The sequence below is a fragment of the Chelatococcus albus genome (genome assembly GCF_030067675.1).
GTDB lineage: Bacteria > Pseudomonadota > Alphaproteobacteria > Rhizobiales > Beijerinckiaceae > Chelatococcus_A > Chelatococcus_A albus.
This window is the reverse complement of record NZ_JASJEV010000006.1, coordinates 166503-222245: the sequence shown is the minus strand read 5'-3', so window position 1 is coordinate 222245 and position 55743 is coordinate 166503. Positions and strand designations below refer to the sequence as shown.

General features: G+C 71.7%; 54 protein-coding genes and 1 riboswitch (2 of these 55 running past the window's edge). Of the genes, 23 read left to right on the top strand and 31 right to left on the bottom strand.

Going from position 1 to position 55743, the window contains the following annotated elements; genetic code table 11:
• From QNA08_RS11590 to typA, 3 genes are all read left to right on the top strand, one after another.
• Positions 1-257: the end of a site-2 protease family protein gene (locus tag QNA08_RS11590; protein WP_283740869.1), read on the top strand. It extends 850 nt beyond the left edge of the window; only the last 257 of its 1107 coding nucleotides appear in the window; its start codon lies beyond the left edge, outside the window; the stop codon is at positions 255-257.
• A 123-nt stretch (positions 258-380) separates the two neighbouring features.
• The gene (locus tag QNA08_RS11585; protein WP_283740868.1) at positions 381-1742 is read left to right on the top strand and encodes a TAXI family TRAP transporter solute-binding subunit; all 1362 of its coding nucleotides are present in this window, start codon (positions 381-383) and stop codon (positions 1740-1742) included.
• Between the two features lie 116 nt (positions 1743-1858).
• Positions 1859-3688 carry a translational GTPase TypA gene (gene typA / locus QNA08_RS11580; protein WP_283740867.1) on the top strand — a complete coding sequence of 610 codons (1830 nt, stop codon included), beginning with the start codon at positions 1859-1861 and terminating at the stop codon, positions 3686-3688.
• Positions 3689-3796: 108 nt separating this feature from the next.
• On the opposite strand, the gene QNA08_RS11575 is transcribed toward typA, so the two are convergent.
• From QNA08_RS11575 to ubiE, 8 genes are all read right to left on the bottom strand, one after another.
• Entirely contained in the window at positions 3797-4411 is a 615-nt protein-coding gene (locus QNA08_RS11575) for a glutathione S-transferase family protein (protein WP_283740866.1), read from the bottom strand.
• Between the two features lie 176 nt (positions 4412-4587).
• Positions 4588-4746: a hypothetical protein gene (locus QNA08_RS11570; RefSeq protein WP_283740865.1), complete on the bottom strand. Its 159-nt coding sequence runs from the start codon at positions 4744-4746 to the stop codon at positions 4588-4590.
• A 184-nt stretch (positions 4747-4930) separates the two neighbouring features.
• Positions 4931-5917 (bottom strand): cysteine synthase A, encoded by a 987-nt coding sequence (gene cysK / locus QNA08_RS11565; protein ID WP_283740864.1) that lies wholly within the window; start codon positions 5915-5917, stop codon positions 4931-4933.
• Positions 5918-5994: 77 nt separating this feature from the next.
• Positions 5995-6447, bottom strand: a complete 453-nt coding sequence (locus tag QNA08_RS11560; RefSeq protein ID WP_283740863.1) for an RrF2 family transcriptional regulator — start codon at positions 6445-6447, stop codon at positions 5995-5997.
• 24 nt (positions 6448-6471) lie between these two features.
• Positions 6472-6924: a dUTP diphosphatase gene (gene dut / locus QNA08_RS11555; RefSeq protein ID WP_283740862.1), complete on the bottom strand. Its 453-nt coding sequence runs from the start codon at positions 6922-6924 to the stop codon at positions 6472-6474.
• Positions 6921-8162 carry a bifunctional phosphopantothenoylcysteine decarboxylase/phosphopantothenate--cysteine ligase CoaBC gene (gene coaBC, locus QNA08_RS11550; RefSeq protein ID WP_283740861.1) on the bottom strand — a complete coding sequence of 414 codons (1242 nt, stop codon included), beginning with the start codon at positions 8160-8162 and terminating at the stop codon, positions 6921-6923. The genes dut and coaBC overlap by 4 nt, the downstream gene beginning before the upstream one ends.
• An 11-nt stretch (positions 8163-8173) precedes the next feature.
• Entirely contained in the window at positions 8174-9748 is a 1575-nt protein-coding gene (gene ubiB, locus QNA08_RS11545; protein WP_283740860.1) for a 2-polyprenylphenol 6-hydroxylase, read from the bottom strand.
• Positions 9749-9758: 10 nt separating this feature from the next.
• Positions 9759-10517, bottom strand: a complete 759-nt coding sequence (gene ubiE, locus QNA08_RS11540; RefSeq protein WP_283740859.1) for a bifunctional demethylmenaquinone methyltransferase/2-methoxy-6-polyprenyl-1,4-benzoquinol methylase UbiE — start codon at positions 10515-10517, stop codon at positions 9759-9761.
• Between the two features lie 184 nt (positions 10518-10701).
• Here ubiE and mutM point away from each other — a divergent pair, with 184 nt between their 5' ends.
• The 4 genes from mutM (at position 10702) to rpsT (ending at position 13783) form a co-directional block, all read left to right on the top strand.
• Complete coding sequence (mutM, locus tag QNA08_RS11535; RefSeq protein ID WP_283740858.1) at positions 10702-11586, top strand: bifunctional DNA-formamidopyrimidine glycosylase/DNA-(apurinic or apyrimidinic site) lyase; 885 nt, start codon at positions 10702-10704, stop codon at positions 11584-11586.
• A 105-nt stretch (positions 11587-11691) separates the two neighbouring features.
• Positions 11692-12501, top strand: a complete 810-nt coding sequence (locus tag QNA08_RS11530; protein ID WP_283740857.1) for an enoyl-CoA hydratase — start codon at positions 11692-11694, stop codon at positions 12499-12501.
• 50 nt (positions 12502-12551) lie between these two features.
• Positions 12552-13349: a TSUP family transporter gene (locus QNA08_RS11525; RefSeq protein WP_283740856.1), complete on the top strand. Its 798-nt coding sequence runs from the start codon at positions 12552-12554 to the stop codon at positions 13347-13349.
• A gap of 167 nt (positions 13350-13516) precedes the next feature.
• Positions 13517-13783, top strand: coding sequence for a 30S ribosomal protein S20 (rpsT, locus tag QNA08_RS11520; protein WP_283740855.1), 267 nt, complete (start codon positions 13517-13519; stop codon positions 13781-13783).
• A 377-nt stretch (positions 13784-14160) separates the two neighbouring features.
• Here the strand turns inward: rpsT and QNA08_RS11515 are convergent, their stop codons facing one another.
• Both QNA08_RS11515 and QNA08_RS11510 read right to left on the bottom strand, forming a co-directional pair.
• Positions 14161-14415 carry a transposase gene (locus QNA08_RS11515; RefSeq protein WP_283740854.1) on the bottom strand — a complete coding sequence of 85 codons (255 nt, stop codon included), beginning with the start codon at positions 14413-14415 and terminating at the stop codon, positions 14161-14163.
• Positions 14394-14597: a hypothetical protein gene (locus QNA08_RS11510; RefSeq protein ID WP_283740853.1), complete on the bottom strand. Its 204-nt coding sequence runs from the start codon at positions 14595-14597 to the stop codon at positions 14394-14396. Before QNA08_RS11510 ends, QNA08_RS11515 begins: the two co-directional genes overlap by 22 nt.
• Positions 14598-15595: 998 nt before the next feature.
• On the opposite strand from QNA08_RS11510, the gene dnaA reads away from it, so the two are divergent.
• A complete protein-coding gene (gene dnaA / locus QNA08_RS11505; protein ID WP_422679907.1) occupies positions 15596-17125 on the top strand; it encodes a chromosomal replication initiator protein DnaA in 1530 nt (509 codons plus the stop codon).
• A 207-nt stretch (positions 17126-17332) separates the two neighbouring features.
• Positions 17333-18451, top strand: a complete 1119-nt coding sequence (gene dnaN / locus QNA08_RS11500) for a DNA polymerase III subunit beta (protein ID WP_283740851.1) — start codon at positions 17333-17335, stop codon at positions 18449-18451.
• Between the two features lie 90 nt (positions 18452-18541).
• On the opposite strand, the gene QNA08_RS11495 is transcribed toward dnaN, so the two are convergent.
• The gene (locus tag QNA08_RS11495) at positions 18542-18898 is read right to left on the bottom strand and encodes a hypothetical protein (RefSeq protein WP_283740850.1); all 357 of its coding nucleotides are present in this window, start codon (positions 18896-18898) and stop codon (positions 18542-18544) included.
• Between the two features lie 233 nt (positions 18899-19131).
• On the opposite strand from QNA08_RS11495, the gene recF reads away from it, so the two are divergent.
• The 5 genes from recF (at position 19132) to QNA08_RS11470 (ending at position 27112) form a co-directional block, all read left to right on the top strand.
• Positions 19132-20337 (top strand): DNA replication/repair protein RecF, encoded by a 1206-nt coding sequence (recF, locus tag QNA08_RS11490; protein ID WP_283740849.1) that lies wholly within the window; start codon positions 19132-19134, stop codon positions 20335-20337.
• 10 nt (positions 20338-20347) lie between these two features.
• Positions 20348-20962, top strand: a complete 615-nt coding sequence (locus QNA08_RS11485) for a LysE family translocator (protein WP_283740848.1) — start codon at positions 20348-20350, stop codon at positions 20960-20962.
• A gap of 15 nt (positions 20963-20977) precedes the next feature.
• A complete protein-coding gene (recQ, locus tag QNA08_RS11480) occupies positions 20978-22798 on the top strand; it encodes a DNA helicase RecQ (RefSeq protein WP_283740847.1) in 1821 nt (606 codons plus the stop codon).
• A gap of 126 nt (positions 22799-22924) precedes the next feature.
• Positions 22925-25351, top strand: coding sequence for a DNA topoisomerase (ATP-hydrolyzing) subunit B (gene gyrB / locus QNA08_RS11475; protein WP_283740846.1), 2427 nt, complete (start codon positions 22925-22927; stop codon positions 25349-25351).
• A gap of 174 nt (positions 25352-25525) precedes the next feature.
• A complete protein-coding gene (locus QNA08_RS11470) occupies positions 25526-27112 on the top strand; it encodes a gamma-glutamyltransferase family protein (protein ID WP_283740845.1) in 1587 nt (528 codons plus the stop codon).
• Between the two features lie 38 nt (positions 27113-27150).
• Here the strand turns inward: QNA08_RS11470 and hutG are convergent, their stop codons facing one another.
• The 5 genes from hutG to QNA08_RS11445 form a co-directional block, all read right to left on the bottom strand.
• Complete coding sequence (gene hutG, locus QNA08_RS11465; RefSeq protein ID WP_283740844.1) at positions 27151-28101, bottom strand: formimidoylglutamase; 951 nt, start codon at positions 28099-28101, stop codon at positions 27151-27153.
• A 5-nt stretch (positions 28102-28106) separates the two neighbouring features.
• Positions 28107-28871 (bottom strand): amino acid ABC transporter ATP-binding protein, encoded by a 765-nt coding sequence (locus QNA08_RS11460; protein ID WP_283740843.1) that lies wholly within the window; start codon positions 28869-28871, stop codon positions 28107-28109.
• Positions 28868-29536, bottom strand: coding sequence for an amino acid ABC transporter permease (locus tag QNA08_RS11455; RefSeq protein ID WP_283740842.1), 669 nt, complete (start codon positions 29534-29536; stop codon positions 28868-28870). The genes QNA08_RS11460 and QNA08_RS11455 overlap by 4 nt, the downstream gene beginning before the upstream one ends.
• Before the next feature lie 63 nt (positions 29537-29599).
• Positions 29600-30343: a glutamine ABC transporter substrate-binding protein gene (locus QNA08_RS11450; RefSeq protein ID WP_283740841.1), complete on the bottom strand. Its 744-nt coding sequence runs from the start codon at positions 30341-30343 to the stop codon at positions 29600-29602.
• Between the two features lie 49 nt (positions 30344-30392).
• Positions 30393-31121 (bottom strand): IclR family transcriptional regulator, encoded by a 729-nt coding sequence (locus QNA08_RS11445; RefSeq protein ID WP_283740840.1) that lies wholly within the window; start codon positions 31119-31121, stop codon positions 30393-30395.
• A 315-nt stretch (positions 31122-31436) separates the two neighbouring features.
• On the opposite strand from QNA08_RS11445, the gene QNA08_RS11440 reads away from it, so the two are divergent.
• Positions 31437-32975, top strand: coding sequence for a helicase HerA domain-containing protein (locus tag QNA08_RS11440; protein ID WP_283740839.1), 1539 nt, complete (start codon positions 31437-31439; stop codon positions 32973-32975).
• A 15-nt stretch (positions 32976-32990) separates the two neighbouring features.
• On the opposite strand, the gene QNA08_RS11435 is transcribed toward QNA08_RS11440, so the two are convergent.
• Complete coding sequence (locus QNA08_RS11435) at positions 32991-33962, bottom strand: LysR family transcriptional regulator (protein ID WP_283740838.1); 972 nt, start codon at positions 33960-33962, stop codon at positions 32991-32993.
• Positions 33963-34096: 134 nt separating this feature from the next.
• Here QNA08_RS11435 and QNA08_RS11430 point away from each other — a divergent pair, with 134 nt between their 5' ends.
• Positions 34097-34717 carry an FMN-dependent NADH-azoreductase gene (locus QNA08_RS11430; protein WP_283740837.1) on the top strand — a complete coding sequence of 207 codons (621 nt, stop codon included), beginning with the start codon at positions 34097-34099 and terminating at the stop codon, positions 34715-34717.
• A 33-nt stretch (positions 34718-34750) separates the two neighbouring features.
• On the opposite strand, the gene QNA08_RS11425 is transcribed toward QNA08_RS11430, so the two are convergent.
• Positions 34751-36079, bottom strand: a complete 1329-nt coding sequence (locus QNA08_RS11425) for a cobyrinic acid a,c-diamide synthase CobB (RefSeq protein ID WP_283740947.1) — start codon at positions 36077-36079, stop codon at positions 34751-34753.
• Between the two features lie 2 nt (positions 36080-36081).
• A complete protein-coding gene (cobA, locus tag QNA08_RS11420) occupies positions 36082-36903 on the bottom strand; it encodes a uroporphyrinogen-III C-methyltransferase (protein WP_283740836.1) in 822 nt (273 codons plus the stop codon).
• 56 nt (positions 36904-36959) lie between these two features.
• On the opposite strand from cobA, the gene QNA08_RS11415 reads away from it, so the two are divergent.
• Positions 36960-38063, top strand: coding sequence for a cobalt-precorrin-5B (C(1))-methyltransferase (locus QNA08_RS11415; protein WP_283740835.1), 1104 nt, complete (start codon positions 36960-36962; stop codon positions 38061-38063).
• On the opposite strand, the gene cobM is transcribed toward QNA08_RS11415, so the two are convergent.
• Genes cobM through cbiE form a run of 3 tightly spaced genes read right to left on the bottom strand, consistent with a single transcriptional unit; the run spans position 38057 to position 40454 of the window.
• Complete coding sequence (gene cobM, locus QNA08_RS11410; protein ID WP_283740834.1) at positions 38057-38818, bottom strand: precorrin-4 C(11)-methyltransferase; 762 nt, start codon at positions 38816-38818, stop codon at positions 38057-38059. The genes QNA08_RS11415 and cobM overlap by 7 nt on opposite strands.
• Positions 38815-39192 (bottom strand): cobalamin biosynthesis protein, encoded by a 378-nt coding sequence (locus QNA08_RS11405; protein WP_283740833.1) that lies wholly within the window; start codon positions 39190-39192, stop codon positions 38815-38817. Before QNA08_RS11405 ends, cobM begins: the two co-directional genes overlap by 4 nt.
• Positions 39193-39194: 2 nt before the next feature.
• Positions 39195-40454: a precorrin-6y C5,15-methyltransferase (decarboxylating) subunit CbiE gene (gene cbiE, locus QNA08_RS11400; protein ID WP_283740946.1), complete on the bottom strand. Its 1260-nt coding sequence runs from the start codon at positions 40452-40454 to the stop codon at positions 39195-39197.
• On the opposite strand from cbiE, the gene QNA08_RS11395 reads away from it, so the two are divergent.
• Entirely contained in the window at positions 40453-41229 is a 777-nt protein-coding gene (locus QNA08_RS11395; protein WP_283740832.1) for a cobalt-precorrin-6A reductase, read from the top strand. The genes cbiE and QNA08_RS11395 overlap by 2 nt on opposite strands.
• On the opposite strand, the gene cobJ is transcribed toward QNA08_RS11395, so the two are convergent.
• From cobJ to QNA08_RS11350, 9 genes are all read right to left on the bottom strand, one after another.
• Positions 41211-41972 (bottom strand): precorrin-3B C(17)-methyltransferase, encoded by a 762-nt coding sequence (cobJ, locus tag QNA08_RS11390; RefSeq protein ID WP_283740831.1) that lies wholly within the window; start codon positions 41970-41972, stop codon positions 41211-41213. The genes QNA08_RS11395 and cobJ overlap by 19 nt on opposite strands.
• The gene (locus QNA08_RS11385) at positions 41969-42712 is read right to left on the bottom strand and encodes a precorrin-2 C(20)-methyltransferase (protein WP_283740830.1); all 744 of its coding nucleotides are present in this window, start codon (positions 42710-42712) and stop codon (positions 41969-41971) included. The genes cobJ and QNA08_RS11385 overlap by 4 nt, the downstream gene beginning before the upstream one ends.
• A complete protein-coding gene (locus QNA08_RS11380) occupies positions 42709-43341 on the bottom strand; it encodes a precorrin-8X methylmutase (RefSeq protein WP_283740829.1) in 633 nt (210 codons plus the stop codon). Before QNA08_RS11380 ends, QNA08_RS11385 begins: the two co-directional genes overlap by 4 nt.
• Positions 43334-44713: a precorrin-3B synthase gene (gene cobG, locus QNA08_RS11375; protein ID WP_283740828.1), complete on the bottom strand. Its 1380-nt coding sequence runs from the start codon at positions 44711-44713 to the stop codon at positions 43334-43336. Before cobG ends, QNA08_RS11380 begins: the two co-directional genes overlap by 8 nt.
• Positions 44710-48096 carry a cobaltochelatase subunit CobN gene (gene cobN, locus QNA08_RS11370; RefSeq protein WP_283740827.1) on the bottom strand — a complete coding sequence of 1129 codons (3387 nt, stop codon included), beginning with the start codon at positions 48094-48096 and terminating at the stop codon, positions 44710-44712. The genes cobG and cobN overlap by 4 nt, the downstream gene beginning before the upstream one ends.
• 12 nt (positions 48097-48108) lie before the next feature.
• Positions 48109-49140 carry a cobalamin biosynthesis protein CobW gene (gene cobW / locus QNA08_RS11365; RefSeq protein ID WP_283740826.1) on the bottom strand — a complete coding sequence of 344 codons (1032 nt, stop codon included), beginning with the start codon at positions 49138-49140 and terminating at the stop codon, positions 48109-48111.
• Entirely contained in the window at positions 49137-49541 is a 405-nt protein-coding gene (locus QNA08_RS11360; RefSeq protein WP_283740825.1) for a DUF1636 family protein, read from the bottom strand. Before QNA08_RS11360 ends, cobW begins: the two co-directional genes overlap by 4 nt.
• A 99-nt stretch (positions 49542-49640) precedes the next feature.
• Positions 49641-50375, bottom strand: coding sequence for a CbtA family protein (locus tag QNA08_RS11355; protein WP_283740824.1), 735 nt, complete (start codon positions 50373-50375; stop codon positions 49641-49643).
• A gap of 7 nt (positions 50376-50382) precedes the next feature.
• Complete coding sequence (locus QNA08_RS11350) at positions 50383-50571, bottom strand: CbtB domain-containing protein (protein ID WP_283740823.1); 189 nt, start codon at positions 50569-50571, stop codon at positions 50383-50385.
• Between the two features lie 34 nt (positions 50572-50605).
• Positions 50606-50804: riboswitch (cobalamin riboswitch) on the bottom strand.
• A gap of 185 nt (positions 50805-50989) precedes the next feature.
• On the opposite strand from QNA08_RS11350, the gene QNA08_RS11345 reads away from it, so the two are divergent.
• From QNA08_RS11345 to QNA08_RS11325, 5 genes are all read left to right on the top strand, one after another.
• Positions 50990-52522, top strand: coding sequence for an ABC transporter substrate-binding protein (locus QNA08_RS11345; RefSeq protein WP_283740822.1), 1533 nt, complete (start codon positions 50990-50992; stop codon positions 52520-52522).
• A gap of 92 nt (positions 52523-52614) precedes the next feature.
• The gene (locus QNA08_RS11340; RefSeq protein ID WP_283740821.1) at positions 52615-53556 is read left to right on the top strand and encodes an ABC transporter permease; all 942 of its coding nucleotides are present in this window, start codon (positions 52615-52617) and stop codon (positions 53554-53556) included.
• A complete protein-coding gene (locus tag QNA08_RS11335; RefSeq protein ID WP_283740820.1) occupies positions 53556-54425 on the top strand; it encodes an ABC transporter permease in 870 nt (289 codons plus the stop codon). Before QNA08_RS11340 ends, QNA08_RS11335 begins: the two co-directional genes overlap by 1 nt.
• 67 nt (positions 54426-54492) lie before the next feature.
• Positions 54493-55707 (top strand): amidohydrolase/deacetylase family metallohydrolase, encoded by a 1215-nt coding sequence (locus QNA08_RS11330; protein WP_283740819.1) that lies wholly within the window; start codon positions 54493-54495, stop codon positions 55705-55707.
• Positions 55704-55743: the 5' end (the start) of an ABC transporter ATP-binding protein gene (locus tag QNA08_RS11325; protein WP_283740818.1), read on the top strand. The gene runs 980 nt beyond the window's last position; only the first 40 of its 1020 coding nucleotides appear in the window; it begins with the start codon at positions 55704-55706; the stop codon falls past the right edge of the window. Before QNA08_RS11330 ends, QNA08_RS11325 begins: the two co-directional genes overlap by 4 nt.

The window sequence follows — 55743 nt, the reverse complement described above, 5'->3', positions numbered from 1 at the left end:
TCGTGCTCGCGCTGCGCGACCACGGGCCCGAGGCGCCGGTGCTCGACGTGATGGTCGGCGACATTCCGACCATCCATCACCGCCAGCCGCTCGACGAGGCGGTGCGCATCCTGACCTCCGCCAAGGCGCCGGCGCTCGGTGTCCTCGACGGCGAGGGCCGCCTCGTCGGCCTGCTCACGCCCGAGAACCTCGGCGAAATGATGCTGGTGCAGTCGGCCCGCCCCGACTGGCACTTCGGCCGGCGATCACGAACCTGAGAGCAGGAGGCGACTCGTCCGGTTGGGGGAGCCGGGCGCAACCGCCTTTAATTATCATACCACCCGCACCGGAACGGCCGTCGGCGCGCCGTCCGGCGACCGGCAGGGAGGTATGCAACGGCCATGGGACGCCGAACGCTTGCCGCCGTCACGGCCCTTATGGCGCTCGTCGGTTCAGCGCTCTTCCTCCTGTTCCTCTCCGCGAGCCCCGCGACACTGACGATCGCCGTCGCCCAGCAAGGCGAGGATCTCCCCTTCATCGAGGCGCTGAGCACCCTGCTCGACCAGGAGGGCATCGGCCTGCGCCTGCGCATCGCGCGGACCCCGAGCCTCGCCGCCAACGCGGAGGCGGTCGAGAAGGGCGACGCGCATCTCGCCGTCGTGCGCTCGGACATCGCCCTGCCGGCCAATGCCCACACGGTGGCCGTGCTGCACGAGGACACGGTCATCCTCGTCGCGCCCGGCCAGTCGCGGATCGCCGACATCGCCGAACTGGGCGGGCGGCGCCTCGGCATCGTCGCGCGCGACGAGGCGGACGTGCGGCTCGCCGAGACGATCCTCGCCTACAACGGCCTGACCCGGGACGACGTGGCCATCGCCCCCCTCACCGCCCAGGGTCTCGAGAAGGCCCTGTCCGAGGGACGGATCGATGCCGTGCTCATGGTGGCGGCGCCGGGCGAGGCGCGCGCCTCGGCGATGATCGCGGCACTCGCGCGGGTGAGCCGCGGCCCGATCGCCTTCATCCCCATCCCGCAGAGCGACGCGATCGCCCAGCGGTTTCCGGCCATGGAGGCCGCAGAGATCATCGCCGGCGCCATCGGCGGCCGTCCGCCGCGGCCCTTCGAATCGGTCAGAACCATCGCCGTGACCCATCGCCTTGTGGCGAGGGCCGCGCTCGATGCCCCGACGGTCGCCGCGCTCACGGGCTTCATCTTCGAGATGCGGCCGCGCCTCGCGCGCCTCACGCCGACGGCCAATCTCGTCACGGCGCCCGACACCAAGAAGAGCGCGGCCCTGCCCATCCACCAGGGAGCGGCCGACTATCTCGACGGCAACGAGCTGACCTTCTTCGAGCGCTACGGCGACTGGTTCTACATCGGCATCACGGTGATCGGCTTCGGCGGTTCCATCGCGGCGGCGGTGGCGAGCCGCCTCGCGCGGCGGGAGCACGCCAAGACGGACCGCATTCTCGAGCGGCTGCTCGCCATCCTGACGGAAGCCCGCCACGCGCGAACGGAAGAAGTGCTCGAACGCCTGTCCCTCGACATCGACGCCCAGACGGCCGAGGCGGTGGCCTACGCGCGCCAGCACCCGGGGCACGCCGACTCCGTCGGCGCCCTCTCACTGGCGCTCGAGGCGGCTCGCGCCGCCGTGGCGGAGCGGCGCGACAGCCTCGCGAACCGGCGTCGGGGTCGCGATGACGAGGCAGCGCCCGAGACGCGCCTCGCCACGCTTGGCCGCAGGGGCGCCTCGAGCCGGGCCTAGGGCGATCCCGGATCGCCGCCGTCGGAGGGTGCGACGGGCTGCGTCTTGAGCACTGTTGAGTGGAAGCCCCCAAAGGTGATATTGCGCCGCAACGAATTCCCCCAGCACAGGCTCCCATGAAGCTCCGCAACATCGCGATCATCGCGCACGTCGACCACGGCAAGACCACGCTCGTGGACAAGCTCCTGCAGCAGTCGGGGGCGTTCCGCGAAAACCAGCGCGTGGCCGAACGCGTGATGGATTCGAACGACCTCGAGAAGGAGCGCGGCATCACCATCCTCGCCAAGGCCACCTCCGTGGTCTGGAAGGACACGCGCATCAACATCGTCGACACCCCCGGCCACGCCGACTTCGGCGGCGAGGTGGAGCGCATCCTCAACATGGTGGACGGGGCGATCGTCCTTGTCGACGCGGCCGAGGGGCCGATGCCGCAGACGAAGTTCGTCGTCTCGAAGGCGCTCAAGATCGGCTTGCGGCCCATCGTCGCCGTCAACAAGGTCGACCGGCCGGATGCGCGTGCCCAGGAGGTGATCAACGAGGTCTTCGATCTCTTCGCCGCCCTCGACGCGACCGACGAGCAGCTCGACTTCCCCATCCTCTACGGCTCCGGCCGCGACGGCTGGATGGCCCATTCGCCCGAGGGTCCGAAGGACCAGGGCCTCGCGCCGCTCTTCGACCTCGTCCTCGACCACGTGCCGCCGCCCAAGGTGGAGGACGGCCCGTTCCGCATGCTCGGCACGATCCTCGAGGCCAATCCCTTCCTCGGCCGCATCGTTACCGGCCGCATCACCTCCGGCACGGTCAGGCCCAACCAGACGATCAAGGTGCTCGACCGCGAGGGCAAGGTGCTGGAGCAGGGCCGCGTGTCCAAGATCCTGGCCTTCCGCGGCATCGAGCGCCAGCCGATCGAGGCGGGCGAGGCGGGCGACATCGTCTCCATCGCCGGGCTCGAGAAGGGCTCGGTGGCGGATACGTTCTGCGCCCCCGAGAACGAGGCGGCGCTGCCGGCCCAGCCGATCGATCCGCCCACCGTCACCATGTCCTTCATCGTCAACGACAGCCCGCTCGCCGGGACCGAGGGCGACAAGGTGACGAGCCGCATGATCCGCGACCGCCTCTTCAAGGAGGCGGAGGGCAACGTCACGCTGAAGATCGAGGAATCCGCCGACAAGGATTCCTTCTTCGTCTCCGGCCGCGGCGAGCTGCAGCTCGCCATCCTGATCGAGACCATGCGGCGCGAAGGCTTCGAGATCGCCGTGTCGCGGCCGCGCGTGGTCTACAAGATCGACGAGGCGACTGGCCAGACGCTGGAGCCCATCGAGGAGGTGGTCATCGACGTCGACGAGGAGCACTCGGGCGTCGTCGTGCAGAAAATGTCGGAGCGCAAGGCCGAGATGATCGAGATGCGCCCCTCGGGCGGCAATCGGCTCCGCCTCGTCTTCCATGCGCCGACGCGCGGCCTGATCGGCTACCAGTCGGAACTGATGACGGACACGCGCGGCACGGCGATCATGAACAGGCTGTTCCACGCCTACCAGCCGCACAAGGGCGACATCGCCGGCCGCCGCAACGGCGTTCTCATCTCCAACGACGCCGGTGAGGCGGTGGCCTATGCCCTGTGGAACCTCGAGGACCGTGGCCCGATGATGATCGAGCCGGGCTGGAAGGTCTATCAGGGCATGATCGTCGGCGAGCACACGCGCGACAACGACCTCGAGGTCAACGTGCTCAAGGGCAAGAAGCTCACCAACATCCGCACGACCTCGAAGGACGAAGCGGTGCGCCTGACGCCGCCGATCCGCATGACGCTCGAGAAGTCGCTCGCTTGGATTCAGGACGACGAGCTGGTGGAGGTGACGCCGAAGTCGATCCGCCTGCGCAAGGCGATCCTCGATCCGAACGACCGCAAGCGGGCCGAGCGCGCCAGGGAGGCGGCGGCGAGCTGATCGCCGCGCCCCGATTCAGGACGAGGCCGCTGCCGCGCCAGGGGGCGGCCTTTGCACATCCTCCCGGCTCCGCCGCAGGATGGGGCGGGCGCGCCGGTCCCCGCCGGCTCACGACATCAGGTCTTCGGGACGGCGCCAGCCGGGCAGTGCCCGCAGGCGATCGAGCCAGATCGTCACGGCGGGATAGCGCTCCCATTCGACGTCGATCTCCTCCGGCCAGAAGAGATAGGCGGCGCAGGCGATGTCGGCGATGCTCCAGCGCTCGCCCAGGAGGAAGGGCTGGCGGCGCAGCTCGGCCTCGAGGCGCTCGAGATCCGCCTCGGCGCGCCGGCGCAGCCAGTCGACCACCCCGTCTGCCGTGTCCCTGGCCCAATGCCGGGCGAAGCGCAGGTTGGGCACCGAGAAGCCGATGCGGTTCGCCTCCCAGAACAGCCATTCGCGCGCCAGCACGCTGCTTTCCCGGGGCACGGCGAGCGCGGGCAGGCTCTCGGCGAGCCGCAGCAGGATGGCGTCCGACTGGCAATGCGGCACGCCGTCCACCATCAGCACCGGCACCTCGCCGTAACGGCTCGCCTCCCGGAACTCGGCCGTCCGTGCCGCCCGCGGCTCGGCGATGTCGACCGCGGTGTAGTGGAACGGCTCGCCCGCCAGGGCGAGCGCCAGGGCCGCCTTGTAGGAATGACCCGACCGCCGGTGGCCGTAGAGATGATATTGCGCCGCCATGTCGTCCTCGTGCGTGTCCCGCCGTGACACGAAGAGCGCGCAATCATCCCAGAGTGGATCGCAAGCGCGCTCCGTCGCTCCGTTCGGCATGATCCCCCGGGACCAGCCGCGGTCCCGTGCGGATCGCGTCCCGTATAGCGGATGACAGTCCGGGGATTGGCAGCAACCCTTGCGGCTCAGACGTGATCGGCAAAGCGACCGCTGCCGTCGCGCAGAACGATCTCGAGGATGGCCTGGCCGCTGCGAAACTCCGGCAGTCGCGGGGGGCGGCCGAGGGTCGCGAAGCTGATCGCGGTCATCAACAGGATCGAGAGCAGGGCGAGGCGGCGGCGCATCGTGCTGGTCCTTCCGTCCGGCCGCGGGACCCCCCATCAGCGGACGCAAGCACCATGCCGGAGTGACTGCCCCATTACCGTGCGCTGCGGCACATCCGCGTGCCCGAATGGAACGGGCGGCCCGAGGCCGCCCGTTCCGCCCGCCTGCAAACCGTCGCCGGACGAGGCCCGGCGCCCGCCGCCCTCACAGTCCCTCGAACAGCGCCGTCGACAGATAGCGCTCCGCGAAGGAGGGGATGATGATGACGATGTTCTTGCCCTTGTTTTCGGGCCGGGCGCCGACCTCGAGGGCGGCGGCGACCGCGGCGCCCGCCGAGATGCCGACCGGGATGCCATCGAGCCGGGCGACGAGGCGCGCCGTGTCGAATGCCGTCTGGTTGCCGACGGTCACGACCTCGTCGATGACCGAGCGGTCGAGCACATCGGGCACGAAACCGGCGCCGATGCCCTGGATCTTGTGAGGACCCGGCTGGCCGCCGGAGAGCACGGGCGAATCCTCCGGCTCGACGGCGACGATCCTGAGGGAGGGCTTGCGCGGCTTCAGCACCTGGCCGACGCCGGTAATGGTGCCCCCGGTGCCGACACCCGAGACGAAGATGTCGACGCCGCCGTTCGTGTCGTTCCAGATCTCCTCGGCCGTCGTCAGGCGGTGGATCTCGGGATTGGCGGGATTGCGGAACTGCTGCGGAATGACCGACCCCGGGATCTCCCTGTTGAGCTCCTCCGCCTTGGCGACGGCGCCGCGCATGCCTTGCGGCCCCGGCGTCAGCACCAGCTCGGCGCCGAGCAGCGCCAGCATCTTGCGGCGCTCGATCGACATCGTCTCGGGCATGACGAGGATCAGGCGGTAGCCGCGCGCCGCGGCCACGAAGGCAAGCGCGATGCCGGTGTTGCCGGAGGTCGGCTCGATGAGCGTCGCGCCCGGCCTGATGCGGCCCTCCCGCTCCAGCGCATCGATCATGTTGACGCCGATGCGGTCCTTGACGCTGCCGATCGGGTTGAAGAACTCGAGCTTGGCGAGGAGGTTCGCCTCGATCCCCTTCTCCTTCGCGAGCCGCGAGAGGCGCACGATGGGCGTGTCGCCGATGGTGTCGGTGATCGAGTCGTAGATCCGCCCGCGGCCGGGCACGTGCTCCGGAACGGCAGTTGCTCTACGGGCTGCTTCGGCCATGTCGTCCTCCTTCGGATCTCGGACGACCTTCCTAGCATATACCACAAAGCCGGTCGATATTCTCCAGTATCTACGGATCAGATCGTGAAATCGACCGACGCGGGCGGCCCGCCGAAGACCGACCTGTCCTCAGCCCGGCGGCAGAGATCCTCGACGGTCACGGCGTCGAGCCTGGCGAGAAAGGCTTCCCCCGCCTCCTTCACCGCCGGGCCGACGACCTTGTCGACGAGCGGGGACTCGGGCACCGGCGGCAGCGACTCCTCCCCCGCCGTGGCCATGGCGGCGCGCACGATCTCGCCGGCGGTGATGCGCCGCCGCTCCTTGGCGAGCTCGTAGCCGCCGCGCGGGCCGCGCACGCCCTTGAGGATGCCGGCACGCACGAGCTGCTGCAGCACCGTCTCCAGGTGGCGCGGCGGCAGGTTGTGGCGCGCCGCAAGCAGCTTCGCCGCGACCGGCATGGGGCGGGCGTGGATCGCGACGTCGACCACCGCGGCGATGGCGAGCAGGCTGCGCCGGGACAAGAGGATCATGTCGCGTCCTTTCTTCCTTGTCGATCACACACCCGTCGAACCGAAGCCGCCAGCCCCGCGCGCCGTCGCCCCGACCGCCTCGGCCTCCACGAGTTCGGCGCGCGTCACCGGCGCCACGACGAGCTGGGCGATGCGCATGCCGCGCGTGACGGTGACCGCCTCGTCTCCGAGATTGACGAGGATGACGCCCACCTCGCCACGGTAGTCGGCATCGATCGTGCCCGGCGCGTTGAGCACCGTCAGCCCCTGCCTGAGGGCGAGCCCCGAGCGGGGCCGCACCTGGCCTTCGAAGCCCGGCGGCAGTTCGAGCACGAGCCCCGTGGGCACGAGCCGGCGCGCGCCGCGGCCGATGACCATCGGTGCGTCCTCGGGCACGGCCGCCAGGAGGTCGAGCCCCGCCGCCCCGGCGGACTCGTAACGCGGCAGCGGCAGATCGGCGCCGTGGGCCAGGCGCTTGACTGCAATGCGCAAGGTCATTGCCGCGCCTCCGCCAGAGCGGCTGCGATGCGCGCCACGAGCCGGCGCGCCACCTCGTCCTTGTCCATCGTCGGCCAGTCCTCGATCCCTTCGCCCGTGACGAGATGCACGGTGTTGCGGACACCGCCCATCACGCCCGTCTGCGGGCTCACGTCGTTCGCCACGATCCAGTCGCAGCCCTTCCTGAGGCGCTTGGCCGTCGCGTGCTCGATCACCTTCTCGGTCTCGGCGGCGAAGCCGACGACGAGGCGCGGGCGGCCCTGCGCCAGGCGCGAGACGGTGGCGAGGATGTCCGGGTTCTCGACGAGGGAAAGATTCGGGACGCCGGTCCCGTCCTTCTTGATCTTCTCGCCCGCCTCGCCGTCGACACGCCAGTCGGCGACGGCGGCGGCGAAGACGCCGGCGTCCACGGGGAGCGTGCGCTCGACCGCCGCCAGCATCTCGCGCGCCGTCTCCACATGCACGACGCGGACGCCCGGCGGGTCGGGGAGGGTGACAGGCCCGGCGACGAGGACGACCTCCGCCCCCGCTTCCGCCGCCGCCTGGGCGATCGCATGACCTTGCCGGCCGGAGGAGCGGTTGGCGATGTAGCGCACCGGGTCGATCGGCTCGTGCGTCGGGCCGGACGTGACCAGCAGGCGCCGACCGGCGAGCGGCCCCGCAGGGGCAGCCGGCAGCGGCACGCGCGTGTCGCTCTCGAAGGCGCGCTCGATGGCGGCGAGGATCTCGGCCGGTTCGCTCATGCGGCCGGGGCCGAACTCCCCGCGCTCGGCCATGGCGCCCTCGTTCGGCCCCACGACGAGCACCCCGTCGGCGGCGAGCGTCGCCATGTTGCGCTGCGTTGCCGGATTGAGCCACATGCGCGGGTTCATGGCCGGTGCCACGAGGATGCGCTTGTCGGTGGCGAGCAGCGCCGTGGAGGCGAGGTCGTCGGCGAGGCCGTGCACCATCTTGGCGAGGAGATCGGCGGTCGCCGGCGCCACGACGACGAGATCGGTCGAGCGCGACAACTGGATGTGGCCGATGTCCGCCTCGTCGGTGAGCGAGAAGAGATCTGTATAGGCCTTCTCGCCGGCGAGGCTGCCGACGGACAGCGGCGTCACGAACTCCGCCCCCGCCTTCGTCAGGATGGCGCGCACGGCGCAGCCGCGCTCCTTCAGCCGCCGGATGAGCTCGAGCGACTTGTAGGCCGCGATGCCTCCGCCGATGACGATGAGCACGCTTTTGCCGGCGAGCATCGGCCGTCTCCTCAAAACACGTCGCGAAGGAGTATAATCGCCAGCAGCCCGGCGATCACCCACAGGGCGAGATTTCCCCAGCGCGTGCGGTGAGCCTCTCCCCGGCTGATGGCGGCGACGCTCTCCGGCGCCAGGGCGAAGCCGCGCCCGGTGGCGACCTCGAGCTGCTCGACGAGCCGCTCCCCGCGCGTCAGCAGGCCGGGCACATGCGACAGGAAGCCCGCGACCGACAAGGCGTCGCGTCCGGCCTCGGCGAGGCGGCCGATCGGCCCGAGGTTGCGCTCGATCCACTGGCGCACGACGGGATCGGCGGTGGACCACATGTCGAGTTTCGGATCGAGGCTGCGCGCCACGCCCTCCACCACGACCATGGTCTTCTGCAACATGACGAGCTCGGTGCGCGTCCTCATGTCGAAGAGCGCGGTGATCTCGAACAGCAGGGTCAGGAGCCTTGCCATCGAGATCTCGTCGGCACGCCGGTCGTGGATCGGCTCGCCGATGGCGCGGATGGCCTGGGCGAAGTCGGCGATGCTGTGGTGGTGCGGGACGTAGCCGGCCTCGAAATGCACCTCGGCCACGCGGCGATAGTCGCGCCGGATGAAGCCGTAGAGGATTTCGGCGAGGAAGCGCCGCTCCTTCGGCCCGAGGCGCCCCATGATGCCGCAGTCGACGGCGACGAGCCGCCCGTCCGGCGCCACGAAGAGATTGCCGGGGTGCATATCGGCATGGAAGAAGCCGTCGCGCAGGGCCTGCCGCAGGAACGACTGGATGACGGCGCGCGACAGGGCCACGCGGTCGTGTCCGGCCGCCTCTACCGCAGCCAGATCGGAGAGCGGCAGCCCGTCCACCCACTCGCTCGTCAGCACATCGCGGGCGGTCAGGTCCCATTCGACCTTCGGCACGCGGAAGTCGGCATCCTCGGCGGTGTTCTCGGCGAGCTCGGACAGGGCGGCGGCCTCGAGGCGCAGGTCCATCTCCATGGCCACGGATCGCGCCAGGGTCTCCACCACTTCGAGCGGCCGCAGGCGCTCCGCATCCGGCATGAACCGCCGCGCCACGCCCGCGGCGAAGCGCATGGCAGCGAGGTCGCGCATGAAACGGTCGCGCACGCCCGGGCGCAGCACCTTGACCGCGACCTCGCGCGAGGCGGCACCCGAGCCGATGCGCGCCTTGTGCACCTGAGCGATGGAGGCCGCTGCCATCGGTTCGCCGAACTCGACGAAGAGCCGCGTGACGGGCTGGCCGAAGGCCTCCTCGACGACACGCACCGCCTCGGCGCGCGGGAAGGGGGGCATGCGGTCCTGCAGGGCCTCGAGATCGCGCGCGACGCGCACGCCGACGACGTCGGGTCGCGTCGCCAGGAACTGGCCGAATTTCACGTAGGACGGCCCGAGGCGGGTGATGGCGGCCGCGAGGCGCGTCGCCTCGTCGCCCGCCCGGCGCCGCTCGACGAGCCGCACGAGCCTGAGGCCGAGGCGGCCGGCCGGCGGCAGGACGGAGGCGTCGACGAGGGCAAAGGCGCCCTCCCGCGCCAGCACGAAGCCGACGCGCGCCAGACGCAGGCAATGGGCAACGGCGGAAATCACCAGGGCTGCCTCAGATCTTCCAGCCGGAATGGAGCGCGACGACGCCGCCCGTCATCGGCCGATACGTGACCCGCCCGAAACCCGCCGCGCGGACCATGTCCGCAAAGCCCTCCGCGGTCGGGAAACGGCGGATCGATTCGACGAGATAGCGGTAGGGTTCGGCGTCGCCGGTGACCATGCGCCCGAGCGCCGGAATCACGTTGAAGGAATAGGCGTCGTAGACCGCATCGAGGCCCGGCACGTCGACATGCGAGAACTCGAGGCAGAGGAAGCGCCCGCCGCGCTTGAGCACGCGATGCGCCTCGGCGAGCGCCTCCTCGATGCGCGGCACGTTGCGGATGCCGAAGGCGATCGTATAGGCGTCGAAGCTCTTGTCCGGAAAGGGCAAGGCCTCGGCGTTGCCCTGCACGAAGTCGATGCGGCGGCCGAATCGCGCTCCGGCGCGCTCGCGGCCGACGGCGAGCATGTCGCCGTTGATGTCGAAGACGGTGACCTGCGTCCGGGGGCCGCCCGCCTCCAGCACGCGGAAGGCTATGTCGCCCGTGCCGCCGGCCACGTCGAGATGGCCGAAGGGCCGATCCCGCGGCGGGCGCAGGCTGGAGACCAGCGCGTCCTTCCAGGCCCTGTGGAGCCCCGCCGACATCAGGTCGTTCATGAGATCGTAGCGGCGCGCGACCTTGTGGAACACGTCGTCGACGAGCCCCTGCTTCTCGTCGAGCCGCACGCTCGCAAAGCCGAAATGGGTGTTGTCGCTCGTTGTCGTGGCCATGTCCGCCTGCCTCGTCCGACCGATCAGGGCGGCATCGCATGCCTCGCAACCCCCGCAGCCGCCCCAGCGGAGCCCTGCCGGATCGCGACACCCTGCCCAGTCGGCGCGGACCATAGCGAATGCGCTTCCGCGGCGCTATCAGTGACGCACGATGCGCGGCGAAGTGCCTTAAGGCGAGGCGAAGATGCCGGAATTGCCCGAAGTCGAAACCGTCCGCCGCGGCCTGGAGCCCGCCATGGTCGGCGCGCGTTTCCTCGCGGTCGACCAGCGCAGGCCAGACCTGCGCTTTCCCTTCCCCGAGCGCTTCGCCGAGCGACTGATGGGGCAGGAGGTGGTCGCGCTCGGGCGGCGCGCCAAATATCTCCTCGCCGACCTGTCGTCCCGCGACGTGCTCGTCATGCATCTCGGCATGACCGGGCGCTTCATCGTGACGCAAGCCGGCCACGCCCCTCGCGAGCCCGGCGACTTCCATCGGGACGCCGGGCGGGACCCGCGCCACGACCATGTCGTCTTCGCCCTGTCGAACGGCGCCTGCGTCACCTATAACGACGCGCGCCGTTTCGGCTTCATGACGCTCGTGCCGCGCGACGGACTTGCCGAGCATCCGCTGTTCCGCAACATGGGCCTCGAGCCGCTCGGCAACGAGCTCGACGGGGAGAGGCTGGCGCGATTGTTCGCCGGCAAATCAGCGCCGTTGAAGGCCGCGCTCATGGACCAGCGGCTCGTCGCCGGCCTCGGCAACATCTATGTCTGCGAGGCCCTGCACCGGGCCGGCCTTTCGCCGGAACGGGCGGCGGGCACGCTCGTCACGCGCACGGGCCGGCCGACGGAGCGGGCGCACCGGCTCGCCAGCGTGATCCGCGAGGTGCTGGCGGAAGCGGTGGAGGCCGGCGGCTCGACGCTGCGCGACTACATGAAGACGGACGGTTCGCTCGGCTATTTCCAGCATTCGTTCCGCGTCTACGACCGCGAGGGCGAACCCTGCCCGACGCCAGGTTGCCGGGGCATGGTGCGGCGGCTCATGCAGTCGGGACGCTCGACCTTCCATTGTCCCGTCTGCCAGCGCTGAACGGCGCCCTCGTGGGCGGATAACCATCCCGCCCGCGCAAGCGGCCCCATCGCCAAGGGCAGGCGTCCCGGCTATGAACGGCCGTCCAACCGGAGGGAGCGCCCCATGGCCCATCAGACTGCCCGCGAAACCACCGCCGCGACCGCCTACGAGACCATTCTCGTGGAGACGCGCGGCAAGGTCGGCCTGATCACGCTCAACCGCCCGCAGGCCCTCAATGCCCTCAACTCCCAGCTCGTCGGCGAGGTGAACCGCGCCCTCGACGGCTTCGAGGCCGATCCCGGCATCGGCTGCGTCGTCATCACCGGCTCCGAGAAGGCCTTCGCCGCCGGCGCCGACATCAAGGAGATGCAGGCCAAGACCTTTCCCCAGTCCTATCTCGAGGATTTCATCACGAGCTGGGACCGCGTCGCCAACCGCCGCAAGCCGATCATCGCCGCGGTCGCCGGCTTCGCCCTCGGCGGCGGCTGCGAGCTCGCCATGATGTGCGACATCATCCTGGCGGCCGACACGGCGAAGTTCGGCCAGCCCGAGATCAAGCTCGGCGTCATGCCGGGCGCCGGCGGCACGCAGCGCCTGACGCGCATCGTCGGCAAGGCGAAGGCCATGGAGCTGTGCCTGACGGGGCGCATGATGGGCGCCGAGGAGGCCGAGCGCGCCGGCCTTGTGGCCCGCGTCGTGCCGGCCGACAAGCTCCTCGAGGACGCGCTGAAGACGGCCGAGACCATCGCCTCCATGTCGCTGCCCATCGCCATGATGACGAAGGAGAGCGTCAATCGCGCCTACGAGACGACGCTGGCCGAGGGCATCCGCTTCGAGCGGCGCGTCTTCCACGCCATGTTCGCCACCGCCGACCAGAAGGAGGGCATGGCGGCCTTCGTCGAGAAGCGCGCGCCCGCCTTCAAGAACGCCTGAGAGCCCTCTCCCTTGTCCGACACATCGTCCAGCGCCAGGGCCGGTCGCCCATGACCGGCCTCGATCTCGAACTTCTCTCGCTGCTTGCCCTCGTCGGACTCGTCGCCGGCTTGGTCGACGCCATCGCCGGCGGGGGCGGCCTCATCACCGTCCCGGCGCTGCTCGTCGCCGGCCTCGACCCCGTCACCGCGGTCGCCACCAACAAGCTGCAGGGCACCTTCGGCTCGGCCTCCGCCACCTACGCCTTCGCGCGCGCCGGCAAGATCGGCTGGCGCGAAGCGCTGCCCATGGCCGCGGTCGCGCTCGTCGGCTCGGTCGGCGGCGCCCTGACGGTCAAGCTACTGCCCGTCGCGCTCCTCGCCGGCGTCATGCCCCTCGTGCTCATCGGCGTGGCGGTCTATTTCGCGCTCTCCCCCAAGGTCCGCGACGCCGATGCGCGCCGGCGCATCACGCCGCTTGCGTTCATGGCGTCGGTCGCCGTCGGCGTCGGCTTCTACGACGGCGTGTTCGGCCCGGGGGCCGGCTCCTTCTATATGCTGGGCTTCGTCACCCTGCTCGGCTTCGGCGTGGTGCGGGCGACCGCTCATACGAAGCTCCTCAATTTCGCGAGCAACCTCGGCGCCCTCGTCTTCTTCGCCGTGGCCGGCGCCATCGTCTGGCCCCTGGGCCTCGTCATGGGCCTCTGCCAGTTCGCCGGCGCGCAGATCGGCGCGCGCATGGCGCTGCGCCATGGCGCGCGTCTCATCCGCCCCCTCATCGTCGTCGTCTGCTGCGCCATGGCGGTGCGGCTGCTCGTCGATCCCGCCAATCCGCTGCGCGTGACGGTGCTCGCCATGCTGGGCATCTGAATCGCGGCGGGAGCGTTGACGGTCGCGCGCATTCGCTCTATAAGCCCGCGCTCACGAGCGGTTGCGCCCGGCGCCGACCGCTCGATCCTTTTGCCACCCATGCCGATCCCGATCGCCCGGTTGCCGAGCAACCGCGCGGCGCCGATCGGGACGAGACGAGGACGACCATGGCGAACACCCCGTCGGCCAAGAAGGCGACGCGCAAGATCGCCCGCCGCACTGCCGTCAACAAGGCCCGCAAGAGCCGCGTGCGCACCTTCCTCCGCAAGGTCGAGGAGGCCATCGCCGGCGGCGACCAGGCGGTTGCCCTGCAGGCCCTGCGCGCGGCCGAGCCGGAGCTGATGCGCGCCTCGCAGAAGGGCGTCGTTCACAAGAACACCGCCTCGCGCAAGGTGTCGCGCCTGGCCAACCGCATCAAGGCCCTGCAGGCCTGACGTTGCGGGGCCGTCCGGCCCGCGACCTGCGCGCAGACTGACCGAAGCCCGGCCCACAGGCCGGGCTTCTCTTTTGGGGCGATCGCTGTCAAGCAAGGGCTCCCGCTCCGGCCAATCGAGGCCGGCGCTGAATGCGATGCATGGCTGGGGCGGAGTGCGTCAGCGCACCGGCGGATTGCGAGTTCCCGCCAGGAGTCTGGCTTCCCTGCGAAGTCGGCGCGGGGCCGCTTCATGATCGGGTCGGATGGAGAGGCATCTCAATCTTCTTGTCGAACTGTCGGCCTGAGCTGACGTCCAGCCCCGCCTCGGGATTGCCCGCCCATTCGTCCCTGGACGGGACCTCTTTCCGCAGCGGTGTGGAACTGTGAACCGGCCTGTCAGGCGGCCTTGGTCTCCCAGCGATACGGCGTGTTGTCGACCCACATCCGATGCAGGATGATCGCCCGCCGGCGGGCGACGGCAAGGCCCCATGCCTTCAGCGATGAGTTGCGCTTCAGGATGCGCAGCAGGATCCAGCCCGCCTCGACCAGCACCCAGCGGACCCCGGCATCGCCGCACTTGGAGATGCCCCGATCCCGGTCGATCTCGCCGGACTGGTAGCGCGAGGGCGTCAGCCCGCTCTGTAAAGCCATCGCGACAGCGGGCCGGCTTCCAGGCCGATGCGCTTGTACGGTCCGCCGCTCGCATGAAGCAGGGCGCCGATCGCCTCCGTCTCGGTCTCGACCTTGCTCTCCCGGACGAGCTTGCCGCTCGCCGCCATCACGCAGACGCTGGTGGCGCGAACCGACACATCAAGACCGACGAACAGCTCCATGGCAGGCCTCCTGACCGGGTGATCCGATGGAGCCTGACCGGAAAACCAACCTCCCGTCGCTCTCAGATCGGGGGGGCCGCCGGAGCCCCAATCATCCGATCTTTCTTGCATGCCTTCCCCTCTCGGGCACCGGGTCCCGACGGCCCGGGACAGCCGCGGCGAAGCCTCGCCGGGCGCCTCCGTGCAGCGATGCGACACCCTTCCGACGATCCGCGCGCGGGCGCATCCAGGCACCGCTCGATGCGATTTGCCCCCTTGACATCATCGGCCGCCAAGCGGGTGAAACCGGGCGGGGTTACGCGCCTCGGGCGCGCAGATAAAGTATCGGCAGAACAGAAACTTAGGGGGCAAAGAGCCGGACGGACCCCGAATCCCGCCCGCACACCGGGCTCCGCAGGCAGGGGCGGAAAAAAGAATCCGGGCCGACGCGCGCCCGCCACCCCATTCCCGAGCCTCGAAAAATCCCGAAGACGGACAATAACTTGGATGACCACACCGCTGTCACAATCGTCTGCTTGTGGGGCTCCTACCTCCTCGACCTCCCATCCACAGCAGATTGACGAGTTGCGCACCCTCGGAGGGCTGTGTAGGGTCACCTTACTTCGGCGGGATCGTCGAGGTTTTCTTCCGGCATTCAGAAGTTTTTAACCTCGTTTTCGGGGAGGGGGCGGTGCTTTGTCGAAGAACGAGCTTCGAGCCGAGCGCACAAACTAGTTCCGCCGCCGACTTGCTGACGCCAGAACTTGTTAACTGAATGGCGCTCATAGAGCGCCGGCCGATCCGACATTACTGGGGTCGTCGCACGCTCGGCTGAGATCGAGTGCGCTAATACTTGTCGGATTACTGCCCTCCAGACACCGGGCATGCGTATGCCGCGGCGGGCGGGGGCGTCGCAACGAGACCAAACCATGGCCATCGGAGGTGCGCAGGCACCCCCGACCGGCTCTGTCGCGCTTGCCGCGGCACAAGAGTAACGAGAACACATGGAGCAGGGCACGATGTACAAGGGCGACGATAGCGCGAGCGTGATCGAGACGAGCGGTGCGCGGCCGGTCGACGGCGTGCCTGCCCTGAACGACGGTGGTGCGGTCTGCGGCGACGCCCTGGAGCAGGCCTGGCTGCGCGTCAAGCGCCGCCTGCGCGTCGAGCTCGGCGAGGACGTGTTCACGAGCTGGTTCGGGCGGCTCGAGCTCGACGGCCTGTCCGCCGGCGTGGCGCGCCTGTCGGTGCCGACGCGCTTCCTGAAGAGCTGGATCGAATCCCACTACGCCGATCGCGTGCTCGCCCATTTCAAGGCCGAATGCCCCGATGTCGCCCGCGTCGCCTTCGGCGTCCGCGGTGCCGCCGCGCGCGATGCGAGCCTCGCGACGCGGGTTGCCGACGCCGGCCCGCGATCGGCCGTGCCGGCGGCGCCGGTCCGCGATCACGCTGGTGCCGCAGCGGCGGATGCCGCACCTCGGCCGCGGGCGGGCGCGGGCGACGCCGACCTGTCGGGCAATCCGCTCGACGTGCGGCTGACCTTCGACAGCTTCGCCGTCGGCCGCTCGAACGCTCTCGCCCATGCCGCAGCCGAGCGCATCGCCCGCCACGAGGGCGGCACGCCGCTCTACAACCCGCTCTACCTCCATGCCGGCGTCGGCCTCGGCAAGACGCATCTCATGCAGGCGGTGGCCCACGAGGCGCAGAAGCGCGGCAAGCGCGTCATCTATCTGACGGCGGACCGCTTCATGTACGGCTTCGTGGCCGCGCTGAAGGCGCAGACTGCGCTCGCGTTCAAGGAGAAGCTGCGCGGCATCGACCTGCTCGTCATCGATGACGTGCAGTTCCTGCAGGGCAAATCGATTCAGCAGGAGTTCGGCCACACCATCAATGCGCTCATCGACGCCGGCCGCCAGATCGTCGTGGCCGCCGACAGGCCGCCGTCCGAGCTCGAGGCGCTCGACGAGCGGGTGCGCTCGCGCCTCGCCGGCGGGCTCGTCGTGGAGATGAGCCCGCTCGACGACGAGCTGAGGAGCAAGATCCTCGCCGCGCGCATCGCGGCGGTGAAGTCGGTGCACCCGAGCTTCGAGGTGCCGCCGCCGGTGGTGGCCTACGTGGCGCGCTCCATCACGACCAACGGCCGCGATCTCGACGGCGCAGTCAACCGCCTGCTCGCCCACGCCACGCTCACCGGCTCGGCCCTGACGATGGAGACGGCGGAAGCGGCGATCCGCGACCTCGTGCGCACCCGCGAGCCCAAGCGCGTCAAGATCGAGGACATTCAGAAGCTGGTGGCGAGCCGCTACAACGTCTCGCGCGCCGACATCCTCTCCGAGCGCCGCACCGCGGCTGTGGTGAAGCCGCGGCAGATCGCCATGTATCTCTCGAAGGTGCTGACCCTGCGCTCGCTGCCGGAGATCGGCCGGCGCTTCGGCGGGCGGGACCACACGACGGTCCTGCATGCGGTGCGCAAGATCGAGAAGACCATCGGCGAGGACAACGCCCTCAACGAGGAGATCGAGCTCCTGAAGCGCATGCTGCAGGAGTGATCCCGCCGGCGCGATCCGCCGCGCGACGCCCGTCCATGCGGGTGCGCCCGGACCCACGCTGTTGACGCGGCTGGCGGTGCCCTTGCGCAACGTCCGGGGAGGCGGCATTGTGCGTCCCCCGGTGCGCGGGTCCCCGGCATTGCCTGGTCGGGGACCCGCCGTCGGCCATGCGCGCGGTTCCCGCGCGATCGAGCGAACGGAAGGGCCATGAAGGTCACAGTCGAGCGGGCGGCTCTCCTGAAGTCGCTCGGCCATGTCCATCGCGTCGTCGAGCGGCGCAACACCATTCCGATCCTGTCGAACGTTCTCTTGCGCGGCGAGGCGGGCAGCCTGCGCCTGAAGGCGACGGACCTCGACCTGGAGGTGACCGAGACGCTGCCGGCGGACGTCGAGACGGCGGGCTCGACCACCGTCCCCGCGCACGTCATCTATGACATCGTGCGCAAGCTGCCGGACGGGGCGCAGGTGTCGCTGGAGACGGCCGGCGACGCCACCCAGATGCTGATCCGCTCGGGCCGCTCGCGCTTCACCCTGCAGGCACTGCCCGAGAGCGACTTCCCCGATCTCGCCGCCGGCGAGCTGCCGCACCGCTTCGCCGTGCAGGCGGGCGAGCTGAAGCGTCTCATCGACAAGACGCAGTTCGCCATTTCCACCGAGGAGACGCGCTACTACCTCAACGGCATCTACCTCCACACCCTCGACGTGGAGGGGCGCACGGTGCTGCGGGCGGTCGCGACCGACGGCCACCGGCTCGCGCGCGTCGAGACCGAGGCGCCGGCGGGCGCCGGCGGCATGCCGGGCATCATCGTGCCGCGCAAGGCCGTGGCCGAGGTGCAGAAGCTGCTCGAGGACGGCGAGACGGAGGTGACGGTCGAGCTGTCGCCGACCAAGATCCGCCTGACGATCGGCGCCATCGTGCTCACCTCGAAGCTGATCGACGGCACCTTCCCCGACTATCAGCGCGTCATTCCGGCAGGCAACGACAAGCAGCTCGTCGTCGACAAGCCGCAGTTCGCCGCGGCCGTCGACCGCGTGTCGACCATCTCTTCCGAGCGCGGCCGGGCGGTGAAGCTCGCCCTCGCCGACGGGCGGCTGACGCTCTCCGTCACCAATCCCGACTCGGGCAGCGCCACGGAGGAGCTCGAGGTCGACTACGACGCCCCGCCGCTCGATATCGGCTTCAACGCCCGTTATCTCCTCGACATCACCGCCCAGCTCGACGGCGACACGGCCCTGTTCAAGCTCGCCGATCCGGGCTCGCCGACGCTGGTGCAGGACCGCGAAGGCGCGCCGGCGCTCTATGTGCTGATGCCGATGCGGGTGTGAGCCCGCCCATGCTCGCCGGGGGCGCCGAAGCCCGGCTTCGGTCCCGCGGGAGGCCGACCTCGAGGGCCGGTTCCGCGCAGGGAGCGGCGCTCAGATCTGGTAGAGGAAGAAGCCGCCGATGCCGACGACGGCGAAAGCCGCACCGATGAGCTTGGTAAGGCCCGTCATCAGGGCGCATTCGCGACGCGTGGCGCGCTCCTCATAGGACCGGCTCGACGACGGTTCCGGCGCAAGACCCCCGTCCGCGACGGGGCGCCGGGCGAGATCCGCGTCCGGCAACCGGTCCGCCGACTCCTCGGCGTTGAAGGCGATGAGGAGCCCCATGAGCCCGACGATGCCGAGCCCGAGGAAGCCGAGGAGACCGACCATGGTGGCCGCGATGACGCAGAAGCCGGCCATGACCGCCGAGGCGACGATGGTCAGGATCACCGATCCGTCGATGCGCATGGTGGTTGACCTTCCTGCCCCCTGCGCTCAAGACGCAGGCAGCATAGCATCAGGCGCCGGGGACGCGTGAGAAGGACCTGGAGCATGCTGCCGGGAAGCGCGTCCCACTCCTGCGGGCATCATGCTCAAGATATTGATATTGGTGAACTTTCCTGCAATTGGGGGCCACCCGATTGCAGGTTGATCGGGCGCCAGCCCCTCGACGGCCCGATGAGCGCCCGCGGACGAGCCGCATGAGCGAGCCGCTTCCCCCCTCGGCCGGCACGGCGCCGGCGCCCGGCCACGCGCCCCGCGTCAGGCGCCTGATGCTGGCGGATTTCCGCAGCTACGCGGCGCTCGACCTCGCCGTCGACACGCGGCTCGTGGCGCTCGCCGGCGAGAACGGGGCGGGCAAGACCAATCTCCTCGAGGCCCTGTCTCTCTTCACGCCCGGCCGTGGCCTGCGCCGGGCCGATCTCGCGGAGATGGCGCGGCTCGGCGGCAGCGGCGGCTTCGCCGCATCCATCACCCTCGACGGTGCCTATGGCGGGACGCGACTCGGCACCGGCCTCGACCCCCCGGCGCCGGGTGCGCCCGCGAGCCGCAAGTGCCGCATCGACGGCGTGCCGGTGGGCTCGGCTGCGGCCTTCGCCGAGCACCTCCGCCTCGTCTGGCTGACGCCGGCGCTCGACGGCCTGTTCACCGGCCCGCCGGGGGACCGGCGGCGCTTCCTCGACCGGCTGGTGCTCGCGGTCGACGCCGAGCACGGCGGGCGCGTCGGCGCCTTCGAGCGGGCGGTGCGCTCGCGCAACCGGCTGCTCGAGGAGGGGGCACCCGACCGCGGCTGGCTCGACGCCGTGGAGCGCGAGATCGCCGAGCTCGGCATCGCCGTCGCCGCCGCCCGGCGCGAGACGGTGACGCGGCTCGATGCGCTGATCGCCGCCACGCGCGACGACGCCTCCCCCTTCCCCTGGGCCAGCGTGGAACTCGCCGGCGAGATCGAGGACATCGTCGCCGCGCTCCCCGCCGTCGAGGCCGAGGACCGCTATCGCGCCCTGCTGCGCGACAACCGCGCGCGCGACCGAGCCGCCGGCCGCACCCTGATCGGCCCGCAGGCGAGCGACCTCGTCGTGCACCACGGGCCGAAGACCGCAGCCGCCGCGCGCTGCTCGACGGGCGAGCAGAAGGCGCTTCTCGTCGGGCTTGTGCTCGCCCATGCGCGCCTCGTCGCGGCCATGAGCGGCATCGCGCCGCTCGTGCTCCTCGACGAGATCGCCGCCCATCTGGACCGGCGGCGGCGCGCCGCGCTCTTCGTGGCGCTCGACAAGCTCGGCTCCCAGGTCTGGATGACGGGCGCCGACGCCCAGCTCTTCGCGGACTTGCCGGCATCTGCTATGACCCTGCACGTCACGCCGGGGCGCGTCGAGCCCTTCGTCCAAGGCCCCTTCGTCCAAGGCTAGGAGAGCTGTCATGGATCTCGCCGGGCTCGTCGTCTTCGCCGGAGCCTTGTTCGTCGCCGCCGCCTCGCCAGGACCAGGCGTGGTGGCCATTGTCGCGCGCGTTCTCGGCAGGGGGCGCGAGGGGGCCATCGCCTTCGCCGCGGGTGTCGCCGTCGGCGACGTCGTCTGGCTCACCTTCGCCGTGCTCGGCCTCGCCGTCCTGGCGCAGACCTTCCACGCCGTCTTTCTCGTCATCAGATATGCCGGCGCGGCCTATCTCCTGTGGCTTGCCTGGGAGCTGTGGTCCGCGCCGGCCGAGCGGCAGGCGATCGCGGGCGAGAGCCGGCGGGAGCACCCGGTCAGGCTCTTCCTCGCCGGGCTCGCGCTGACCCTCGGCAACCCGAAGGTCGTGGTCTTCTACGTGGCGCTCCTGCCCAACATCCTCGACCTCGGGCGCGTCACGCCGCTCGGCTATGCGGAGCTCGTCGTCGTCACGGAACTCGTGCTCGCCCTCGTGTTCGCGGGCTACATGCTGCTCGCCGAGCGCGCCCGGAGCCTCGTCGCGAGCCCGCGCGCCATGCGCATCGTCAACCGTGCCACGGGCGGGGTCATGGCGGGAGCGGCTGTCGCGGTGGCGACACGCTGACGCGTTTCGTCCGCGATGCCCTCCCTCGCCAGGGCCCGCGCCGCCCTGAAGCGCGTCTTCGGCTACGACGACTTCCGTCCCGGCCAGGGCGAGGTGATCGCGACCGTCCTCGCCGGGGAGGATGTCTTCGCCGTCATGCCGACCGGCAGCGGCAAGTCCATGTGCTACCAGCTTCCGGCCGTGGTCGACGGCGGCCTGACCGTGGTGGTCTCCCCTCTCATCGCCCTGATGCGCGACCAGGTGCGGCAGCTCGAAGGGCTCGGCATCGCCGCCGCGACGCTCAATTCCGCCAATGACGAGACCGAGGGCCGCGAGGCCTGGCAGCGGCTCGTGCGCGGTGATCTCGCCCTGCTCTTCGTCTCGCCCGAGCGCCTCGTCGGCGACGGGCTCGTGGCGCGGCTCAGCGAGGCGGGGGTGCGCCGGCTCGCCATCGACGAGGCGCATTGCATGTCGCAATGGGGCCACGACTTCCGCCCGGAATATCGACAGCTCGGGCGGGTGCGCGAGGCGCTCGGCGGGCCGCAGGTCGTCGCCCTGACGGCGACCGCCGACCGGGCTACGCGCGCGGACGTCGCCGCCGGGCTCTTCGCGCGCGCGCCGCGCGTCTTCGTGCACAGCTTCGACCGCCCGAACCTCAACCTCCGATTCGCACCAAAGGACAGGCCGCGCCGGCAGATCGAGGATTTCCTGCGCGGCCGCCGCGGCGTGAGCGGCATCGTCTATGCCGCCTCCCGCAGCCGCACGGAGCGTCTGGCCGAGGCCCTCGCCGCCGAAGGCCATCGCGCCCTGCCCTATCACGCCGGGCTCGACCAGGGCCTGCGCAGCCGCCATCAGGACGTCTTCCTGCAGGAGGACGGCGTCGTCATGGTGGCCACGGTCGCCTTCGGCATGGGCATCAACAAGCCGGACGTGCGCTTCGTCGTCCATGCCGACATGCCGGGCAGCGTCGAGGCCTATTACCAGGAGATCGGCCGGGCCGGGCGCGACGGCCTGCCCGCCGACACGCTGACGCTCTACGGCCTCGACGACATGGCCCTGCGCCGTCGGCAGATCGACGACAAGGACATCGACGCCGAGCGCCGCCGCATCGAGCATCGGCGGCTCGACGCCATGATCGACCTCGCCGAGGCCGCGACCTGCCGGCGTCAGGCCGTCCTCGCCTATTTCGGCGAGGAGCGGGGACCCTGCGGGCGGTGCGACCTGTGCAGGAGCGAGGCGAAGCTCTACGACGCCACGATCGACGCGCAGAAGGTGCTCTCCGCCGTCGTGCGCACCGGCGAGCGCTTCGGCGCCCGGCATGTCGCCGATCTCCTGCGCGGCGAAGCGACGGAAGCCATCCGCCGCCACGGCCACGACCGGCTGAAGACCTTCGGCGCGGGGGCCGGGCGCAGCCGCAGCGCCTGGATCACCACGACCCGGCAGCTCTTCGCCGCCGGCGCGCTCGCGGCGGCGAGCGACGAGCACGGCGGCTTCCGCCTGACGCCGCGCGGCGAAGCCATCCTCTTCGGCCGGGAGCGCATCAGCCTGCGCAGCCCCGAGGAGAGCGCGCCGCGTCCGCGCGGTGCGCGGCGGGCCGAGCGCGAAGGCTCCGCCGACGGCCTCGACCCGGCGACGCGGGCGCTCTTCGAGCACCTGCGCGCCTTGCGGCTCGCCATCGCCCGGGATGAGGGCGTGGCGGCCTATATGATCTTTCCCGATCGAACACTGATCGACATGGCCCGGCTCAAGCCGCGCACGCTCACCGCGCTGCGTGAGGCGCAGGGGGTGGGCGAGCGCAAGCTCGCGCGCTACGGTACCGTCTTCCTGCAGGCGATCGCCGCCTTTCCGCCGCCGTAATGCGACGGCGCGCCTCTCTCGCGCACACGCGCGCGTGTGCTAGACGTGCGCGCGTGAGTGCGACCCACTAGATTAAGCTCACGAATCGATCCCGGCGCGCCGTCCGGCGCCGATGAAGGAAATCCCATGTCCCTGCCCGCCCGCGACTCCAATCCCGACACCTACGGCGCCGAATCGATCAAGGTGCTCAAGGGTCTCGATGCGGTGCGCAAGCGCCCGGGCATGTACATCGGCGACACCGACGACGGCTCGGGCCTGCACCATATGGTCTACGAGGTCGTCGACAACGCCATCGACGAGGCGCTGGCCGGCCACGCCACCGAGGTCACCGTCACGCTCAATGCCGACGGCTCCTGCACGGTCACCGACAACGGCCGCGGCATCCCGACCGACCTGCATCCGGAGGAGGGCGTGTCGGCGGCGGAGGTCATCATGACCCAGCTCCACGCCGGCGGTAAGTTTGACCAGAATTCCTACAAGGTCTCCGGCGGCCTGCACGGGGTCGGCGTGTCCGTCGTCAACGCCCTCTCCACCTGGCTGCGCCTGCGCATCTGGCGCGCCGGCAACGAGCATTTCATGGAGTTCCGGCACGGCGACGCGGTGGCGCCGCTCGCCGTCGTGGGCGATGCCGGCGGCAGGCGCGGCACGGAAGTGACCTTCCTGCCGAGCCCGGAAACCTTCTCGCTGACCGAATTCGACTACGGCACGCTGGAGCACCGCCTGCGCGAGCTCGCCTTCCTGAACTCGGGCGTGCGCATCGTCCTCACCGACAACCGCCATGCCGAGCGGCGTCAGGAGGAGATGCGCTACGAAGGCGGCGTGGAGGCCTTCGTGCGCTATCTCGACCGCACCAAGACGCCGCTCATCGCCAAGCCCATCGTGCTCAGGAACGAGAAGGACGGCATTGGCGTCGAGGTTGCCCTGTGGTGGAACGACTCCTACCACGAGAACGTGCTCTGCTTCACGAACAACATCCCGCAGCGTGACGGCGGCACGCATCTCGCCGGCTTCCGCGCCGCCCTCACCCGGCAGGTGACCGGCTATGCCGAAGCCTCCGGCATCTCGAAGAAGGAGAAGGTCTCGCTGACCGGCGACGACTGCCGCGAGGGTCTGACGGCGATCGTCTCAGTGAAGGTGCCGGACCCGAAGTTCTCCTCGCAGACCAAGGACAAGCTCGTCTCCTCCGAGGTGCGGCCCGTCGTCGAGAGCGTCGTCAACGAGGCGCTGTCGATCTGGCTCGAGGAGAACCCCGGTGACGCCAAGACGCTCGTCGGCAAGGTGGTCGAGGCCGCCGCCGCCCGCGAAGCGGCGCGCAAGGCGCGCGAGCTCACGCGCCGCAAGGGCGCGCTCGACATGGCTTCTCTCCCCGGCAAGCTCGCCGACTGCCAGGAGCGCGACCCGGCCAAGGCCGAGCTCTTCATCGTCGAGGGCGATTCGGCCGGCGGCTCGGCCAAGCAGGGCCGCAACCGCGAGTTCCAGGCTGTGCTGCCGCTGCGCGGCAAGATCCTCAATGTCGAGCGCGCGCGTTTCGACAAGATGCTGTCGAGCGAGCAGATCGGCACGCTGATCACGGCGCTCGGCACCGGCATCGGCCGCGACGACTTCTCCATCGACAAGCTGCGCTACCACAAGATCATCATCATGACCGACGCGGACGTGGACGGCAGCCACATCCGCACGCTCCTGCTCACTTTCTTCTTCCGCCAGATGCACGAGATCATCGAGCGCGGGCATCTCTTCATCGCGCAGCCGCCGCTCTACAAGGTGACGCGCGGCAAGTCGCAGCAGTATCTGAAGGACGAGCGGGCGCTGGAGGACTACCTCATCGAGGGCGGCACGGACGGCTCCGTGCTGCGGCTTGCAGGCGGCGAGGAGCGGGCCGGAGCCGACCTGAAGGCCCTCGTCGAGGAGGCGCGCCTCGTGCGCCACGTGCTCGGGGCCCTGCACACGCGCTACGACCGCGCCATCGTCGAGCAGGCAGCGATCGCCGGCGCGCTGCGGCCCGAGACGGCGGATGATCCCGAGGCCGCCGCCGTCGCGGCAGCCTCGGTGGCCGAACGTCTCGACGCCATCGCCGAGGAGACCGAACGCGGCTGGCAGGGCCGCGCCGAGGCAGGCGGCTACGTCTTCACGCGCACCGTGCGCGGCGTGAAGCAGGTGGCCACCCTTGATGCGGCGCTGATCGCCTCCTCTGAGGCGCGGCGGCTCGACGAGCGGGCGCCGAGCCTCCAGGAGGTCTACGGCAAGCCCGCCATTCTGGCACGCAAGAGCGAGGAAACGGCGATCGCCGGGCCCGTCACGCTCTTCGAGGCGGTGACCGCCGCGGGTCGCAAGGGCATCCAGCTGCAGCGCTACAAGGGCCTCGGCGAGATGAACCCCGATCAGCTCTGGGAGACGACCCTCGACCGCGACAACCGCTCGCTCCTGCAGGTGAAGGTGAAGGAGGTCGACGAGGCCGACGACATCTTCGTCAAGCTGATGGGCGACACCGTCGAGCCGCGGCGCGAGTTCATCCAGGACAACGCGCTGAGCGTCGCGAACCTCGACGTATAGCCGGCGAATCGTCTCGCGCTTCGCCCCTCTTCGTCGCGCACACGCAGGGCGGCAATGCGGCCATCCGCCTTGCCAAGGCCGCGCGCTCGCCGATATCCGTTGCGGGAACGCTGCGAGCCGGGCGGCCGCAGGGACGCCGCCCGCGCAGGCGGCGCAGGGGGGGGGAGACAGACGATGCGGGACTTCTTTCAGCCCGGCCGCGGGCCGGTCCTTGCGCGCGAGGCGGCCGTGGCCACCTCGCATCCGCTGGCGACCGCCGCCGGCCTCGAGATCCTGGCGCTCGGGGGCAATGCCGTCGATGCCGCCATCGCCGCCGTCGCCGTGCAGTGTGTGGTCGAGCCCCACATGACGGGCATCGCCGGCGACTGCTTCGTGCTCTACGCGCCCGCCGGCCAGGACGTGATCGCGCTCAACGGCAGCGGCCGCGCGCCGGCGGCGGCGAGCGTCGCCCGGCTCCGGGACCTCGGCCTCACCGAGATTGCCCGCACGAGCCCGCACGCCGTCACCGTGCCGGGCGCCGTCGCCGCCTGGGCGAAGCTGCACCGCGACCACGGTCGCCTGCCGTTCGAGCGTCTCTTCGCGCGCGCCATCGCCTATGCCGAGGACGGCTATCCGGTGACGCCGCGCGTCGCGCGCGATTGGGCCGAGGAGGCGCCCCTCCTGGCGCAGGATGCGGGCGCGAGGGCCGCCTACCTGCCCGACGGCCGGGCGCCGAAGGCCGGCGAGCGGCACGCCCAGCCCAGGCTCGGGGCGCGGCTGCGCGAGATCGCCCGCGAGGGCGCCGACGCCTTCTATCTCGGCCCCACGGCGGAATCGCTCGTGCGCTTCCTCAACGGCCTCGGCGGCCTGCACACGCTCGACGACTTCGCCGCGGCGCTCGACGGCGCCGATTACGTCACGCCGATCAGGACGCGCTACCGCGGCTACGACGTCTACGAATGCCCGCCCAACGGCCAGGGCCTCGCAACCCTGATGATCCTCAACATCCTGAGCGGCTTCGACCTCTCCGACACCCTGTCGCCGGCCGACCGCGCCCATCTGCATGCGGAAGCGACCAAGCTCGCCTATCACCACCGCGACGCCCTGATCGCCGATCCGGCACATCTGCCCTTCCCCGTCGAGGCGCTCCTGTCCGACGAGGTGGCGGCCACGCTGCGCGCCCGCATCGACCCGACGAAGGCGCGCCCCGCCACGCTGTGGAACGAGGCGGAACACAGGGACACGGTCTATCTGTGCGTCGTCGACCGTGACGGCAACGCCGTCTCCTTCATCAACTCGATCTTCCACGCCTTCGGCTCGACGCGGCTCGACCCGGAGACGGGCATCGTCCTTCACAGCCGCGGCTCGTCCTTCCGCCTGATCGAGGGGCATCCGAACGCCATCGGCCCGCGCAAGCGGCCGATGCACACGATCATCCCCGGCATGCTGCGCAAGGACGGGCGGACGGTGGCGCCCTTCGGCGTCATGGGCGGCCACTACCAGGCCGCCGGCCAGGCGGCCTTCCTGTCGGGCGTGCTCGACCGCGGCCTCAACGTGCAAGCCGCCATCGACGCGCCGCGCTCCTTCGCCTTCGACGGCGTGCTGGAGGTGGAACCCGCGCTCGGCGAGGAGACGATCGCCGCGCTCGCCGCGCGCGGCCATGCCATCAAGCGCCGCACGGTGCCATTGGGCGGCGGTCAGGCGATCTGGATCGACCACGGGCGGGGTGCCCTGTGGGGCGCCTCCGACCGGCGCAAGGACGGCTGCGCGCTCGGCTTCTGAGCGCCCGTCGGCCGCCCTCGCGTGGCGGACCCTCGATCTCAACGGGGCTTGCGCAGCAGGCGGTAGGCGAGGCGGGCGGCGACGCGAGCCGTCTGATCGTCGCGGTCCAAGGCGGGATTGAATTCCGCGATGTCGGCGAGTGCGAGCTTGCCCGAGGCGAGGATCTCGTCGACGAGATCCTCGATGATCTCGAGCGCCACACCCCGCGCCGCCGGTGCCGAGACACCGGGGGCGACCGCCTGCGACAGCACGTCGAGGTCGATGGAGAGATAGACCGCGTCCGCCGCGATGAGCCGCTGGGTCAGCGCCGCCCCCAGGTGGGCCGCGTCGCTCGCGCGCATTTCCTCGTCGAGCCAGTATTCGACGCCGAGGGCGCGTGCCCGCTCGAAGAGCGCCGTCGTATTGGCGAGTTCGCTGATGCCGAAGCAGAGGTAGCGGAAGTCTGCGCCCCGGCTCGCGCAGAACTCCGCCATCTGGCGGAAGGGCGTGCCGGAGTTGGGCCGCGGCGCGAGGCGCAGGTCGAAATGCGCGTCGAGATTGACGACGAGCAGGCGCGTCCCGGCAAAGCGCTCGCCGAGGTGGTTGGCGAGGCCGAGGAAGCTGCCGTACGCCACCTCGTGGCCGCCGCCGAGCACGACGGGCCGCAGCCCGCGGCCCATGAGCCCGGCAAGTGCCTCGGCGAGGCGCGCCTGCGCACCTTCGAGATCGCCGTCCGTGCAGGCGACGTCACCGGCGTCGTAGAGGGGCGCCTCGTCGTGCACCGGCAGGCGCTCGAGCACGCGGCGGATGGCGAGCGGACCGGCCGCGGCGCCGACGCGGCCGTGGTTGCGGCGCACGCCCTCGTCGCTCGCGAAACCGATGATCGCGGCTGCTCCCGAAGCGTCGGCTGTCAGCGGCCGCAGCACGTCCTTGACGCGCAGCACGCAGCCGTCCTCGCCCCGGTCGCTCGGCAGGCCAGCGACCGGAGCGGCAAGACCATCGAAGGGCACGGGTGTCAGTCTCGCGCGATGACCGCCTGGAGGAAGGAGCGGGTGCGCGGGTTGCGCGGCGCGCCGAAGATCTGCTCGGGCGGCCCCTCCTCGATGATGCGCCCGCCGTCCATGACCATGACGACGTCGGCGACCTCGCGGGCAAATCCCATCTCGTGCGTGACGACGATCATGGTCATGCCCTCCCTGGCAAGGCCCTTCATCACCTGCAGGACTTCGCCGACGAGCTCCGGATCAAGGGCGGAGGTCGGCTCGTCGAAGAGCATGACGCGCGGCTGCATGGCGAGCGCACGGGCAATCGCCACACGCTGCTTCTGGCCGCCGGAGAGCGTCGCCGGATAGGCCTCCGCCTTCTGCGCGAGCCCCACCTTGCCAAGCAGATCGCGTGCCAGCGCCTCGGCCTCGGCCCGCGGCATCCGGCGCAGGCTGCGCGGCCCGACGCTGACGTTGTCGAGCACCGTGAGGTGCGGGAACAGGTTGAACGACTGGAACACCATGCCGACCTGCATGCGCAGGGCGTTGAGCTCCCGCTCCGGGATGAGCGTGCCGTTCCTGACGAGATCGGTGCCGCAGACGGTGAGCGTGCCGTCCTCGGGCACCTCGAGGGCGTTGCAGCAGCGCAAGAGCGTGCTTTTGCCCGAGCCGGAGGGACCGATGACGACGACGACCTGCGACGGCGCCACCGAGAAGGAGACCTCGTGCAGCACGCGGTGCGCGCCGAAGCTCTTCACGAGGTCGCGGGCGGCGACGATGGGTGCGGCAGCGGTCATTGCACCACTCCTCCGGCGCGCAGGCGCAGCTCCGCCCGCTGCAGCAGGAAGCCCGTGAGGCTCGTGAGCATGAGGTAGACGAAGGCGACCGCGAGATAGACCTCGAGCGAGCGGTAGGAGATCGAGATGATCTTCTGCCCCTCGTGCATCAGGTCGGCGATGGTGAGCAGCGAGACGAGGGCCGAGTTCTTGATGAGGGCGATGAACTCGTTGCCGAGCGGCGGGATCATGCGCACCACCGCCTGGGGCAGGATGATGATGCGCATCGCCTTGCCGTGCGACATGCCGAGCGAGCGTGCCGCCTCCATCTGCCCGCGATCGATCGACTGGATGGCGCCGCGCACGATCTCCGACACATAGGCGCCGGAGTAGATGCCGAGGCCGAGCACGCCGCAGACGAAGGCCGGCAGCAGGATGTTGAACTGCGGCAGGCCGAAGAACAGCAGGAAAAGCTGCACGAGCAGCGGCGTGCCGCGGATGAAGGTGACGTAGCCCGTCGCCACGCCGTAGACGAGCTTGCGGCGCGGATCGAGCCGGGCGATGCCGACGAGGAGGCCGAGGATGCAGCCGAGGAGAAGCGAGGCGCTCGTCACCTCGATGGTGACGAGAGCGCCGTAGGCCAACTCGCGCCAGCCCTGCCAGACGGGGGTGAAGTCGAGATTCATCCGGGACACGCTCGCTTTGCTGGAGCCGTTGCGATGGCGGGGCCGGCGGCGACAGGGGCCGCGTCAGTTGCCGGCTTCGAACCACTTCTGCACGAGCTTGTCGTAGGTGCCGTCCGCCTTGAGCTTGGCGAGGGCGGCGTTCAGCTCCTTGGTGAGCTCCGGCAGGTCCTTGCGCACGGCCATGCCGTATTCCTCGACGGTGAGCTGCTTGTCGAGCACCTTCACGGTCGGCCGGCTCTTGGCGAAGAGCTTGGCAGCGGGCTTGCCGGTGACGGCGGCGTCCACGCGGCCAAGCTCGACCAGCATGAACATCTCCTGGTTCTTCTCCACCTCGGTGCGCTCGACCTTGGGGAAGTTCTCCTGGAGGTAGCTCACGGACTTCGTGCCGACCTGGACGGAGACCTTCTTGCCCGGCAGGTCCTCGGGCCCCTTGATGCTCGTGTTGTCCTTCTTGACCATGATCACGAGGCCGCCCGGATAGTATGGATCCGAGAAATCGACGACCTTCTTCCGCTCGTCGGTGATGTAGATCGCCGACACCGCCATGTCGAAGCGCTTGGCGACGAGGCCCGGGATGAGCCCCTTGAAGTCGATCGTCGTCCACTCGACCTTCTTGTTCATGACCTTGGCGGCAGCCTCGACGAGCTCGATGTCGAAGCCGGTGAGCTTGCCGTCCACCTGGAACTCGAAGGGCATGAAGGTCGCGTCGGTGGCGACCTTCAGCGTGTCGCCGGTCTGGGCCTGCGCCGCGCCGATGCAGGCGAGCGCGCCCACGAGGCCAAGTGCAATCTTGCGAAGAAACGTCATCTGGTGCTCCTCCCTTGCCGAGCAGGCCAACGTCACATCCAAGCCGATGTCAGCTTCTGGCGAGGCGCCGGGTGATCTCCCCCGCCGCCGCCAGCGTTTCACGAATGAGTTCGTCAGAGCGGGCGCCGACGCGCACGCTCGGCACCATGAGGCTGATGCCGCATTCAAGCCGCCCGCCCGACGAGAAGACGGGGGCGCTCACACCCCAGACTCCCGGATCGACCTCGCCCTCGCTCTGGGCGTAGCCGCGGGCGCGGATGGCGCCGAGCTCCTCGACGAGGGCGGCGCGGGCCGCCTCGTCGCCCGCCATGAGCCGCGCCAGGATCTCGTCGCGCACGGCGTCCGGCAGATGCGCGAGCAGCGCCTTGGCCGAGGCGCCGCGCACCAGCGGCTGCGAGCGCCCCTTGCTGAAGGAGCAGCGCAGCGAAAGCGGGCTCTCGATCATCTCGAGGCAGAGCACATCCATGCCGACGGCCTTCATGAGGCCGACGCTCTCCTGCGTCCTGATGGAGAGGCGCTGCATCTCCGGCAGGGCGACGGCGAGGAGATGCGACGAACGGTCGAAGTTCCAGGCCATGCGCAGGCAGATCGGCCCCGGACCGTAGCCGACGTCACGGCCGAGATCGGCGACGAAGCCGCGCTCCTTGAGGAGCGCGAGATGCCGGTAGGCGCTGCTGAGCGGCAGGCCGGCGCGCTCGCCCACCTCCTTGGCGGACAGGGGCCCGGCGGCGGTGGCCACCGCAACCAGGACATCCAGAAGCCGCTCGCTGCTCGACATGATCCCCGCCGGTTTCTCAACTTGGACGTTTGTATTATCGTAATGTGGGAATAACAAGCCGAAACTTGAGAAAATAATGGCGTCGCCATCGGCCTGTCGCCGCACGGCCGCTTCGCGGCGTCCGGGGTGACGGTCGGAGGTTCAGGCGGGCGGCTGCTTCCGGAGGAGAGGCTCGCGCTGGAGCCACCCACGGTCGTCCCTCGCGCGGCCTTGTGGGTTTCGGCGACCGCGGTCGCGCAGCGGCGCGAGGAGTGTTAAAGGGGCCGGCGGCGCCGGTCGCGCGCCTCCTCCGTCAATCACCCGCAGGGACATGGAATGAAGGTTGGCATCGACATGGGCACGACGTCCGCGGGGGCGCCGGCCATGCTCGATCTCGAGGAGCTCCTGGCGACCCGCCTGCTCGTCCAGGGCAATTCCGGGTCCGGCAAGTCGCATCTCCTGCGCCGCCTCATCGAGCAGAGCGCGCAATGGGTGCAGCAGGCCGTCATCGACCCGGAGGGCGACTTCGTCACGCTCGCCGACCGCTTCGGCCATGTCGTCGTGGATGCGGCGCGCACCGAAGCGGAGCTGACGCGCATCGCCGGCCGCATCCGCCAGCATCGCGTGTCCGTCGTGCTCAATCTCGAGGGGCTCGACGCCGAGGAGCAGATGCGATGCGCCGCCGCGTTTCTCGGCGGGCTCTTCGACGCCGACCGCGACCACTGGTACCCGCTGCTCGTCATCGTCGACGAGGCGCAGCTCTTCGCCCCCGCGGCGGCCGGCGAGGTCTCGGACGAGGCGCGCAAGGCCTCGCTCGGCGCCATGACCAATCTCATGTGCCGCGGCCGCAAGCGCGGGCTGGCCGGCGTCATCGCCACCCAGCGCCTCGCCAAGCTCGCCAAGAATGTGGCGGCGGAAGCCTCGAACTTCCTGATGGGCCGCACCTTCCTCGACATCGACATGGCGCGCGCCGCCGACCTCCTCGGCATGGAGCGCCGGCAGGCGGAGATGTTCCGCGACCTGCAGCGCGGCCATTTCGTGGCGCTCGGCCCCGCCCTGTCGCGCCGTCCGCTGCCACTGCGCATCGGCCCGGTGGAGACGAGTGCCCGCTCGTCGAGCCCGAAGCTGATGCCGCTGCCGGACAAGCCGCCGGAAGACGCGCGCGAGCTCATCTTCACGCCGGGAGAGGACGAGCCGCCGCGCGTCGTCCCGCGCCGTCCGCCGCCGCCCGTCCCCACCTCCGACATCCTCCGGCAGGTCGGCCGCCCCCGGCCCGTGCTCATCCCCCTGCCCGCCGCGCCCGCGGAACCGCCTGCGCCGGCCATGTCCACGGAGGAGCGGGAGGCCGCGATCGCGGCGATCCTGCGCGAGATCCTGGACGACCCCGACGCCTCCTTCCGCTCGGTGGCCGTGCTCTACCAGGATTTCCTCGTGCGCTGCCGCATCCGCCGCGTCAGCGGGGAGGCGCTCGACCTGCCGGCCTTTCGCCGGCGGCTCGCCGTGGCGCGGGCGGGTGTCGACACGCGCACGGCCGAGAGCAGCGCCTGGGAGCGGGCGGTGGCAATCTCGGCCTCGCTCTCCGACGACATCCAGGGCGTCTTCCTGCTCGTCGCCCAGGCAGCGGTGGCGGGGGCGCCCTGCCCTTCCGACGCAGCGCTCGCGCGCGCCTACGGCAGCCGCTCGCCCGGACGCGCCCGCCGCCTCCTCACCTATTTCGAGGAGCGCGGCCTCCTCGTCTGCCGCACCGACTTCCGCGGCAACCGCGTCGTCGCCTTCCCCGACCTCGACTGCGAGACCGCCCCGGGCGACCCCAGCGCCCCGGACGAGGCGCAGCCGGGAACGGTCGCCGACGAATCGCCGGCGGCCGGTGCCTGACGCGCGTCGCGGCCCTCAGGCGGCCTCGCTCGCCGCATTGCGCCGCCGCGCCGCCTCGCAGCGCTCGGCGTAGACGCGCCTCAGCCCGTCCTCGATCGCCGCCGTCAGGGTCTCGACCAGGAAGTCGATCGTGACGCGCACGGCGGGCAGGAGGCCCCGGCGCGAAGGAAAGACGAGATGCGCCACGCCGGTGGCGCCGCCCCATTCCGGCAGCACGGCCTCCAGCCGGCCCTCGGCGAGCGCAGGCGCGCAGACGCTCTCCGGCATGAGCGCCACGCCGAGGCCCGAAAGCGCCGCCCCCAGCAGCACGTCGAAGTCCGAGCACATGAGGCGCGGCTCGTGCTCGAGGCGCTCCGTCCGCCCCTCCGGGCCGATCAATGTCCACACGTCGCTGCCGCGCTCGTTCATGCTGAGCGTCTGGTGGCGGGCGAGGTCGGCGACGGCTTCGGGACGGCCGTGAGCGTCGAGATAGGCGGGGCTCGCCACGAGCATGATCCGGCTCCGGCCGAGCACGCGCACGACGAGGTCTGCATCCGTGTCGAGGCGGTCGCGGACCCTCAGCGCGATGTCGACGCCCTCCTCGATGAGGTCGACCCGGCGATTGCTGATGAGAAGCTGCACGCGCACGCGCGGATGGGCCTGCATGAAGCGCGGCAGCACGGGGGCGATGAGGCCCTGCGCCAAGCCGGGTGGGCAACTGACGCGCACGAGGCCGCAGGGCTCGGCGCGCCGCCGCTCGACCGCCTCCGCCGCGGCCTCCGCCTCCGCCAGCATGGCGCGGCAGTGGCGATAGACGTCCTCGCCGATCTCGGTCACGGCGAAGCGGCGCGTCGAACGCTGCAGCAGGCGCGCGCCGAAATCCTCCTCGAGGCGCGCCACGCGGCGGCTGAGCGTCGACTTCGGCAGGCCGAGCGCCCGCGCCGCCGCGGCGAAGCCGCCGTGCGTCACGACGGCGGCGAAGAGGGAGAGATCGTTGAGGTCGGGCATGGCGCCATCGTTCCATCGTTGGAACACCGAGATGCTCGGTTGCGATCTTATCCATCCGGCGTTGCGGATCTAGCTCCATGAAGACGACGGCGCGGCCCCCGTCCGGCGCCGCACACCACTCCCGGAGGTATCCCATGCAGCTCCTGCACATCGACTCCAGCATCCTCGGCGACGGTTCCATCTCCCGCAGCCTGAGCGCGGCCGTCGTCGCCGAGTGGCGCCGCCAGGCGCCGGACGTCGCCGTCACCTACCGCGATCTCGCCGCAGAGCCGATCGCTCATCTCTCCTCGGCCCATTTCGCCGCGCGCGCGACCGAAGCGGCCAAGCGCAGCGCCGAGCAGCAGGCGGAGATCGATGCGAGCGACCGTGCGCTCGCGGAGTTCCTCGCCGCCGACGTCGTCGTCATCGGAGCGCCGATGTACAACTTCAGCATCCCGAGCCAGCTCAAGGCCTGGATCGACCGCCTGGCCGTGGCGGGCAAGACCTTCCGCTACACGGAGAAGGGGCCAGAGGGCCTCGCCGGCGGCAAGAAGGTTATCGTCGTGTCCTCGCGCGGCGGCGTCTACAGCGCCGGCTCGCCGCTGGAGGCGATCGACCACCAGGAGCGCTACCTGCGCAGCATCTTCGGCTTCTTCGGCATTTCGGACGTCGAGTTCGTGCGCGCCGAGGGCGTCAACCTCAGCCCCGAGCACAAGGAACAGGCCATTTCGGCCGCGCGCCGGTCGATTGCCGAGAACGCGGCCTGGGCGGCCTGACTGCAGGGCGGTGCCTGCCGCCCGGATCAGGCATCAGTCCGGCGTGGTGGCGATGACGTGGATGAACGAGCCACTGACCCGGCCGGCCACCTGGCCGGCCGGGCCGAGGTCGTTGCCGTAGGCGTCCGTGACGCGGGCGAGCGGTGCGGCGCCGCCGGCCGCGACGATGCTCGCATAGTGGAACTCGTGGCCGCGCGCCCGCGTGCCACGCCGCCCGAGCGGCGTATCCGCCAGGAGCTCCACGGCGCGATAGCCGAGATGGAGCTTGCGCTCCGCAAAGCTCGTGGCGAGCGGCAGGAGCCCCGCCATGCGATGCGTCACGCCGGCCGCATCCTCCAGGGTCTCGCCCAGCACCATGTAGCCGCCGCATTCGCCATGCACGGCGCCGCCGGCCGCAAAGGCGGCGAGGCCGCCGAGGAAGCGCCGGTTGGCCGCGAGCCGGCCGGCGTGCAGCTCGGGATAGCCGCCGGGCAGCCAGCACATGTCGCAATCGGTGGGCGGCGCCTCGTCGGCGAGCGGCGAGAAGGGCACGATCTCCGCCCCCGCCGCCCGCCAGCCGGCGATGACGTGCGGATAGACGAAGGAGAAGGCCGCATCGTCGGCGAGCGCGATGCGCCCGCCGGGTGGCGGCACGGCGGCGCGCGACGGGGCCGCCTGCGGCAGGGCCCGCGTCGGCGCGGCGAGGCGGCGCACGGCACCAAGGTCGACATGGGCGGCGACGAAACCGGCGAGGCGGTCGAGGTGATCGTCGAGCGCCGCCGTCTCGCGCGCCTGCACGAGGCCGAGATGGCGCTCGGGCAGGGAGACGGCGCCTTCGCGCGGCAGGGCACCGACCACGGTCAGGCCGAGCGCCTCTATCGCCGCCGTCACGAGCCGGCGATGCCGCTCGCTGCCGACCTTGTTGAGCACCACGCCGCCGATGCGGATGCGCGGGTCATAGCGGGCGCAGCCGAGGGCGACCGCCGCTGCCGACTGCGACTGGCCCGACACGTCGATGACGAGGAGCACCGGCCAGCCGGTGAGCGCCGCGACGTCCGTGCTCGCACCCGTGCGCCCCGCCGCGCCCGGCACGCCGTCGAAGAGACCCATCAGCCCTTCGGCGATGACGAGGTCGGCCCCGGCCGTTCCCAGCGCGACGAGCGCAGCGATCAGATCGTCCTCCATCGCCCAGCTGTCGAGATTGACGCCCGGCCGGCCCGTGGCGCGAGCGTGGAAGGCGGGGTCGATGTAGTCCGGCCCGCATTTCGCCGCCGCCACGGCGAGCCCGTCGCGCGCCAGGGCGCGCATGAGGCCGAGCGCGACGGTCGTCTTGCCGGCGCCCGAGCGCGGCGCGGCGACGAGGAGGCCGGGGACGGTGGGCAACGTCATCGTTTTCCTCCCACGGCGCCGCTCTCGGCCTCGATCTGGGCGGCGAGCCCGCGGAGCTTCGCGCGCAGCCGCACGATGGAGCCGATGGCGACGATGGCGGGCGCGCCGAGCCCGGCGGCCGCTGCATCCGCGACCGCGCGGCCGAGCGTCGTCTCAAGCACGCGCTCCTCGGCCGTTGTCGCCGCGGCGACGACGGCGAGCGGCGTGTCCGCGCTCATGCCCCCCGCCATCAGCTCGGCAGTGATGTGCGGCAGGTTCTTCATGGCCATGTAGAGCACGATGGGCTGGCCCAGCCTGGCAAGCGCCGCCCAGTCGAGATCGGCGGGGCCGCCGTCGGCGGTGTGGCCGGTGGCGAGGACGAGCGCCTGGTTGGTGCCGCGCGTCGTCGCCGGGATGAGGGCGGCGCCCAGCCCGCCGAGGCCGGCGGTCACCCCCGGCACGAGGCGGAAGGGCACGTGCGCCCTGACGAGCGCCAGCGCCTCCTCGCCGCCGCGGCCGAAGACGAAGGGATCGCCGCCCTTGAGCCGGAGCACGCGCAGGCCCTCGCGCGCCAGAGCGATGAGGCGCAGCGTGATGTCGGCCTGTCTCGGCGAGGGCTTGCCACCGCGCTTGCCGGCATATTCCAGGCGCGCCTCGGGGCGGGCGAGCTTGAGCACACGCTCGTCGACGAGGGCGTCGTAGACGATGACGTCCGCCGCCTGCAGGGCATTGAGGGCGTGCAGCGTCAGGAGGCCCGGATCGCCGGGCCCGGCGCCGACCAGCCAGACCTCGCCCGGCCGAAACGGCGGGGTGAGCGATGCGAGCGCCGGCCGACTCATCGCCGAACCTCCCTCCGAAGGTGACCGCCGAACGTGGGAACGCTACAGAAAGATGCATGGACGAGAAGGCACCGCAACGGCCGCTCCGCCGCGGATGGACGACCGGCACCTGCGCCGCCGCCGCCGCGCGCGCCGCCTACGAGGCGCTGGTGACCGGCCGCTTTCCCGATCCCGTCCCCGTCAGCCTTCCGGGCGGCGAGCGCCCGGCCTTCGCGCTCGCCCTCGAAGAGCGGGGCGGGGGCTGGGCGAAAGCGGGCATCGTCAAGGACGCGGGCGACGACCCGGACGTGACGCACGGCGCGCTCGTCCTCGCGACCGTCAGCCACGGCCCGCGGGGGACAGGTGTCACCTTCCGCGCCGGGCCGGGCGTCGGCACGGTGACGCGCCCCGGCCTGCCGCTGCCGCCGGGCGAGCCCTCCATCAATCCGGTGCCGCGCGCCATGATCCGCACGGCCCTGCGCGAGGTGGCGGAGGCGACGGGCGCCACGGGCGACGCCATCGTCGAGATCGCCATACCCGGCGGCGAGGCGCTCGCCCGCAAGACGCTCAACCCCCGCCTCGGCATCCTCGGGGGGCTCTCCATCCTCGGCACCACGGGCATCGTCGTGCCCTTCTCCTGCGCGGCGTGGATCCACTCGATCTACCGCGGCATCGACGTGGCGCGCGCCGTGGGGCTCGACCACGTCGCCGGCGCCACCGGCTCCACCTCCGAGGCCGCGGTGCAGCGCCTGCACAGCCTTCCCGAACAGGCGCTCATCGACATGGGTGACTTCGCCGGCGGCATGCTGAAGTACCTGCGCCGGCACCCTGTCCCCCGCGTCACCATCGCCGGCGGCTTCGCCAAGATGACGAAGCTCGGGCAGGGGCTGCTCGACCTTCATTCGCGCGCCGGGGAGGTCGACCTCGCCTGGCTCGCCGAACGCCTCGCCGAGGCCGATGCGCCGGCCGGCCTCGTCGCCCGGGCGGCCCGCGCCAACACGGCCCTCCAGGTGCTGCGCGAGGCCGCGGCCGAGGGTCTCGCCGTCGGCGACATCGTGGCCGGGCACGCCTGGCGCACGGCGGCGAAGGTGATCGCCGGGACGGGCATGGCGCTCGAGATCACGGTGTTCGACCGGGACGGCCTGCTCGTCGGCCGCAAGGATTTCACGCCGGCTCACTGATCCATCCCCCGGAAGCGGCGCAGGTAGTGGGCGCCGTAGAGCGCGCTGTCGGCGAAGTCGCGCGCCGCGAGCGCCGGCCCGACGAGGATCGTCGCCGTGCGTTCCACCGGTCGTTCAGCCATGCGGCCGACGATGTCGGCGAGCGTGCCGGTGACGATCTGCTCGTCCGGCCAGCTCGCCCGCGCCACGACGGCGACGGGGCACTGCGGCCCGTAATGCGGCGCAAGTTCCGCCACCACGTCTGCGAGCACGTGAATGGAGAGGTGGATGGCAAGCGTCGCCCCGGTCGCGGCAAAGGCCGCGAGCCTTTCCTTCTCCGGCATCGCCGAGGCACGGCCGGGCGTGCGCGTCAGCACGACCGACTGGGCCACCTCCGGCAGGGTGAGCTCGCGCTTCAGCGCCGCAGCGGCAGCTGCGAAGGCCGGCACGCCGGGCGTCACGGTATAGGGAATGCCTAGCGCCTCCAGCCGGCGGATCTGCTCGCCCATGGCGCTCCAGATGGAGAGGTCGCCCGAATGGAGCCGCGCCACCTCGAGCCCGGCCTCGTGCGCCGTCCTGCATTCGGCAATGATGGCGTCGAGCGACAGCGGCGCCGTGTCGACGAGGCGCACGCCCGGCGGGCACCAGGACAGGATCTCGCGCGGCACCAGCGAGCCCGCATAGAGGCACACGGGACAGCGCGCCACGAGGTCGCGGCCACGCAGGGTGATGAGGTCCGGGGCGCCCGGACCGGCGCCGATGAAATGCACGGTCATGGACCGTCCCCTTGCGCGAAGGCACAGGTCGCTTTCGCCGTCGCCACGCGCGGCCGGATCAGGCGCGCCCCGGGCCCGGCGGCGGCGAGCGCCACCGCTTCGGCGACGGAGGGAACGCCATATGCCGCCTCGCTCCGCGCCGAGCGTGTGAGGCAGCCGTGGGCTGCGGCCTGCATGGCGGCCGTCGGGACGGCAAGCACCGGGCAGCCCAGGTCGGCCGCCAGGGCGCCGGCCGCCCCCTTCCCCGCCTTCGCCTCCGGCACGGCGAGCGCGCCGACCTCGGCTTGCGTGAGCGAAGCCCGTCCGAGCGCCATCGCAAGCACCGCCGCGAGATCGGCGGCGGTGGCGTCCTTGCGAAAGCCGAACCCCGCCACGATCACGGCTTCACCACGCGCCACTGCGTCACGGGCAGGGCCGGCCGCCAGGCGAAGAAGGAGCCGAGCGGCTCGGCCCGCTGCAGCTCGAGGCGGGTGAGCTCGCCGCCGTGGCTGCGGAACCAGGCGGCGAGAAGCGCCTCGGTCTCCAGGGTCACGGCATGGACGACGAGGCGCCCGCCGGACGGCAGCGCCTGCCAGCAGGCCTCGAACACGCCCGGCCGCGTCGCACCGCCGCCGACGAAAACGGCGTCGGGGCGCGGCAGGCCGTCGAGTGCGCCCGGCGCCCGCCCCTCGACGACGGCGAGATCCGGCACGCCGAGATGGGCGGCGTTGCGGGCGATGCGGGCGGCGCGCCCGGCTCGCGCCTCGACGGCGACGGCGCGCAGGGAGGGATGGCGCAGGAGCCATTCGATGCCGACCGCGCCCGAGCCCGCGCCGACATCCCACAGGGTTTCGCCGAGACGCGGCGCGAGCGCGGAGAGGGCCACGGCGCGCAGCTCCCGCTTGGTGATCTGCCCGTCGTGCTCGAAGAACGCGTCGTCCAGCCCGGCGGCGAAGGGCAGCACGAGGGCGCCCGGCGCAGCCACGACCTCGATCGCGATGGTGTTGAGGGCCTCGACCGCGTCGAGATCGAAGGTCCCTGCCGTCGCGGCACGGATGCGCTCGCGCGGGCCGCCGAGGCATTCGAGCACCGTGAATCGCGACCCGCCGAAGCCGTGCGCCGTCAGATGGCGCGCGAGCTTCTCCGGCGTCGTGCCGTCCCACGACAGGGCGAGAAGGCGGGCGCCCGGCTGCAGATGCGGCACGATGCGCTGAAGCGGCCGACCGTGCAGGGTGAGACAGGCGACATCGGCGAGCGGCCAGCCGAGGCGCGCGGCCGCGAGGCTGAAGGCGGAGGGCTGCGGCAGGCAGACGAAGGCGTCGGGGCCGACGAGGGCTGCGAGCTGCTTGCCGATGCCGTAGCAGAAGGGGTCGCCGCTCGCGAGCACGCAAACCGGCCGGCCGCGGCGCGCGAGGATTGCGGGAAAGGCGCCGTCGAGCGGGCTCGGCCAGGCGAGCGTCTCCCCCCGCACGAGCGCGGCGGCGAGGGCGAGATGGCGGCGGCCGCCGACGACGAGCTCCGCATCGCCGAGGAGGCGCCGCGCCGCCTCCGACAGGCCGGCGACGCCGTCCTCGCCGATGCCGACGATGGACAGCCAGCGGCCGGCCGGTCCATGGTCCGGCGCAGCATCCGGCAGGGGATTGGACCGTTCGCGCATGGCCTCGCTCATCGCCTCTCCATCGGCCTCACGCATCCTCGTCCTCGGCGGCACGACGGAGGCCGGCCGGCTCGCGGCGGCGCTCGCGGCGCGACGGGAGATGGCCGCCATCCTGTCGCTCGCCGGGCGCACGGCCGAGGCCGCGCCCTCGGCGCTGCCGCGCCGCATCGGCGGATTCGGCGGCATCGAGGGGCTCATGCGCTGGCTCGCGGCGGAGCGGATCACGGCCGTCGTCGATGCGACGCATCCCTTCGCCGCGCGCATCTCGGTCAATGCGGCGGCGGCCTGCGCCGCGCTCGGCCTGCCGCTCGCCCGCCTCACCCGGCCGGCCTGGACGCCGCAGCCGGGCGACCGCTGGCAGGAGGTTGCCGATGCGCGTGCGGCCGCGCTCGCCCTCGGCGCGGCGCCGCGCCGCGTCTTCCTCACCGTCGGCCGGCTGACGCTCGACGCCTTCACGGTCGCGCCGCAGCACCGCTATCTCGTGCGCACCATCGACGCGCCGGATCCCCCGCCGGCCCTGCCGGACCTCACCCTCGTCACGGCGCGCCCGCCCTTCACCGCCGAGGCCGAGACGGCGCTCATGCGCGAACATGCCGTCGAGGTGCTGGTGACGAAGAACTCGGGCGGCGCGGCGACCGCCGGCAAGCTCGCGGCCGCACGCGCCCTCGGCCTGCCGGTCGTCGTCATCCGCCGCCCGGAAAAGCCCGCGGCTGACACCTTCCTCACCGTCGAGGCGGTGCTGGCGTGGCTCGAGGCTCATCGCCCGCCTCCGTAATGACGGGGGGTGTAGACCCAGGCGCCGCCCCCCGCGCGCGCAACGAGCCGGGTCTCGGACGAACCGACGATGATCATCGTCGCCATGTCGGCGGCAATGTCCGTCACCTCTGCGAGGGTCGCGAGCGTCACGCGCTCGTCCGCGCGTCCGACGGCGCGGGCGAAGACGACAGGCGTCCCCGCGTCGCGGATCTGCCCCAGGACGGCGAAGGCCTGCGCGAGCTGCTGGGGCCGCGCCCGCGACACGGGATTGTAGAGGGCGAGGACGAGATCGGCCTCGGCGGCGAGCCGCAGCCGCCGCTCGATCACCTCCCACGGCTTCAGGTTGTCGGAGAGGGAGAGCGCGGCGAAGTCGTGGCCGAGGGGCGCGCCGACGCGGGCGGCGGCGGCGAGCATCGCGGTGACGCCCGGCTCGACGCGCAGGTCGAGCCCGCGCCAGGCAGGATCGCCCGTCTCGACCGCCTCGAAGACCGCCGCCGCCATGGCGAAGACGCCGGGATCGCCCCCCGAGACCACGGCGACCTGCCGGCCTCCGGCGGCGAGCGCGAGGGCGTGGCGGGCGCGCTCCAGCTCCACGCGGTTGTCGCTCGCGTGCCGGCGCTGGCCCGGACGGTCGGGCAGCCTGTCGAGATAGGGGCCGTAGCCCACGAGGTCGGTCGCCTCGGCAAGCGCCGCCGTGGCGGCCGGCGTCGTCCAGGCGGCGGGGCCAGGCCCGAGGCCGACGACGGTGAGGCCCCCGCTCACGGCCGCCTCCCCTCGCCGGGCACCAGCACGACGGAGAAATAGGGCGCCTCGTCGTCCTCCTTCTCGCTCAAGGGCAGCACGCGCTCGCCGTGCATGGTGCCGCGCTCCACATAGACGGCGCGCTCGGTCAGGCCCGCCTCGGCGAGGGCGCGGCGCACCTTGGGCAGGTTGCGGCCGAGCTTCATGACAACGGCGGCGTCGGCGTCCCGGAGCTTGGCCGTCAGGCGCTCGGCCGGCAGCGTCGCCGGCAGCACGGCGAGCGCGTCATCGCCCCAGGTGATGGGCACGCCGGCGCGCGTCCAGCAACCGGACATGCCGGTGACCCCGGGCACGATCTCGACGGGGAAGCGCCCGACGAGCCGGCGCCACAGATGCATGAAGGAGCCATAGAAGAAGGGATCGCCCTCGGCGAGCACGGCGACGCTGCGCCCGGCGGAGAGCTCGTCCGCGAGCTGGGCGCAGGCGGCCTCGTAGAAGGCCGCGAGCTCCTCGCGATAGACCGGATCGTGGGGCGGGCGCTCGGTTGTCATCGGATAGTGGAGCGGCAGTTCGCGCCGCCCCTTCGGCACGAGGTCGCCAACGATGGTGCGCGCCGTGCCGGCCCCGCCCTTCTTGGCGAAGAAGGCGACGACGTCCGCCGCGCGGATGACCGCGACGGCGCGCAGGGTGAGATAGTCGCGCTCGCCCGGCCCGACGCCGACGCCGTAGAGCGTGCCGCCCGTGATGGGACCGAGGCTCATTCGCGGTCGCTCGCCAGGGCGTTGACGGCGGCCGCGGCCATGGCGCTGCCGCCCTTGCGGCCGCGCACGACGAGATAGGGCACGCGCCCGTCGGCGACGAGCGCCTCCTTCGATTCCGCCGCGCCGACGAAGCCGACCGGCACGCCGATGACGGCCGCCGGCCGCGCCGCCCCGGCGTCGAGCATCTCGAGCAGGCGGAAGAGTGCCGTCGGCGCGTTGCCGATGACCACGAGGGAGCCGGCGAGGCGATCCCTCCACAGCTCCATGGCGGCGGCGGTGCGCGTGTTGTTGAGGCGGCGCGCGAGTTCCGGCACGGCCGGATCATCGAGCGTGCAGACCACGGCGTTGTCAGCCGGCAGGCGAGAGCGGGTGATGCCATGCGCCACCATGCGGGCGTCGCACAGGATCGGCGCGCCGTGCCGGAGCGCCGCACGCGCGGCCTCGGCGAAATCGGGCGACATGACGACGTCGTCCGCCACCTCCACCATGCCGCTCGCATGCACGATGCGCACCGCCACGCGCTCCTCCACCGGCGTGAAGCGGGCGAGGTTCGCCTCCGCCCGGATGATGGCGAAGGAGCGCCGGTAGATCTCGTCGCCTTCGCGGATGTAGTCGCGCGGGTCAGTCATCTCGTTCCCGTCCAAAGAGCGCCGCGATGTCACGATCGGCGATGCGGCGCAAGGCCTCGGCGGCACCCGTCCCGCCCGATCCGCCGGCGAGCTGCGCGGCAAGGCGCCCGAAGCCCGCGATGATGGCGGCAGGCGGCGCCCGGAACAGCGGTGCGGCGGTCGCATCGGCGTTCCTTGCGAGGCCGTAGCGGCCCGCCTCGCCCGTGAGCACCAGGGTCGCCGGCCGCTGCCGGGCGCAGCCCTTGCCGCAGCCGGAGACGTGCAGCGTGACGCTGCCGTCGAACAGCGCCGCGGCGGCGCGGGCGATGGCCCCGGCGTCGGCGTGGGTCACCGTCGTCGCCTGCTCGCAGGCCGGCGCGCCCGGGCAGGCGGCGATGGCGAGGCGCGGGTCCCGTGCGTCGACCACGAGGCCGAGGTCCCGTCCCGTGGCCAGCATCGCCTCGACATCCGCCCCCGCCGGCACGGGAAGGAGGAGGAGGCGCCACGGCGTCAGGCGCAGCTCGCCCGTGCCGCGCTCGGCCGCAAGGCGCGCGAGCGCCACAAGCGCCTCGCTGCCGATGCGGCCGTAGGCCAGCCCGAAGCCGACGGCACAACAGCCGTCGCCGAGAGCGAGGACTCCCGGGTACAGCGCGCCTGCTCGCCGCGACGGCACGGCCGCGAGCGGCGCGAGCCCGGCCGCCTCGGCGACGCGCGCGCGCAGGGCGGGCGGGATCTGCCGCATGCGCCGCGCCGGCTCCGGCGAAGACGGGCGCAGCGCCAGGAAGGCCTCGCCCAGCGCTGCGGCCGCCGCAGGCAACGCGTCGCGCGCGCAGGCGCCGACCCAGTCGATGCCCTCGGCCGTCTCGAAGCCGACGGCCCAGGCGGCCTCGCCATCGCGCGAGACGGCGCGGAAGCGCACGTCCGCCGTCACGTCGTCCATGGGGCAGAAGCCACCGTCGTCGATCAGCCAGCCGAACTTCGGCGGCAGGGCATGGAGCGCCGGCGTGCCGGCGAGGCAGCGCTCGAGGGCGGCGGCGTGGGCGAGCCCGTCGGCGAGCGCCGCCGGGTCGAGGCCGGCGAGCGGGCCGACGAGCACGTTGCGCACGGCCTCGGCCGCAGGGTGCGCATCGAGAAGGCCGAGGCGGGCGAGTTCGGCCTGGACCGGCGCCAGGGTTTCGGCGCCGACGCCACGGATCTGCAGATTGGCGCGCGCCGAGAGATCGAGGGCGCCGTTGCCGTGGCGGCGCGCGAGATCCGCCACCGCCGCCGCGACCGGGGCGGCGAGGCGGCCGCCGGTGAGGCGCAGACGGACGAGCAGGCCGTCGCCCGTACGCATGGGCGCCAGCGCCCCCGGGCAGCGGCCGCGGCGCAGGGAGGCGAGCGGGCCGCTCATGATGCCCTCCCCCGCTCCGGACCGAGCGCTTCGGCGAGCCGCGGCGCCACCGAGTTGCGCCGCGTCACCCACAGGCCGCGGGCGAGCGCTTCGTCGAAGCGGCTGGCGATGGCGCGCGCCGCACCCGGATTGGCGGCACGCAGGGTGCGCCACACCGCCTCGTCCGCCACCCAGGCGTCGAAGACGGCCTCGAAGGCCGCACTGCCCGCGGTGTCGCTCGTCGCCGCGAAGGCATAGAGCGCGTCGAGGCCCTGGGCGAGTTCCGCCGCCCCGCGGAAGCCGTGGCGCATCTGGCCGGCGATCCAGCGCGGATGGGTGAGGCGGCCGCGCACGAGGCGGGCGATCTCCTCCGCCACGGTGCGGGCGCGCGGTGCGTCCGGCCAGCTCGTGTCGAGATGCAGGAGGGCGGGGGCGGCGCCGAGCGCCGCCGCCGCCGCCGCAAAGCCGCCAATGAAGTCGGCCGCGCCGTCACCGTCAAGAATGTCCCGCTCGCGGTCGTCCTGCGCGTGCACGAGGGCGTCCGCCCGCCGCACCCGCTCGCGGAAGGCCTCCGCCGCCGCGCAGCCCTCGCCCCTTCCGGCATAGGCGAAACCGGAGGCCGCGAGATAGGCCTCGCCCAGATCGGCGCGGCAGTCCCAGCGCCCGTCAAGCGCTGCGACAGCACTGCCCGCACCGTAGGCGCCCGGTGCGCCGCCGAAGACGCGGGCGAGGTCCTCGCCGCGACGGCGGGCAGCGGCGAGGGGGTTGAAGGCGTCGTCCTCGTCGAGGGCCGCGACGGCGCGCACCGCCTGATCGAAGAGGGCGATCTGGGCGGCGAAGGCGTCGCGGAAGAGGCCGGAGATGCGCAAGGTCACGTCGATGCGCGGGCGGTCGAGCCGCGCCGCCGGCAGGACCTCGACGCCGGTGACGCGGTTCGACGCGTGGTCCCAGACCGGGCGCACGCCGAGGAAGGAGAGCGCCTGGGCGAGGTCGTCGCCTCCCGTGCGCAGCGTGGCCGAGGCCCACAGGTCGAGGAGGAGGGCGCGCGGCCAGTCGCCGTGATCCTGCAGGTAGCGCCGCAGCACCTCGGCGGCGGCGCGCTCGCCGACGAGGGCCGCCGTGCGCGTCGGGATGCTGCGCGGATCGACGGTGGCGAGATTGCGCCCGGTGGGCAGGACGTCGAGCCTGCCGCGCGTCGGTGCGCCCGCGGGCCCAGCCGGCACGAAGCGGCCGTCGAGGGCGGCAAGCAGCGCCCGCCGCTCGGCCGCGGCGCAGGCGTCGAGCCGCGCCGCGAGCAGGTCGGCCGGCGTCCCAGGCGCGGCGGCCGCCAGGGCGGCGAGCATGGCCTTCCGGGCCTCCGGCGGCGGCGGCTCGCCGAAGACGTGCAGACCGTCACGGATGGCGAGCTCCTTCAGGTCGCAGAGCCAGGCGTCGAGGCGCGTCACGAGGGCGTCGTCGTCCTCCTCCCCGGCGCCGCATTCGGCGGCGAGCCCGCTCGCCCGGGCCTCCGCCACGATGGCCGCCTTCAGGTGGCGCTGGCGCTGCCGGTCGAGGCCGTCGGCGACGGCATATTCGTCGAGGAGGCCCTCGAGCGTGGCGGCGGCGCCGTGCAGGCCGGCATGGACGAGCGGCGGCGTCAGATGGCCGACCGTGACGGCGGCGATGCGCCGGCGCGCCACCGCCGCCTCGCCCGGATTGTTGACGATGAAGGGGTAGACGACGGGCAGTGGCCCCGCGAGCACCTGCGGCGCGCAGGCGGGCGAGAGCGCCGCCGCCTTGCCGGGCAGCCACTCGAGCGTGCCGTGCGTGCCGAGATGCACGAGGGCGTGGGCGTCGAACTCCGCGCGCAGGAAGGCATAGAAGGCCGCGTAGGCATGGCGAGGCGGCAGCGTCGGATCGTGATAGTCCGCCTTGCGGGCGGCCACCCGGCCGCGGTCGGGCTGCAGCGCGACGACGACGTTGCCGGCAGTGAGGACGGGAAAGCGGAAGGCGCCGTCGACGAGCGCCGGATCCTCCTCCGGCGGCCCCCAGGCCGCGGCGAGCGCCCGCCGGAAGGGCTCGGGCGTCTCGTCGAGCCACTGCCGGTAGCGTGCGAGCGGGACGGCGGCGGTCTCGGCGCCTGCGGCGAGGCGGGCGAGGGCGCCGTCTGCGGCCAGCCCCGGCCCGATCGCGTAACCCTCCTCCCCGAGCCAGCGCACGATCCTGGCCGCGCTTCTCTCCGTATCGAGGCCGACGGCATAGCCGGCGCGGCCCTCGCGCGAGGGATAGTCGGAGAGGACGAGGGCGATGCGCCGCTCCCGCCGCGGCGTCTCGGCAAGGCGCAGCCAGGCGGCGGCGCGGTCGGCGATGAGGGCGACCTGCGCGTCGTCCGGCACATGCTGGACGGGCGCGAATTCGAGCGCCGGATCGAAGGTCCGCTCGCCCTTGAAGGACACCGGCGTCGTGCCGATGCGGCCGTCGAGCTCCGGCAGCACGACGTTCATGGCGAGGTCGGCCGCGCCGAGGCCGCGGGCGCTCTCGGCCCAGGCATCGCGCGAGGCGCCGGCGAGCACCACCTGCAGCACGGGGCAGTCGGCCATATCGAGCACGGTCGTGCCGTCGTCGCGGCGCGCCGAGAAGGCGGTGGCATTGAGCACGATGCGCGGCCGCCGGCGGAGGAGGAGCCGCTCGACCTCGGCCGCCGCCGCGGCATCCTTGAGGCTTGGGACGTAGAGGCAGACAGGCTCCATGCCGCGGGCGGCAAGCGCGGCGGCAAGCGCCTCGATCGGCGCCGTATCGCCGGCGAGGAGGATGGAGCGGTAGAAGACGACGAGGGCGACGGGCCGGGTCGCGCGGGCCGCCACCATCGGCTCACCAACACCGGGATCCCACACCCCCGCAGCCGGCACGGGCCGCGGCGGGGCGACGGCAAGGTCGGCGCCGAGCTCGGCCGCGATGCGCCGCAGGGCCTGCCGCAGATTGTCGACACCGCCGGCGCGGGCATAGGCGTCGAGCTCGGTGCAGAGCGCCGCATCGGCAGTGCACAGGGCCTTGAGCCGCGGGTCGGGCCGGTCGTCGCCGGCAAGCGCCACGAAGGGGATGCCGCCCGCCCGGCAGGCGCGTGCCATCTCGGTGAGGCCGTAGCGGTGATAGTCGAGGCCGCCGAGGCAGCGCACGAGCACGAAGCGGGCGCTGGCGACCACCCTCTCGACATAGAGATCGACCGAGAGAGGGTGGCGCAGGCGCTGGAGATTGGCCAGCCTGAGGCTCGGCAGCACGGCGCGGTCGCGGGTCCAGGCCGCGGCGAAGGCCGACAGGTCGGTGTCCGTGAAGGACAGGATGACGATCTCCGCCGGCGAGTGGCCGAGGTCGACGGGCGCTTCCGCGGCGTCGAGCCCGACCGTCGTCACCGGCAGGAGATGCATCGGCCCGCTTCCTCAGGTGGCGAGGGCGGCCGCGATGGCGGCCCGGTCGAGGCCGCTGCGACCGATGACGACGAGGCGGCTGCGGCGCGCCTCACCGGCGGCCCAGGCGCGGTCGAACTGCTGCTGGAAGCGCGCGCCGACGCCCTGCACGAGCAGGCGCATGGGCTTGCCGGCGACGGCGAGGAAGCCCTTCATGCGCAGGATGTCATGCGCCTCGGCGGTCCGGCGCAGGCGCGCCACCACCGCCTCGGGGTCCGCCGTTTCGGGAAGCTCGACGACGAAGCTCTCGAAATCGTCGTGATCGTGCTCCTCCTCGTCATCGTGGTGGGAGGGGCGCGCTTCGAGATCGGCCTCCGCCGCGGCCCCGAGGCCGAGGAGGATCCTGGGCTCCACAGCGCCGTTGCGCGTGGCGAGGACCTTGACGGCGCGCGGCACGACGGCGCGGATGTCGCGCTCCACGGTGTCAAGCGTCGCCTCGTCCAGGAGATCGGCCTTGTTGAGGAGGATCATGTCGGCGCAGAGGAGCTGGTCCTCGTAGACCTCCTCCAGCGGATTGTCGTGGTCGAGGCTCGCGTCCTCGGCGCGCTGGGCGGCGAGGGCCTCAGGATCGTCGGCGAAGCGCCCGGCGGCGACCGCCGGGCCGTCGACCACGGCCACGACGCCGTCGACCGTGACGCGGGAGGCGATCGCCGGCCAGTTGAAGGCCTTGACCAGCGGCTTCGGCAGGGCGAGGCCGGAGGTCTCGATCAGGATGTGCTCGGGCGCGTCCGGCCTGCCGATGAGGCTCTCGAGCGCGGGCACGAAGTCGTCCGCCACGGTGCAGCACAGGCAGCCGTTGGCGAGCTCGACGACGTTCTCCTCCGGGCAGCTCGCGATGCCGCAGCCCTTCAGGATCTCGCCGTCGATGCCGACATCGCCGAACTCGTTGACGATGACGGCGAGCCGCCGGCCGTCGGCGTTCTGCAGCACGTGGCGCAGGAGGCTCGTCTTGCCGGCGCCGAGGAAGCCGGTGACGATGGTGCAGGGGACCTTGCGCAGGCTCATGAAGGATCTCCGAAGGACCGGAAGCCGAGCGGCGGCACGCGGGCGACGACGCCCTTGCGGAAGGCCTGCGGCCGCTCCTTCCAGGGAATGATGCCGTTGTCCGTGGCGGCGAAGCTCTTCGCCGCGGCGAGGATGTCGTCGGCATGCGCCTCGGCGTCGAGGTCGCCGACGAGATAGGTCCACTTGCCGCCGCCCGAGAGGGCGACGGTGCAGGGTCGCGAGCAGACGGCCAGACACTCGACGGGTGTGACGACGACACCGGTCGCCGCCCCGCCCGCGAGCCTCTCCTCGAGGGCCGCGACGAGGGCGCGGCCCGGCTCGTCGAAGGCGCGCTCCCCCTCCCCCGTCCGCCGCCGGCAGGCGACGCAGACGAAGATGGTGACGTCGGATCGCTCGCTCACGGCGCTCTCCCGACCGCTGGGTCCGGTGGATGGGAGCGGGATCGGGCGCCGGACCTGCGTCCGCTGCGATCGATCCCGCTCCGGCGCGGCAGGCCGCCGTCAGGCCGCCACGCGCCGGGCAAAACGGGTCCAGATAAGGCCGACGGCAAGCCCGGTGAGGAGCCACAGGGCCGCCTGCACGGCGAGCGACCTGGCGGCGAACTGCGCCGCGAGCTCGGCCGGCACGCGGCTCTCGAAGCCGGCCGGATGGGGCGCCCCGACGGCGTGCGGCGCGACGAGCAGGAGGGCGGCGAGTACCTTCGCCCAGGCCGCCTCCGTGCGCAGGAAGAGCCACAGGGAGGCGGCGGTGGCCACGGCCGTCGCCACCCACCAGGCCTGGCGGGCAACGAGCGGCCCGGCCGCAGCGCCGGGGAGTTCGGGCGCGAGGCCGAGCGCCGGTGCAAGGCCCGTGGCGAGGAAGGCCGCAGCCGCCCAGGCGAGCGCCCGGCGGGCATCGATCTCGTCTCCTGCCGCGATCATGCCGGCGAGCAGCACGAGGGCGAAGCCGATGGCCGAGACGACCGTGGTCAGCCCCGTGAAGAAGGTGCGCGCCAGCCCGTCCTCGGGCTTCCAGCCCTCGGCTTCGGCGCCCGCCACCGGCTCGTGGCCCGTGTGGGCGAGCACGATCCTCGCGCCGCCGAAGTCGGGGCCGGCGAGGGCCGCCGTCTTGCCCGCCGTCTCGTAGGTTTCCGCCGCCAGAATCAGCGGTGTCGTGGTGAAATGCTGCAGGACCGCCACCGCAAGCCCGGCAACGAGGCCGGCCAGAAGGCCGACCACGAGCACGCGATTGAGCATCGCCGGCTCAGTGGCAGGGGTAGCTGAGGGCGTGGCGCGTGTCGTGCGCCGCGTTGTGGATGGCCTCGGGATGGGCGAAGCCCGAGACGAAGACGAGCGCGGCGCCGATGAAGAAGGCGACGAGCGCGACCCTGAGCGCCTCGGCGCGCGTCCTGGCGCTGGCGGTCTTGGCGCCGGCAATCGACAAACCAGTCATTTCGACCTCCTTGGCCGCCCCACCGGCGACCCTGCGGGTACAATCTCCGACGGCAGGTCTCCTGGCTCGCGGGTCGCTGCCTGGCACCACCTTCCCGGATCCCGAGGATCCAGTGGCTTTTCTCGGCACCAGGCTCGCCGCTCACAGTTGCGGGGGCAGCTCCGGTCTTGGGCGCGAGGCCCGCACCGGATTCCCTTTTCACCTCACAGAGGACCGTCGCTCTCTCGTTTGGGCGTTTCGCCGCGGCAAGTCAATGCCGCCTTCGTCGAGCACAAGTGCGGAAACGCCGGCACCAACCGGTTTCCCTTGGCCGCGCGCCTCGACAGGAGACCGTTGACGCTCCGTCCCGCCTCCCCTATCATTCCAGAATAAAGATCTAAATTACATAATAATGTAATATCCGCAGAGGGGGGATGTCATGTCGCCTTTGAAATGCGCGCTTCTCGTCGGTGCCGGGCTCGCCGCCCTCGCCGCAGGCCCCGCCCTTGCCCAGCAAAAGGGCGGCGTCGTCAATGTCGCCACCGTGGGCGAGCCGCCGACGCTCGACCCGATGGTGTCCACCGCCGACCTCGTGGGCATCATCACGCAGCACGTCCTCGAGACCCTCTACACCTTCGACAAGAACTGGAAGGTGACGCCCCTCCTCGCCGAGAAGCTCCCGGAGATCTCGCCCGACGGCAAGGTCTACACGATCAGGCTGCGGACCGGGGTGACGTTCCACGACGGCAGCGACATGACGGCGGAGGACGTGGTCGCCTCGTTGAAGCGTTGGACGCAGGTGGCCTCGCGCGGCAAGCAGACGGCGGGCAACATCGCCGCGATCGAGGCCGTCGACCCGGCGACGGTGCGCATCACGCTCGTCGCGCCCTATGCGCCGCTCACCGCGCTGCTCGCCTTCAACAACTCGGCCGCCGTCATCCTGCCGGCCGAGAAGCAGGACAATCCCATGAAGGAGCCGGTCGGCACCGGCCCCTACAAGCTCAAGGAGCGCAAGCCCGATCAGTACATCCAGCTCGTGCGCTTCGACGGCTACAAGTCCTTGCCCGGCGAGCCGGACGGCTACGGCGGGGCCCGCAAGCAGTATCTCGACGAAATCCGCTTCGTGCCCGTGCCCGATGCCAACACGCGCATCGAGGGCGCGCTGTCCGGCCAGTACGACTATGTCGACGCCCTGCCGGTCGAGGCCTTCGACCGCCTGAAGGGGCAGAAGGCGACGGAGCCCGTCCTGCTCAAGCCGTTCGGTTGGCCGGTCTTCGTCATGAACACCAAGCAGGGTCTGACCGAGAGCAGGGACGTGCGGCTCGCCGTGCGCTCCGCCCTCAACATGGAGGACATGCTGGCGGCCGCCTTCGGCAACAAGGAGTTCTTCGCCCTCGACGCGGCCATGTATCCGAAGTCCTACGTGTGGAGCACGGACAAGGGCACGGAGGGCGCCTACAACGTCGGCGATCCGGAGAAGGCGGCCGCCCTCCTCAAGAAGGCGAGCTACGACGGCAAGCCGCTGCGCATCCTGACGAGCCGCCAGTACGAGTTCCACTACAAGATGGCGCAGGTGGCGGCCGAATATCTCAAGGCCGCGGGCTTCAAGGTCGACCTGCAGGTCGTCGACTGGGCGACGCTGACCCAGCGCCGCGCCGACCCTGCGCTGTGGGACATCTACATCACGCACAGCCCCTTCCTGCCGGAGCCGGCGCTCATCGGCATGCTGTCGACGAGCGCGCCCGGCTGGTGGGACACGCCGCAGCGCAGGGCCGTCGTCGACGCCTTCAACAGCGAGGCCGACCCGAAGAAGCGCGAGGCGCTGTGGGGCGAGGTGCAGAGGGTGATCGCGGCGGATGTGCCCTTCATCAAGATCGGCGACTTCAACGCCCTCTCGGCCAAGGCGCCGAAGCTCGAGGGCGTCGTGCCGGCCCCGTGGCCCTATTTCTGGAACGCCTCGCTCAAGAAGTAGGCGCCCGCCCCTTACCCGCATCTGCGCCCCGGACACCCGCGCCTCGCGTGCATCCGGGGCGGCAGGCCCCTCGAGCGGCACGCGACAGGCAGATGGCCCGCTACATCCTTCAACGCTTCCTCGGCATGCTCGCCGTGATGTTCGTGGTGGTGACGATCGTCTTCGTCATCGTCCGCGTCGCGCCAGGCGATCCCGCCGCCGTCATGCTCGGGCCCGACGCCACGGCGCAGGACGTGGCGACCCTGCGTGCCCGCCTCGGCCTCGATCAGCCGCTCGTCGTCCAGTATGTCTATTTCCTCGGGCAGCTCCTGCAGGGCGACCTCGGCCAGTCGATCTTCCTTGACCGCCCGGTGACGACCGCACTCGCCGAGCGGGCCGAGCCGACCTTCTTCCTGACACTGTTCTCGATCCTGATCGCGAGCCTGATCGCGCTGCCGATCGGCATCTACGCCGCCTACCGGCGCGGTTCGCTGTTCGACCAGGCGGCGACGACGGCGGCGATGCTCGCCGCGAGCATCCCGAGCTTCTGGCTCGGCCTCATCTTCATCCAGTTCTTCGCCGTGCGCTTCGGCCTCTTCCCCGTCTCGGGCTATGGCGGGCCGGATGCCGGCTTCCTCGTCCGCCTGCAGCATCTCGCCCTGCCGGCACTCGCGCTCGGCGTCGTCTCCTCGGCGCTCATCCTGCGCTTCACCCGCGCCTCGATGCTCGACGTGCTCGGCGACGATTACGTGCGCACCGCGCGCTCCAAGGGCATGGGCGAGTTCCGCGTGGTCATGCGCCACGCCTTCAAGAACGCCCTTATCCCGATCCTCACCGTCATCGGCCTCACCGCCGCGCTCCTCGTCTCGGGAGCGGTCATCACCGAGACGGTCTTCGGCCTGCCCGGCGTCGGCAATCTCGTCGTCTCGGCCGTGCTGCGCCGCGACTATCCCGTCATCCAGGGAGCGCTGCTCGTCATCGCCGCGCTCTACGTTCTCATCAATTTCGCGATCGACATGCTCTACCTCGTCGTCGATCCGAGGGTGCGCTACTGATGGCCGCGTCCGCTCCCACTGCCGGTAACAGCGAGCGCGTGAGGCTCCTCGGCCTTCTCCTCAAGCGCAGGACGGTCGTCGTCGGCCTCGTCGTGCTCGGCCTCATCGCCGCCCTCGCGATCCTCGCGCCGCTCATCGCTCCCTATGCGCCCAACAAGCTTTCGGTCGTCAACCGGCTGAAGCCGCCGGGCGGCACCTGGCTCTTCGGCACCGACGAGTTCGGCCGCGACGTCTTCTCGCGCACCATCTACGCCGGGCGCCTGTCGCTCCTCGTCGGCGGCGCGGTCGTCGTCATGGCGGCGGTCCTCGGCGTCACGCTCGGCCTGTGCGCCGGCTTCTTCCGCCGGCTCGACACGCCGATCGCGCGCATCATCGACGCGATGATGGCCTTCCCCGACATCCTGCTCGCCATCGCCCTCGTCGCCGCCCTGGGGCCGTCGCTCGTCACCGTCATCGTGGCGCTCGGCATCGTCTATGCGCCGCGCCTCGCCCGCATCGTGCGCGCCTCGACGCTTGTCATCCGCGAGCTGCCCTATGTGGAGGCGGCCCGGGCGCTGGGCGTTTCCACGCCGCGCATCATGACGCGGCACGTGCTGCGCAATCTTGTCTCGCCCATCCTGGTGCAGGGCACCTTCATCTTCGCCTACGCCATGCTGGCGGAGGCCGGGCTCTCCTTCCTCGGCCTCGGCGTCAGCCCCGAGGTGCCGACATGGGGCACGATGATTGCCGCCGGCCGCCAATACATCGGCCAGGCCGACTGGATGACCCTCTTCCCGGGCGTCGCCATCGTGCTCTCGGTGCTGTCGCTGCAGATGGTCGGCGACGGCCTGCGCGACGTGCTCGATCCGCGCCTGAGGAAGGACCTGTGATGCGCGCCGCGACCTTCAGAGGCGGGCGCCGCCGCCCCGCCGCCTTCGACGCACAGTGAGCACCGCCATGTCCACCGCCCCCGGGCCCCTTCTCCTCGCCGACGTCAGGCCGGTCGCCTTCGGCCCCGGCACGCCCCGCGGCCCCCTCGACATCCTCGTCGGCGGCGACGGGCGCATCGCGGCGGTCGGACCGTCGCTCGCCGCGCCGGCGGGCGTGACGCGCATCGACGGCAAGGGCGCCTGGGTATCGCCCGGCTGGATCGACCTGCACGCCCATGTCTGGCACGGCGGCACCGACATCTCGATCCGCCCGTCGCTCTGCGGCGTCGAGCGCGGGGTCGCGACCATCGTCGACGCGGGCTCGGCGGGCGAGGCGAGTTTCGAGGGCTTCCGCGAGTTCGTCATCGACAGGGCGCGTGAGCGCATCAGGGCCTTTCTCAACATCGGCTCGATCGGCCTCGTCGCCTGCAACCGCGTGAGCGAGCTCATCGACATCCGCTCGATCGACATCGACCGCACCATCGCCTGCGTCGAGAAGCATCGCGACGTCATCGTCGGCCTGAAGGTGCGCGCAAGCCACGTCATCCTCGGCTCCTGGGGCATCACCCCCGTCAAGGTGGCAAAGAAGGTCGCCAAGATCCTCAAGCTGCCTCTGATGGTGCACGTGGGCGAGCCGCCGCCGCTCTACGACGAGGTGCTCGGGGTGCTCGGACCCGGCGACGTCGTGACCCACTGCTTCAACGGCAAGGCCGGCGGCAGCCTCATCGAGGACGAGGATCTCTTCGCGCTCGCCGAGCGCTGCGCCGGCGAGGGCATCCGCCTCGACGTCGGCCACGGCGGGGCGTCCTTCTCCTTCCGCGTGGCGGAGGTCGCCATCAAAAGGGGGCTTCTGCCCTTCTCCATCTCGACCGACCTGCACAACCGCTCGCTCGACAATCCCGTCTGGGATCTCGCCACCACCATGTCGAAGCTCCTCGCCATCGGCATGCCCTTCGACAAGGTGGTGGAAGCGACGACGCTCGCGCCCGCGAGCGTGATCGGCCTGCCGACGGACGGGCTCCTCGGGCCGGGCGCGCGCGCGGAATTCACCGTCTTCGAGGTCCGGGACGCCGATCTCAGGATCGTCGATTCGATGGGCGACGCGGCGACCTTGAGCCGGCTCATCGAACCGCGCTGGACGATCCTCGGCGCCGAGGCGATCCGCGCCGGCCGCTACGAGGCCCGCGGCGGCTCATTGAACGGCTCGGCCTGCCCTCACTGCGGATGGGTGTTGTCGCGATGACCGAGCTCGCTGCGGATGTCGTCCTGCAGGTCGAGG

Bases quoted from the DNA above. Each gene is read 5' to 3' on its own strand.
- QNA08_RS11585 (WP_283740868.1), top strand. From the start codon at position 381: ATGGGACGCCGAACGCTTGCCGCCGTCACGGCCCTTATGGCGCTCGTC.
- typA (WP_283740867.1), top strand. From the start codon at position 1,859: ATGAAGCTCCGCAACATCGCGATCATCGCGCACGTCGACCACGGCAAG.
- QNA08_RS11575 (WP_283740866.1), bottom strand. From the start codon at position 4,411: ATGGCGGCGCAATATCATCTCTACGGCCACCGGCGGTCGGGTCATTCC.
- QNA08_RS11570 (WP_283740865.1), bottom strand. From the start codon at position 4,746: ATGCGCCGCCGCCTCGCCCTGCTCTCGATCCTGTTGATGACCGCGATC.
- cysK (WP_283740864.1), bottom strand. From the start codon at position 5,917: ATGGCCGAAGCAGCCCGTAGAGCAACTGCCGTTCCGGAGCACGTGCCC.
- QNA08_RS11560 (WP_283740863.1), bottom strand. From the start codon at position 6,447: ATGATCCTCTTGTCCCGGCGCAGCCTGCTCGCCATCGCCGCGGTGGTC.
- dut (WP_283740862.1), bottom strand. From the start codon at position 6,924: ATGACCTTGCGCATTGCAGTCAAGCGCCTGGCCCACGGCGCCGATCTG.
- coaBC (WP_283740861.1), bottom strand. From the start codon at position 8,162: ATGCTCGCCGGCAAAAGCGTGCTCATCGTCATCGGCGGAGGCATCGCG.
- ubiE (WP_283740859.1), bottom strand. From the start codon at position 10,517: ATGGCCACGACAACGAGCGACAACACCCATTTCGGCTTTGCGAGCGTG.
- mutM (WP_283740858.1), top strand. From the start codon at position 10,702: ATGCCGGAATTGCCCGAAGTCGAAACCGTCCGCCGCGGCCTGGAGCCC.
- QNA08_RS11530 (WP_283740857.1), top strand. From the start codon at position 11,692: ATGGCCCATCAGACTGCCCGCGAAACCACCGCCGCGACCGCCTACGAG.
- QNA08_RS11525 (WP_283740856.1), top strand. From the start codon at position 12,552: ATGACCGGCCTCGATCTCGAACTTCTCTCGCTGCTTGCCCTCGTCGGA.
- rpsT (WP_283740855.1), top strand. From the start codon at position 13,517: ATGGCGAACACCCCGTCGGCCAAGAAGGCGACGCGCAAGATCGCCCGC.
- QNA08_RS11515 (WP_283740854.1), bottom strand. From the start codon at position 14,415: ATGGCTTTACAGAGCGGGCTGACGCCCTCGCGCTACCAGTCCGGCGAG.
- QNA08_RS11510 (WP_283740853.1), bottom strand. From the start codon at position 14,597: ATGGAGCTGTTCGTCGGTCTTGATGTGTCGGTTCGCGCCACCAGCGTC.
- dnaA (WP_422679907.1), top strand. From the start codon at position 15,596: ATGTACAAGGGCGACGATAGCGCGAGCGTGATCGAGACGAGCGGTGCG.
- dnaN (WP_283740851.1), top strand. From the start codon at position 17,333: ATGAAGGTCACAGTCGAGCGGGCGGCTCTCCTGAAGTCGCTCGGCCAT.
- QNA08_RS11495 (WP_283740850.1), bottom strand. From the start codon at position 18,898: ATGCGCATCGACGGATCGGTGATCCTGACCATCGTCGCCTCGGCGGTC.
- recF (WP_283740849.1), top strand. From the start codon at position 19,132: ATGAGCGAGCCGCTTCCCCCCTCGGCCGGCACGGCGCCGGCGCCCGGC.
- QNA08_RS11485 (WP_283740848.1), top strand. From the start codon at position 20,348: ATGGATCTCGCCGGGCTCGTCGTCTTCGCCGGAGCCTTGTTCGTCGCC.
- recQ (WP_283740847.1), top strand. From the start codon at position 20,978: ATGCCCTCCCTCGCCAGGGCCCGCGCCGCCCTGAAGCGCGTCTTCGGC.
- gyrB (WP_283740846.1), top strand. From the start codon at position 22,925: ATGTCCCTGCCCGCCCGCGACTCCAATCCCGACACCTACGGCGCCGAA.
- QNA08_RS11470 (WP_283740845.1), top strand. From the start codon at position 25,526: ATGCGGGACTTCTTTCAGCCCGGCCGCGGGCCGGTCCTTGCGCGCGAG.
- QNA08_RS11460 (WP_283740843.1), bottom strand. From the start codon at position 28,871: ATGACCGCTGCCGCACCCATCGTCGCCGCCCGCGACCTCGTGAAGAGC.
- QNA08_RS11455 (WP_283740842.1), bottom strand. From the start codon at position 29,536: ATGAATCTCGACTTCACCCCCGTCTGGCAGGGCTGGCGCGAGTTGGCC.
- QNA08_RS11450 (WP_283740841.1), bottom strand. From the start codon at position 30,343: ATGACGTTTCTTCGCAAGATTGCACTTGGCCTCGTGGGCGCGCTCGCC.
- QNA08_RS11445 (WP_283740840.1), bottom strand. From the start codon at position 31,121: ATGTCGAGCAGCGAGCGGCTTCTGGATGTCCTGGTTGCGGTGGCCACC.
- QNA08_RS11440 (WP_283740839.1), top strand. From the start codon at position 31,437: ATGAAGGTTGGCATCGACATGGGCACGACGTCCGCGGGGGCGCCGGCC.
- QNA08_RS11435 (WP_283740838.1), bottom strand. From the start codon at position 33,962: ATGCCCGACCTCAACGATCTCTCCCTCTTCGCCGCCGTCGTGACGCAC.
- QNA08_RS11430 (WP_283740837.1), top strand. From the start codon at position 34,097: ATGCAGCTCCTGCACATCGACTCCAGCATCCTCGGCGACGGTTCCATC.
- cobA (WP_283740836.1), bottom strand. From the start codon at position 36,903: ATGAGTCGGCCGGCGCTCGCATCGCTCACCCCGCCGTTTCGGCCGGGC.
- QNA08_RS11415 (WP_283740835.1), top strand. From the start codon at position 36,960: ATGGACGAGAAGGCACCGCAACGGCCGCTCCGCCGCGGATGGACGACC.
- cobM (WP_283740834.1), bottom strand. From the start codon at position 38,818: ATGACCGTGCATTTCATCGGCGCCGGTCCGGGCGCCCCGGACCTCATC.
- QNA08_RS11395 (WP_283740832.1), top strand. From the start codon at position 40,453: ATGGCCTCGCTCATCGCCTCTCCATCGGCCTCACGCATCCTCGTCCTC.
- cbiE (WP_283740946.1), bottom strand. From the start codon at position 40,454: ATGCGCGAACGGTCCAATCCCCTGCCGGATGCTGCGCCGGACCATGGA.
- QNA08_RS11385 (WP_283740830.1), bottom strand. From the start codon at position 42,712: ATGAGCCTCGGTCCCATCACGGGCGGCACGCTCTACGGCGTCGGCGTC.
- QNA08_RS11380 (WP_283740829.1), bottom strand. From the start codon at position 43,341: ATGACTGACCCGCGCGACTACATCCGCGAAGGCGACGAGATCTACCGG.
- cobG (WP_283740828.1), bottom strand. From the start codon at position 44,713: ATGAGCGGCCCGCTCGCCTCCCTGCGCCGCGGCCGCTGCCCGGGGGCG.
- cobN (WP_283740827.1), bottom strand. From the start codon at position 48,096: ATGCATCTCCTGCCGGTGACGACGGTCGGGCTCGACGCCGCGGAAGCG.
- cobW (WP_283740826.1), bottom strand. From the start codon at position 49,140: ATGAGCCTGCGCAAGGTCCCCTGCACCATCGTCACCGGCTTCCTCGGC.
- QNA08_RS11355 (WP_283740824.1), bottom strand. From the start codon at position 50,375: ATGCTCAATCGCGTGCTCGTGGTCGGCCTTCTGGCCGGCCTCGTTGCC.
- QNA08_RS11350 (WP_283740823.1), bottom strand. From the start codon at position 50,571: ATGACTGGTTTGTCGATTGCCGGCGCCAAGACCGCCAGCGCCAGGACG.
- QNA08_RS11345 (WP_283740822.1), top strand. From the start codon at position 50,990: ATGTCGCCTTTGAAATGCGCGCTTCTCGTCGGTGCCGGGCTCGCCGCC.
- QNA08_RS11340 (WP_283740821.1), top strand. From the start codon at position 52,615: ATGGCCCGCTACATCCTTCAACGCTTCCTCGGCATGCTCGCCGTGATG.
- QNA08_RS11335 (WP_283740820.1), top strand. From the start codon at position 53,556: ATGGCCGCGTCCGCTCCCACTGCCGGTAACAGCGAGCGCGTGAGGCTC.
- QNA08_RS11330 (WP_283740819.1), top strand. From the start codon at position 54,493: ATGTCCACCGCCCCCGGGCCCCTTCTCCTCGCCGACGTCAGGCCGGTC.